The following is a 57,671-nucleotide window of genomic DNA, read 5'->3' as shown; positions in this document are numbered from 1 at the left end:
CACGAAGACCAGTGAGATCAGCGCCGTCAGCACCTGGATGAGGCGACCGATCGTGTCGGCGCTGGGGCCCCGGAACCGATCGCCCCGGCTCCGGCGGTCGTCATAGTCCCGCTCCGCATACCGGCGGTCGTCGTAGTCGCAATCCCGGTGCCGGTCCGGGTACGGGTCCCGGTCGCGGTAGCGATCCCGCTCCCGGTAGCCGTCGTCGTACGGATCGTCCCGGTACCGGTCGTCATAGGGCTCGGGATCCCGGTAGCGGTCCTGGTACGAGTCGCGGTAGCGATCGTCGTACGGATCGTCGCGGTAGCGGTCCGCGTCCTGGTCGCGGAAGGGCTCGGGCTGCTCGACGTCCGGGCGCCGCTGGACGCGCGTCGCCGGGTACTGGTTGGCGAGAGGCTGCTGAGCCGGGTGCTGTCCGACCGGCGTCGACTGGCCCATCGGCGTGGTCCCGGCCGGTGCGCCACCTTGCTGGAAGCCCTGCGGGCCGCCAGGCATCATCGGCGACCCCGGTTGCCCGGGTTGCTGCATTCCCTGCTGCCCCAGTTGCCCCGGCCCTTGCTGGCCAGGCGGACCGGGCTGCGGGGAACCTGGCGGACCGCCTTGCGGCGGGCCCGGGGGTACGCCCAGCTGTCCCGGCGACGGACCTTGCTGACCACCATGCGGACCGGGCGGCGGCGTGCCCGGCTGGCCCGGCGGCGGCGGTCCGGGGCAGCCCGGCGGCGTGCCCGGCTGGCCGCCCATCGGCGGGCCCTGCTGTCCTCCCGGTCGAGGGCCGGGTGGCATCGGCTGGCCCGGTTCCTGGTGAGGAGGACCGGGTTGTCCCGGCGGCAGGCCGCCCTGCGGTGGCGGCCCTGGTGGAATCTGCGGTCCTCCCGGCGCCGGTCCTCCCGGCGGCGGGCCGCCTGGCGGTGGGCCGGGTGGCGGTGGGCCGGGTGGCGGTCCCGGTCGGTCGGGCCCTGCTTGTCCGGGGCCCGACCGACCCGGGTCACCGGCTCGGGGATCTACACGCTCATAGGCCATGGCCGCGCATTGTCCCGGGGTTTCGCCCCGGGGCGAAACCCCCTCCGCGCCTGCGCGCCCGATGACACGCACCACAGCCACCCTGAACAGGCAAAACTTGAACTGGCTCGGCAATCTGGCGCAAGGTTGTTCCCGGGACGCTGGTCGTTTCCCGGCCAGAGCGGAAACTGCTGGCCAGGAGAAGTTCACGCGGGAGGCTTCGGCAGGCGTCCTTCGGTGACTCCCCAAGCCAGCGCCTCCCCCAGGACGTGCTCCATCGCCTCAGTGGTCTTGCCGTAGCCCAGCAGTTCTCGCGCCGTCCGATAGAGCTGCTTGGTGTCGTTGGCAGATCCGGTGTCGAGAGCGTGGCGCATCGCGTTGACGATCTCCTCTGGTGCGATTTCGTTGAACTTCCGGCCGTTCTGCTTGGAGTTGCGCCGGAAGCCGCGCCAGGTCGCCGAATCGCAGTGGTCGGGCCAGACGAACCTGGTGTTGAAACGACCAGTGACGCGGTACCGATCCGGTAGAAACCGCTGCATCAAATGACTGCGGTCAGCACGTAGTCTCTGCAGTTCAAAGCACTTGCCGACCAGCCTCATCAGTCGGTCGATCTCGATCGGTCCCTCGCACGCGATCACCTTGTCCATGCATTCCTGCACCAGCAGTTGCACGGATTTGTCGTGCGCCAAATCGTCAAGCTGCTCGCGGGTACCGACCGAAGTCGGTTCGAATGGAACGAATTCCTCGACCGCCGTGCCGGGACTGGGTTCGGTGGCGTCGGGAGTCGTCACAGCGTCGCGCAGTACCGGTCGATCCGCTTCGACCTCTATGATCGGTACAGCCTCAACAGTCGGCTCTATAACTGGTTCCTCGGTCTGAGTGGGCCATTGCATGTCCAGCACCGGGGAGTCCTCGACCGGCGCTGGCTCAGGCGGCACCGACGAGGCGGCCACGGCCTGATCGATCTGGTCGAGAACGCCGTCCCGATCGGTCATCCACTGCGGCAACCAGACCCGCACCACTTCGGACCAGTTCATCACGTCAGTGAGCAGTCGCGGTGCTGCGTCGCGGTCGGCCAACGCCGGGCGTGCGGCCCACTCCGGGCTGTCGAGCAGGACCGCCACCTGCCAGCTCCGCTGGCCAGGCGAGCGCACCGCGATGTCCACCGTGAAGTGCGACAGCCCGTAATGTGCTTCCACCTCGTGACCGCGGGCCCGGATGGCGGCGGCGATCTCCTCGGTGATCCGGTCGAGGTTCGCGCGACCCGAGCGGCCGGTGAGATCGCCGGAAGTGTGCAAGCCCCGGGCTGCTACCTCCAGGTAGGCGCGCAGGTGGTGGATACCTGCGGCCTTGGTGGCCGTGAGGTCGATGTGCTCCGGGTCGAACGAGCTGAACACGATCACCTGCGTGCGTGCCCTGGTCACCGCGACGTTGAGGCGCCGCTCGCCGCCGGTGTTGATCAGCGGACCGAGCTGCAACCGGACTCGACCGGTCTTGGGGTCGGGGGAGAACGCCAGCGAGAACAGAATCACGTCCCGTTCGTCACCCTGCACGTTCTCCAGGTTCTTGACGAACAGCTCCTCGTTGCCGCCGCGGGATAGCGCCTGCTGGATTCGCACGTCATCGCTGCCCTCCAGCAGGTTCAGGACCAGGTCCCGCTGCTGGATGTTGAACGTGACGACCCCGATCGACCGGTCGGCGGTGCGCGGGTCGGCGAGGATCCGGGAGATCTCCGCAACGATCGCCCTGGCCTCGATGACGTTGGTCCGGCTACCGCCCGACTCGAAGTGCCCGTCCACCCGCCGCCAGACGATCCCCACGGACTCGTCCCCGCCCGGCGCGGGCAGGCTGGCAAGTTTGCCGTCGTAATAATGCCGGTTGGAGAAGGCGATGAGCGACTCGTCGGTGCTGCGGTAGTGCCAGGTCAGCAACTCCCGGGGCAACCCGGACTCGATGCACTCGGAGAGGATGCTGTCGAGGTCCTCCGGCACTGTGGGATCTGCCGACTCCTCGGCATTGCTGGCCTGCATGACGCTGGTGGGCGGCATCTGCTTGGAGTCACCGACCACGACGACCGACTTCCCGCGCCCCATCGCACCGATGGCCTGCGCAACGCGGATCTGCGAAGCCTCGTCGAACACGACTATGTCGAAGTCGATGTCCCCTGGCTCCAGGAAAGCTGCCACCGACGCCGGGCTCATCAGCAGGCACGGGGTCAACCGGCTGATGACATCGAAGTACTGGACGACGGCTTCCCGGAACGAAAGCCGATCATTGCGGGCGGCCAAGCGCCGCAGCAGCTCTCCAACGCGATCCCGGAACGCAAGATCCCGCTGCGATGCGTTGACGAGCCTGGCAGCGATCTGCTGGGGAAGGCGATCGCGGATCTCGTCGCCGAGTTCGAGGTAGTCGGCTACCTGCTGCTGGTGGGTCTCCGCGTCGAAGTACTCCAGCTCGCTGGTGTGCAGACGTTCGGCAACTGCGGACGCAGCGATGCCGCGGAGGACTGCCATCTCGATCTCCGCGGACGGGACTTCGCCGGCGAGGATCCGAGCGCGGAATTCGGACAGCCCGGCGTCCTTGAGCACATCGGTGTGCGCGAGTACAACGCCCCACCGCTGAATCGCGACCAGGCCGCCGCCAAGTTCGGAAACCCAGCCGTGGCCGTCACGCTCCCAGGAAGCCGCCCAGCCGGAATCCGTCGCCCAGCGGGAGAATTCCTCGTCGGTGGTGTTGAGCAGCTGCATCCAGCGCTGCCAAGCGCCGATGAATCGCGCCAACTCCTCGGCCGGGACGTGCGCGCCGAGCCTACTCAGTGCCTCCCACACTCCTGGAAGTCGGTGACGGGCCTCTCGCGACACCTGCAGTGCGCGGTGTTCAGACTGCACCGCTGCCGCTGCGTCAGGGCGGGTCGGCAACCACGACGGCGGCAACAACAGCCCAGTTACCGCACGGGTGTTGTGTGCGACTTCAGCTGCGGCCTGCCTCGCTTGAGCCGCGACTTGAAGTTTCGCGAGAACGGTCGCTTCGTCGAGCTCCGCGTGCGGAGCCAGGTGTCCCCGCAGGGCATCGACCAAGGCCACGCGGCGCTTCTTCTTGCCGAAAAGCCCGCGATCAGCTTCCGCGGCCTGGGCTTGGAGGCCGTCGAAGGCGGGATGCACGAAAAACTCCGGCCGGAACGTCGCGAGTGCTTCCCGGTGCTGCTGCTGGAAAAGGCTGATCGCCCGCACCGCACCCTGCACGACGCCGTCCCATCCGGGTTGCGCGGCCGCCGCGGTCCGGCCGGCGTCCGGGAGCCTTCCTGCCCTGGCGAGCCGGGCTGCCTCGATAACCTGCCCTAGCTGCAGCGGATTCGGCAGCGCACTGATCTGGTGCCGCAACGTCTCCGGTAGCCGTGCGAAACACTGCCGCACGTCCTCAAGCTCCCGTGCGGCGGCAAGGACAGCCTGAGCGTCCGATCCCGCCACGTCGCGACGCCCGCTGATCGCCCACGGGTGCTGCGGCCTCAGCCGCGCGGAGCGCGTTGCACCGGGCAGGTCGCGCGCGGCGGCCTCAACAGCCCGGCGCTGCTGCTCGGGAAGCGAGAAGTAGCTCGGCGGAACGTACGCCGCGGGGCCATCCTCGTGCGCCAACTTCGCCTGATAACCGGACCATACCGAGAATCCAGCGCCGTTGGTGTCGTGCAGCTGCTCGGGGTACTGCTGCAACGCGGTGGCCTTGGACCGGAACTTGGCGGTCAGCGCGCTCCACTCGTGGGGATCTGCCGGTACCTGCCGCTCTTTCGCGGCCTTGAGCTGCTGGTGGATGCTGCGCTGGGACTGTTTGCGGCCGTGCACGTCCAGGCAGAAGGTGTCGAGTCGGAGTGCGGCGAGCCGCCGCTTTACCACGTCCAGCGCGGCTTGTTTCTCGGCGACGAACAGCACTGTCTTGCCAGCGGCCATGGCATGGGCGATCAGGTTAGTGATCGTCTGGGACTTCCCGGTGCCGGGCGGTCCTTCCAGCACGAAGGAGTGGCCTTGCTCGGCGAGTGCGACAGCCCGCAGTTGCGAGCCGTCCGCAGCGATCGGCAGGAAGAGCTCGGTCTCGTCGATGTCCACCACGGCTGGCGTGGCAGCACCCATCGGCCGACCAGGGTTCTCCACCAGGTGCCGAACCACCGGGTTCCGCATGAAAGTCTCCCAGTGCTGCGTCAGATCACGCCACATCTGGAACGTGGAGAACTCCAGCAGCCGCAGGCTCGCCGTCTCGTCAATCCGGAAGTTGAGGTTGTTGTCGACGAGGCCCTGCCGTATCGCGCGCAGCGATGCGCCGATGTCGATGCCGGCTTCGTCGAGGATCGGGTTTTGCAGCACGGGAATCTCGACACCGTGCTTCTGCCGCAGCCACTGCACCAGGCAGTGGTTAGGCGCTGCGATTTCGTCACCGTCGACGACCAGCGTGTAGGGCCGGCGTCCGGTGCCGCCCTCGATGCGCACCGGTAGCACGAACAGCGGTGCGTGCGCCTCACCGCTCGGAGTTGGGTGCACCATCGAACCGAGGGTGAGGTACAGGTAGTTGCTGCCGGTTTCCTGCTCCACGGTCCGCGCCGCGCGCTGCAACTCCCGCATGCGGTCGACGTAGCGCGCCTGGGTCACCGAGGCGTAGACGCGGCAATCGGCGACGAGTTCGTTTGCCACGATCTCGTCCGGGAGCTCCTGCGCGCGCCGCACACCCTGCAGCTCCTGTACACCGCCGAGGATGTCTTGCGCCACGATGTCGAGTGGCTTTCCCGTGTGCACCAAATCATCAAGGTCTTTGAGCGACCCGGCAGGTACGTGCAGGTCCAATCCTTTGCCGCGCTTGGGGAGCTTTAGCAGAGGGTTGCGCAGGCTCAGATCGAGCAATGCACGCCGCCAAGCTCCGATCCGCGGTGGGGTATCGCTGGTGGTGGCCTGCTGTTCGAGGTTTTCCTCATCATTTAGCGCACCACTGGCGATCAGCTCGTCCGGAAGGGCGAGACGGCTCTGCCCCGCTGCTGCCGGCGCCTCCTGGGCGACCTCCGGGGCCACGGGATCCGCCGAAGGCATCGGCCGGATGTCACAGCGGTGCGCGAGATGAACGTCGACCATGCCGTGGAGGTCGCGCGGACCACGCAGGTGGGCGCGGCCCAGCCGAACTGCCTCGGCGAAGTCAACGGAGTCCGCACCGGGGCCGATCCCGGTGAGCTCGACGGCGACCGCCTTCGCGGATTCGACCACGTTGATCATCTGAGCCGGTTCCAGGGATACGCTCTCCGGTAGCCGTTCCTCGTTGAGGAAGAACCCGGCGAACGCATGCCCCCGCACGATCCAGATCAACGGGTGCAGCCCAGCTGCTTCCAGACAGGCCGCGTAGGTGACCGACAGGTCGATGCAGTTGCCCACGCGGTCGCGCAGCACCTCAGCAGTGGTGCGGACCTTCTGCCCGGTGTCTTCGAAGGATGCCGGCATCCCGACGTAGGTGATCGCGTGCTCGCGCAGCGCCTCGTAGATGGCGGCACCGATCTGCACCGCGCGCTTCGGACCGGCCTGGTAGCCCTGCAGCGAGCTGGAACCGGTCTCTCGCTGGAGCAGCGCTCCAGCTGCCCGCAGCACCTGCTGCACCGCGGCGGTGTTGGGCTGCACGAAAGCGGAAATCGACTCGTAGAGCGCCGGAGCGCTCAGCCACTCGTTGTGGGCGAGCACCCTTGACGGAACCGACAGTTCGAGGTCAGCCCCATCCCCGATTCGCACGGCGACGCGATAGGTGACTGGAAACGCTTCGTCGGCGCTCTTCAACGCCGATGCGTCCGGGGCGAACTCGCGGAAGTCGTCCCAGCTCACCACGCCATCAGCGGGCACGGTCACCGCAGCTCGGGTCCACGGCTCGGCGAGCGGTCCGTCCGGCCCGGTGAGCTCCAGCATGACTTCGACCTGTTCGATCGCGACGTCGCCGCGGTTCTCGACCCGGAGATGGTGCACCACCGGAACCCTGTTGTGCACCAACGCGTAGTACATCGCGGGAGGGTGCAACAGCTCGACCCGCAACCGCTCGTTCTCACCGCTGGACGAGTGGAAGACCGAATGGCTCATTGCGCTCGCAATCGGAATAGGCAACGTACTCCCCCAGATGGCAGCACGTCGACATGACTGAACATTAGTTCGGCAAGCCGGACACACCCGTTACCAACCGCGCCGGAAGCCACGTCCCGGCGCGGCCAAAGACATGGTTGAAAAGCAGCAGCGCCCCGGAGAGCTCGTGACGGCAAGTCAGACAAGTTGACCCCAACTCCGTAGGAGCTCAGCGGCCTGGCAACGGTGGTGCCGTCCCGCCTAAGTAAATCCAAGTGTCGATCATCGCGCGGACCAGCCACGCGCGAGACGCCGACCGCACCCGCCACGTCGTCAGCCACGTCGTCAGCCACGTCGTAGTGCCGGGCACCCCCGGCGCGACCGCCGCCGGAGAAGGCGACTGACCGCGAACTCCCTGGCCGAAATCGAGCGCGTCGGCGCGGGTGGCCGGTCTGCGTGGTCGTGGAAGACTCGGAAGCAGGAACACGAGGAGGCTGGCGCGCGGCCTCCCCGGGCCCCGGAGGATGCGGATGTCCGATTCGGCCGGCACCGACCGAATGAGCGTCGCGAAGGCGACGTACGGGCGCCTGCGCGCCGGCCATCTCAGTGCGGTGCAAGCGGCGCTAGAGGACCACGTCGCACGCCTGGATTGGCCCCGGGAACGGATTGACCGCTACCGCGACCAGCGGCTGCGTGCTCTGCTCGCATATGCGCGCGAGCGTTCGCCCTTTCACGCGGCCCGGATGCGTGGCCTCGATCTTTCCTCGGTCACGGTGGCAGACCTGGCGAGGCTTCCGGTGATGACCAAGCGGGAGGCGCAGGAGGAGTGGGACGCCATCGTGACGGTTCCCGACCTCGACCGGGCAGCAGCCGAGCGCATCCTCGCCGGACAACCGTGGTTCTCGTACGCACCGGGCGGTCAGCAGATCTTCAGTTCCGGCGGGTCGACCGGCGTACGAGGCGTGTACGCGTGGGATTGGGAACTGTTCGTAACGCTGGCTTGTCTCGCCTGGCGGATGCAGGCGCGAGAGGAGCGGCGTGGGCCGCGGCGCCCAGCCCGGCTCGCGGTGTTGGAGGCAGGGGTGCCACCGCACGCCAGCACGCCGCTGTTCGACGTACCGAGCGCAGCGGGCATGGAGACGGTCGTGATCCCGGCCAGCGAGCCGTTCGACGAGGTCCTCGCAGCGGTGGCGGCTGCCCGCCCCACCCATCTCGTCGGGTACGCGACGGTGATCGGGCGGCTTGCCCGCGCCGCCTTGGCAGGAGCGCTGGAGATCCGCCCCGTGCGGGTGAGCACGAACTCCGAGCCCCTGTTCGACGAGGATCGACGGGCGATCCGCGACGCCTGGAACGTGCCGGTCCACAACCTCTGGGGCTCGACCGAGATCGGTGTGCAGGCGGTCGGGTGCGGACGCGCTGAGGGACTGCACGTGTGCGAGGACGAGGTCGTGCTGGAACGGGTCGACGAGGACGGAACGCCGGTCGCCCCGGACGAGCCCGCCGCGCGAACGCTCGCCACCGGACTCGCCAATCGGACGTTCCCGTTCATCCGCTACGACCTCGGGGACGAGATCACACCCCTGCCCGGCAGGTGCGAATGCGGAAGTTCGTTCGTGCGGCTGGCAGATATCGCCGGACGGCACGACGATGACTTCCACTACCCGGCGTGCACGGTGCCGGCGAGCGTCTTCCGCCACGTCCTCGGCACGGATCCGCACATCGCCGAATACCAGGTCCGCCAGACTCCGGCCGGAGCCGATATCCTCGCCGTCGGCTCGCCCGACGCGGCCAAGCTGACCGCATCGGTCGCGGCCGCGCTGAGTCGCCACGGCCTGCCGAACCCGGAGGTCCGACTCCAGAAGGTCGACCGGCTCCCCCGCCACGAATCGACCGGAAAGCTACGACGATTCATCGCCATGCGATAAGCAACGCATTCACCCGCACACGTACCCATCGCAAGTCCGTGCTCAAGCCGCTGGGCTGCCTTCGCTAGCGCTGGCGAAAAGCGCCACCCGCTCCGGAGTGCTGAAAACTCTGACGCATCGCTCACCATCGTCGAGCTCGGCCACGAACACCCCAGTCCACTCGGGACGCTGCACGTAGCCCACTACATCCTCCGGGACTTGCGAAACGGCCGTGGCGTCTGGATTCGGCAAACTCTGGAAGGCAGTCGGAACAGGCGGGCCGGTGGCCGGGCGTGGGAGGGGGAAGACGCCCGGCCACCGGGTGGGCCGGTGCAGTGGTCGGGGAGGCAGCTGCACCGGCCCGGCTCGGGGGCTGGCTAGGGAGCTGGCTCGGGGGCTGGCTAGGGCTCAAATACGCAAGTGGTGTCGACCGGTGGGCTCACCATCAGGGTCTTAGTCGGGGAACTGCGGTCCAGAGGGCCAAGACGGCCGCACTATTGCCCGGTCCTGCTCGTCTTTGCGTTCGGCTTCGACCTGGGCGATGAGATCCCAGACGTTGTAGGCGCCCGCCCCTGCCCCGCGTGCTGCGCGCGAGTGAGCAGCGCCGGCCCGGCCGAGGTTCTCGCGCTGGCAGCAGTCTATGGCGTTCCCGACGCGGAACGAGACCAGTATGTCGCGCTTGCCTTGCAAGCCAGGCAGAAGGGCTGGTGGCAGCGGTACGGACAGGACACGCTGGCGTCGAACTTCGAGGAGTACGTCGGACTGGAGTCCGAGGCCGCCGAAGTGCGCGAGTTCGCGGCTGAGCTGATTCCAGGGTTGTTGCAGACCGAGCGTTACGCCACCGAACTCATCCAGGCGTGGATACCGCAAGCTGATGAGGTCGTCATGAAGGAGCGTGCCGATCTTCGCGCACAGCGGCAGGCACGGCTGCACGAGACAAACCCGCTCACGTTGGGAACCGTCATCCACGAGTCGGCACTGCGACAACTCGTCGGCGGCCCCGAGGTCATGCGTGAACAGCTCAAACACCTCGTGGCCAGCGCCAAGCTCCCCAACGTGACCCTTCAGGTACGGGGGCGATACCCGCGCTTGGTGCACCGTTCATCCTGCTGTCCTTCCCCGACCAGGAAGATCCGGACGTCGCGTTCGCGGAACACCTCACGAGCAGCGTCTATATGGAGGATCCAGCCGAAGTTGAGATCTATACCCCGAACTACAGCGCCTTGCGGTCCAAGGCGCTGAGCCAGAAGGAATCGATCACCGTCCTGAACCGGCTCGCTCGGGAGTTGTAAGCACGGCAAGGGAGCGCGGCATGTTAACTTCGGTCTTCGCCCAGGCGCACTGGCGGAAGAGTAGCCATAGTCACGGCGGCGGGGGTGCCTGCGTCATGGTGGCTTACCTACCGGGCGCTGCTGGTGTAAAGGACAGCAAGCTCGGATCCGCCAGCCCAGTTCTCCCCTTCGCGTCCTCGGCATGGTCGGCGTTTCTACGCGACGTGAAGACCGGGAAGCACGACGTGCGCTGACTGAGCATGGCAAGAGCTCAGCCTAATCGTGATCGTTCGGAGCTCTTGGTTTGAGTGTGATACCGGACTGCTTGCGGCCGTGCACATCCATGCAGGACATGTCGAGTTCGAGCACTCGCTACCTCTGATGGCCGCGATCCCGTGCAGCACTCGCCGAATCCGCGCAGCGGCAGTCGCCGGCAAGGCCATATGCGCCGAACTGGCGTGGGGACAGTGCTGTCACAGACAGTGCGTCTGGCCGCTTGGTCGGTGGCCGCCGGGGCGCTCTATCCTCGCCCGGTGGGCAGTGACGATCTAGTTGATGATCTTGCTCGTTCGGTGCGCGAGTGTGATGCGTTTCGGGACGCGGTTGTCCTGGCGGGTTGGGTTGGCACGGGCCGGGCGGTGACGGCCAACCATGTGCTGCGGCGGGCGGACGTGCCGGCGGCAGGCCGTGCGCTGGGCATCGAGTTGCCGGAGTCTGTGCGCAGCGCGGCGGACGTGCCCGCGCTGCACTGGCGATGGACGGTGGCGCTCGGCGCGGGACTGATTTCCATCGAGGGCGGTCGAGCCGTGGCGGCGCCGGCCCTGGCGGGCTGGCAGTCCGCCAGCCCCGACGAGCTGCTCGAGCTCTGGGCCCGATGTTTCGCGGCCGCCCTGACCGGCCTGTTCGACGGTGAGGAGGCATCGGAAGAACTGGAGATCGGCAGGCTCGCCCTGACCGTCTTGGCTGGCAAACCGGTGCCGACCCGCGCCGAACTGGCGAGAGCGATCAGTCACGTCATCATACATGCGGGGTACGAGTTGTACCAGACCTTCACTCGGGGGTTCGGCGTGCGCGATCCGGCGGAGGTGACGTTGGAGTTGCTGGCCGCCTTCGGCGCCATCACCGACGCGCCGGTGCGGCGGATCACTCCTCTTGGCCGCTGGGCCCTGTCGATGATCGGCACCCGAGGCGTGTCGTTGCTCGGCTCGTCCGACGACGCGAAAGAAGACGGGACGTACCAGGTCAAGATCGTTCTGCAGCATGTGCGGCCGGCGTGCTGGCGCCGTGTGCTCATGCCGGCATCCGCCACGTTGGGCGATTTGCACGAGGTCATTCAGATCGCCTTCGCCTGGGACGGCGACCATCTCCACGGGTTCACCGTCGGACGGCGTCAGTACGGCGACCCGAACTTCGACTTCGACTTCGACGAACATGGGATCACCCTGGCCGCCGCGTTCGCCCGTGCCCGCAAGCCCATCACCTACACCTATGACTTCGGTGACGACTGGCGGCACGAGATCACCCTGGAGGAGGTCGTCGAGCCGACACCAGCCGCCACCCTTCCGATCTGCGTGGGCGGCCGTGGTGACGCACCGGTTGAGGACTGTGTCGATGATGAGCTCGCGTGGATCGCCTTTGACAAGGCCGGAATCAACACCCGCCTCGCCCAGCTAGGCAGCGGAGCAGGAGGCCGAAGCACGACTTCGTGACGACATCGAAGTCATACTCACCGACGCCTACGGCGAAGCCGAACAGATGGCCGCGTTCCAGACCGTGCTGGCCGAGGAGATCGACTTCCCGGTTCCGTGCTCGAACGGGCGCTCGGTGCCTCGTCACCTGATCGGGAGGTCGCTACGCTCGCGGGTATCTCTTCGGGAGGTATGCCCCCGGTCGACGGGCCGGGGGTTTCGCGAGCAGGCGCCCCTTCCGCGAAGAGGTGATCCGTTGTGACGGACGAGCTTGCAGGCAGGACGATCGGCGAACGCATTCAGATCATCCGGGAACGACGCGGCAAGTCGCGGCCGGTTGTGGCCGGCCTCGTTGGCCGGTCGGCCGAGTGGCTCAAGGCGGTCGAGAAGGGCGGGCTTCATCCGCCCCGCTGGGAGAAGCTCGTGCAGCTTGCCGACGCGCTCGGTGTGCAGGACTTGAGCGAACTGACTGGCGAGAAGCCGTCGACGACGATGGTCGGCCGGGGTTCGCAGAGGTGGTTCCGGCCATAAGATGAGCGTCGACAAGCACACGCCGCGCTGTCGGCTGCCTATGCTCTGGCGGAGCAGGCGCTCGCGTGGGTGTCGGATTGGGCGTTGCTGTGGTTGTCGGCCGACCGCTGCATGGCCTCGGCTGAACAAGCCGATGACCCTGCCGCGCTGGCTGGTGCGGCGTGGGTGGTCGGCAATGTGTGGCGAGCGACCGGCCGTGAAGATGATGCCTACCGCTTGGTCAGAACATCTACGTCGACTACACCTCTGGTGCGAAATCCTCCCGGCCGCAGTAGGACGTGGTGAACAAGGTGCTGCGCGCCGGGGACGTGCTCGTGTGCACCCGCCTGACCGGGTCGGACGCTCAACCGCGCATCTGGTCTCACTCCTGGACGAGTTCCGGCACCGCGACGTCGCGTTCCGGTTCCTGGAGCAGGGAATCGACACCACCACCGCCGAAGGCCGGGGCGGGTCAGTCCGAGTGCTGCCCACTGGCGTGGCGCCGGTATTGGTGGGGATTTCAGCAAGCCGTCCAGGCGCCGTCGACGGGCAGAATCGCGCCGGTGACGAAGGAGGACTGGTCCGAGCAGAGCCATGCGGCGGCTTGCGCTATCTCCTCTGGTTGGGCCGCCCGTTTGACGGGTTGGTGGTCGAGGAGTTGCTCCTCGACCACCCAGCCCTTCTTGATGGCTTGGTCGTACATCTCGGTGCGGGTGACTCCAGGGCAGATGGCGTTCACACGGATTCCGGTAGTGGCCACTTCCAGCGCCGCGTCGCGGGTCAGGCCGACGACTCCGTGTTTGGACGCGGTGTAGGCGGGCAGTCCAACATTTACGCCGACCAGGCCGGCGACGGAAGCCACGTTCACAATCGCGCCGTGCCCCTGGTCGAGCATGTGGGCGAGCTCGTACTTGAGGCAGAGCCAGACGCCTTTGAGGTTGACGGCGAGTACGCGGTCGAAGTTCTCTTCAGTGCATTGGTGGGTTGGAGCATAGTCCCCGTCGATGCCGGCGTTGTTGAACGCGCAGTCCAGGGCCCCGAAGTGAGAGACAGCCGCAGCAACCATAGCCGATACGTCGTCCGCCCGCGACACGTCGGCCTGGATGAACAAGGTCTTCGCCCCATCGCGCTGGAGGCGATCGGCGACGGCACGTCCTGCTTCATCGTTGATGTCCGCCAGGGCGAGGCGAGCGCCCATGTTTGCGAAGAACGTGGCGGTGGCGGCTCCGATTCCTGAGCCGGCTCCGGTGATCAGGGCCACTTTTCCGGTGAGCGGGGTCTCGGTCATTGAGTACCATCCTTGGTTTCGTACCACGAAGGTCATGTGCTCACGTGCTTAGATTCGGGAGGGCTTGTCCGGCACCTGCTCCGCCGTCGTGGCCACCGTGATGCGTAAAGGCAGCCCCAAATCCGGCATTCACTGCGGCAGGTGGCTGCCCTCACCCGGTGATGTGGGCCTCGGCTGTCACCGCGTCGTACGACCAGAACTCTCCGCCGGCTGCGTAGAAGCCGGTGATGTAGTCCGCTTGGCGCTGTAGATACTGCACGTTGTGCGGGCAGGTAGCGCCCAGGTGCGCCAGTGGCTGCTGAATGCTTCTGGAGAGATGGCCGATGGTCTGCTCGACCTCCGGCCGATCGGCTAGCATCAGCGCGTTGAGGTCGTGCCAGTCCACATCGCGTTGATAGGTACCCAGGTCGTTGCGCAGCCGCATGATTTGTTGGGTTACGCGGCTGATGTGCAGGAGCTCGTCCAGGTGCGCAAGCGTGGCGCGGTGACCGTTGTGGATCCAGTGGGTGAGGTTGATCCAGACGGTGCCGTAGTTGTCGGCGTTGTCGAGATAGTCGGACAGGCTGGGCCTGGTGGCTCCCGAGGCGCCTGCCGCGGCGGTCTTCCACCTCCATTCCTGGGCCATCGCCGCAAGCATGCGTTGCAGCTCCGCCAACCACAGTCCTTCCAGTGCGGGGAACGCGTCGGCGGTGCGCAGGTCGTTGCGGAGCGCCGAGAGGAATCGCGCCCCCGGATGTTCGTGCGGATCGGCTGTCCCGCCTGCGGCGCTCAGGCATGCGGCGATGAGCTGGTCCACTTCGGTCTGCTCGGTGGCACGGTGGTCGATCAGCAGGTCGATGGCAAAGACCCATGACGCGGCGCGATTGAGCAGGCGCAATTCGGCGCTGGTGCTCCAGGGCGAGATGAACGCGTTGGTGACCGCGATGCCCGAGTAGACCTGTGGGCCGATCGGGGGGTCCGGAAAGAAGGCCGCGTACTCGGTGGCGGTTGCGGCGGCGTGCAGGTCGATCTGTGCGCGGAGTGCCAGTGCACAGATCCGGCCTGCCTCAGCAGCATCGGCTGCCGCCCGACTGGTTATTGGTGCGGGCACGAAACGTTCATGCATTGCTGCCTCCCTGATTCCAGTGGGCGTGGCTACCAGGTGACGGGCAGCTCGATGATGTCCGGCGAGAGTGCTTGCTGGTCCAGCTGTACCTCTGCTTCGGGGAGGGCAAGCCGCAATCCCGGCAGCCGTTCGGCCAGTGCGGCAAAGGCGACTTCGAGTTCCATTCGGGCCAGGGATGACCCGAAACAGTAATTGTTGCCCAAGCCGAAGGAGAGATGCGGCGTGGTGCCGCGGTCCAGGCGGATGTGATCGGGGTCGGTGAAGTGCTGCGGGTCTCGGTTTGCCGCTTCCAGGGAGGCGATGACGATGCTGCCTTTGGGGATGGTCCCGCAGGGAAACTCTGCGTCGTCGGTGGCCAGTCGGGGCAGTGTCGCGGGGATGGGCGTGGACAGGCGGATCAGCTCTTCCGTCACGGGCTTGGTGAGGTGGGGATGGCGGCCCAGCGCGGAGAAGATCTCGGGCTGACGCAGGAGAAGAATGGCGCTCTTGCCGATCGCGGCGTGCACCGCGTGCATGCTGGCCATGCAGATGCGTACGCAGAGCGCGATGATCCTGGAAGGCTCCAAAGCGAGTTGCGGCGAGAGTTGTCCGGTGGCCATGGAGCTCATCAGGTCGTCGGCCGGGCTGTTCCGCTTGGTCTCAAAGAGGTCGCGGAAGTAGGCGAACAGTTCGGACCCGGCGGTTTCGGACTGTGTGGACGGAGTGCTGGGTGTGGCCAGCGGAATTTGAGCATCCACCCAGGCCCGGTCCGATGCCGGGATTCCCATAATTTCGCCGATGACGGTTTCGGCCAGCGGCTTGGCCACATGCTTGATCAGGTCCGCGGGCGGCTGCTGCGCGAGCAGCTCGTCGAGGAGCGTGTCAGTCAACTTCCGGGTGCGCGGGCGAAGATGATCGACATGCTTCGCATGGAATGAGCTGCCGGTCTGCCGGTAGGGCAGGCCGTGCCCGTATTCGCTGGGCGGCACGATGCTGGTCGGCTCGTAGGGGATGATTTCGGTATCGGAGGGCTTGGAGAGTGCTTCCCGGCTCAGCCGATGATCCGTCAGGACCGCCTTCGTGTCCTCCCAGCGTGTCACCAGGAGCGCGGGGGTCCCTGTCGGTAGCCGGACCGGGACGAGCGGATGGTCTTCCCTCAGGTGGGCGAGGATCGGCGGGGGATCCACAACATGCCGCGCTTGAAAGGGAAACCCGAGGGGTTTGCCTTCTCGGAGGGAAGCTGTGGTCTCGTCGGTGTGCAGCGTTTCTTCGTCTGGCGGCTCGGTCAAGGAAGGAACCTCGCTCTCGGGTATGAGGAATGCGGCGTCGCTGATGCCGTGGGATCTCTTCGGCGCGTGTATGTGCCTGGCGGTCGATGAGGTGCGGGTGACCGGTCAGAGCGCGACTGCGGCGGAGGCGACCACGAGGATGTACCAGTACTCGAAGAAGCGATAGGTGCGGTGATCGTGAGCCGCACCGTGTCGGCGGGCGACGCGCCAGGCAATGGTCCAGCACAGCGCGGCGGTTGCCGCCTCGGCCAGCCAGGCCGGCAGGTCGCCTCCTGATGCCCGGATCAGGAAGAAGTGGTCGATCAGCGGTAGCAGGACGAAACCCGCGAGCAGAAACCTCCGCGCGAAGGTCTCGCCGAAGACGGTGGGGAAGGTCGCCCGCCGACTAGCCTTGTCTCCACGGATGTCCCGAAGATCCTGGACCGGGATCAAGAAGAAGATCGGGATGGCCAGGGCCCAGATCCACCGCCAGGTGTCCGCGGTGAGCGGCGCCACCATCTGCCAGGCCGGGCCGAGCATCAACGGCACACCGCTGGCGATGACGAAGTCCTTCACCACCCAATTGCGCGCACCGCCTGCCACGTTGTGCAGCAACGTCAGCGCCTGCCAGATCAACGCCCACGGCCACACTCCCAAGAGGACACCGACCACGAGGAATGCGATGTTGGCCACGATGGCTCGGACGACCGTACCCCGAGCGGCGGCCGCACCCGAGACCAGCGGCCGGAACGGTTTGTTGAGACGGTCCTCGTTCCTGCCGGCGAGCTGGTTGGTCAGACAGAATGTATAGAGGTAGAGCCAGAAGTAGACCAGCGAGCCCGCGGCGGTCAAGGCAAAGTCGCCCGGAGAAAGCCGGTAGTTGTAGCTCACCGCAATGGTGAACAGGATGCCGGGATAGAACCCGACCGGGTCATTTTCGATGAACTTCCAGCTCAGCCGCAGCTCTTTGGCGAGCCGACGAGGCAGCTCGACAGCGGACGCCGTGCAACGCTGCAGCGTGCCGGCGGAGGATTCAGGACGGGACACGCCAGTATCGGTGTGCTGGGCAACCATGGTTTGCTCTCCTTCACTCACCACGGTGGTTTCGACACAACCCCGACTCAGCCCGCCGCTCCCGGTACATCCGCCGCACATCATCTGTGACACCCCTCGTCGAGGCGGCAGCGCGTGGCCGGAGCCACCGCGCGTCACAAGCGATCCGGGCGCACGTCCGGACGGCAGCGAACGGGCCACGAGTGGGTTGAGAGGCGGTAGTGCGCAGGCGCACACGGCGGCGGCAGTGTCGTCTGTTGCAGGCGGAAGTCCGGGGTCTTGGGGCGCCATGCCCGCAAGGGCTGCCAGGTTGACGAGCAGGTCCGAGGTCCCTGGGGACACAGCATGGGGCAGGTCCGTACCAGCGAACGAGCACGGCGGCCCGGCCCATGCGAAGGGCCGCCGACAGGAGGCGATTTCCCGGCGTGTTCATGCCGTCCTCCGGGTAGCGATGTCCGCCAAGCGGCGCAGGTGCGGCACGGCTTGCGGGGCAAAAGGGGTGGTGTCCAGGAGTCTCATCACGTTGGTGCGGCGCTGGGTGATGAGGTCCTCGACCTGCGTGTGGACCCCGGGTGACGGTGAGGATGCTGCGAATCTGGGCGGCTTCGGCCTCGGACAGGTCGGGCCGGCCGAGCAGGCCGCGCAGCAGCTCCTTGTGGTGGGGCGCCGCGTCGCGCAGGGCAAGGGCGATCGTGGAGCCGGTGCAGCGCCGTCGGCGGCGTGTCAGCCCAGGACACCCAGCACCGGCCTCAGCCGCTTGCCGCCGGCGGCAAGGAAATCACACAGGACATAGACGACCTCGGTCGGCATACGACCATCGGCACCGGTGCGGGCCTTGTGCTCAAGGAACTCCTCCAGCACCGCCTCGACTTGCCGACACAGGTCCGGCACGTCGAGGCGCACTTCAGTCACGGGCACGGCGGTCACGATCACCCTCCTGGTTAGGCAGGGACAGGCTCACGGCATCGCCGTCACTCCGAGCACTGCCACACCTACTGGATCAATCATCCCAGCTTAAGAGGGCATCTCACCTTCTTACCACCGAACCGTTACCCAAAACCAACGGTGGATCGAGGCTTAGCGGAAGATCCTGTACGGGATGCCAGGCTCACGCCCCGAAAAGTGTTGCGCCCGAAGGGAACCGCGATTAACGAGAACAACTCCGCCTCCACCGCAGGACGACCTGGTCGCCCGCCGGCGTGCCCGGACTGCGACTGCTGCACCCAGCGCCTGTGCATCATCGCGCGGAAACAAGGCGTGCCCTGCCGCCAACCGCTCGACCCCGCCGACCCCGGCTGTCCTTGTACCGAACGAGAAACCCAGCGGTACTGGCCGACCGGCAGGTGATCAGGCGGCAGGCGGGGCTTGTGTGGATGCTGTACGTGCCCCCGGTCGGTTCGAACCGGCACTTGGACGAATTTGAGGAGTTTTGGTGGCAGAGCTTGCGGACTCGATCGAATCGATGGAACAGCTCGCCGTGGTCTGGCGCGCCATGGTGCTCGACCGGGATCCGGGTGCCGATGTGCGAGACCTCCCGGGCATCGCCGTTCGCTGGGCCGACTGCCGGTTCCTCTTTTGGAACTGCATCACGTTGACCGACGTCGGCGCGGACGCGGGACTCGTCGGCCGACGCCTGGGCCAGGCAGCGGACATCATGCGCTCGAAGAAGCATCCGGGCTTTCTGTGGATCTTCGGGGACCTCCTCACCGATGACGCACGCGCGGCGCTGAGCGAAGCAGCCGACCGAGCGGGCCTGGAGCACGCCTTCCCCGGAACCGGCATGGCCGGAGACATGCTCCCCATCCCCGAGCCCGGCCACCCCGACCTGACATTCGTGCGCGTGACCACCGACGAACAGCTGCGCACCTACGCAGACCTCAACTCGCGCGCCTACGGATTCCCCTTGGAAGACGGCCGCGACGGGCTCGTCGGCTCCACGCTGTGGAAGAACCGGGTGCACGCCTACCTGGGCCTGCGAGACGGGGTGCCGGTAACGTGCGCTGCGACCGTGGAAGCAGCAGGTCGCCTCTTCGTCGTGCTCGTCGCCACCGCCCCGGAGTGGGAGCGCAGGGGATACGGCGAGGCGGTGACGCGGAAGGCGCTGTACGAGGGCGGCCGGGCCACCGGACTGACCCGCGCCACCCTGCACGCGACCGTCGCCGGGGCGCCTGTGTACCCGCGGATCGGCTTCAATCCGAACTCACCGATGCACTTCTACAGCCTGAGAAACTGACGCCAGCACCGTGGCAGCGCCGCAGTCGCCGCTGATCAGGTCGTGTCCGAGCCTGCCAGCAGTGCAGGCGGGGATCTCCCGGATCGTGTCCGTAGTGGCAGCGTCGGCTTCGGGGGCGGTTGGTGGCCGGAAACCGGGATGCTCGAGACGCCGGAAATCCCGGCTATGTAGCGGGAATCCCTGCTGTCGTGGACACGCGGCCAGCACGGTTCTGGTCGCGGGTGCGTCGGAGGAACGCCAGCAGTCCCATGCAGGTGAGCAGGGCGCACCAGGACAGCTGCAGCAACAGGTGGGCGACGGGGGTAACGGTGGAAAATCCAGCGGTGGTCGCGGCTTGCATCGCTCCGTAGGACGGCAAGACGCGGAGGAAATCGCTGTCCGCGGCGGGGTTAGGGATCGGGTTCTGCAGTGAGATGTCAATGATGCTGATCATGACGATGAGGAACATGCCCTCGAGTTCGCCACGCAGCAACGCGCCCAGCATCACGCCGAGCGCGCCGTAGGTCAGCGCGTCGGTGAACACACTCACCGCGAGCAGCAACGGCTGCTGGGGATGCCAGAAGCACCACGTGATCGCGGTGGCGTAGCAGGAGAGCACGGCCGAGACCAGCACGAGGGCGACCACCTTGGCGGCGAGCAGGTGGCCACGCGGGTATCCCGCCATCGCAAGCCGCCGGTCGAACGTGCTCGATTTGAACGTGACGGTGAACATCATGAAGCCGACGATCTGGGTGACGGCGTTGAGCGCGCCCGAGATCTGGGTCAGCTCGTTGCCTTGCGCAAGCACGGTTTGGTCCGTGGCGCGCAGGTAGAAACGGACGGGCATGTTCCCGACTATCGTGTAGGCCAGGGTCAGCCAGATCGGCACATAGAGCGCCACCAGCCACATGGCGAGGCGATTGCGAAGGTGTTCGAGCAACGCCATCCGGGTGGCAGTACCGAAGCGCGTCCACCACATTACCGGCCTCCGTGGGAAGTAGTGCCTTCGCACAGGACGCCGGCCGCGAGGCGGTGCAGCGTGTCGAGGCGGTCGGCGTCGTAGGCGAGGTGGGAGATCACCAGCACCGAACGGCCGCGGTCGCGCAACCGCTGGGCAAGTTCCCAGAACCGCAGGTAGGTCTCCCAGTCGAAGCCCTGGTAGGGCTCGTCCAGCAGTAGCACGTCCGGGTCATGCATGAGCGCGATGGTCAGGTTCAGCTTCTGCCGCGTGCCGCCGCTGAGCACACCGACGCGCTCATCGAGAAAGTCCGCGAACTGCAGTACGTCAATCAACTCGTGGGCGTAGCTGAGGTCGGGAAGTCCGTACGCCACCTGGAAGAAGGCGAGGTGCTGGGCGACGGTGAAAGCGTCGTTGAGCACCACATGCTGAGGACAGTAGCCGAGCCGTCCGCTCACCGAGGCCGTTCCGGTGGTGGGGGTCAGCTCGCCGCACAGGATGCGCAGCAACGTCGTCTTGCCCGCTCCGTTCTCGCCGACGACCCCGACGAGGCTGCCGGGCAAAACGTCGAAGGTGACGCCACGCAAGACCTGACGCTTGCCGTAGCGGTGGTACAGCTCGTTCACGCGAAGGACCATCGTTCACTGTCCACTGTTGACGTATTCGCCCGCTGCGGCCTCGTGGTGGCCCGCTGCGGTTCCGCGTTCGCCGGCTGCGGCCTCGTGGTCGCCCACTGCAGGCTCATGTTCGCGCAGCGAGGCGTAGAAGCCGAGGGCGCGCACCATGGCCTTGGCGAAACTCTTGGGCAGCAACGGGTCCAGCGGGGCCCACGCCGCGTCGACCTGCGCCTTGGCGTCGTCGTAGCAGGCCTGCACCGCGCCGCACTCCACCAGTGCGGCAGCGACCTCTCGCACGGTCACGTCGTCGGCGTTGCCGTCACGCACGGCCGTCCAGATCGCGGCCATCCGGTCGTGCGGCAACCGTCCCACCGCCTGCGCCAGCGGCATCGTCACCTTGCCCGCGCGCAAGTCCTCACCGATGTGCTTGGTAGCGCGGACCTCGCCAGACGGCAGGCGGTTGGTGACACCGTCGAGGTCCATCACGTCGTCGGTGATCTGGTACGCCAGCCCGACAGCCTCGAAGTAGTTGCCCATGGCGGTAATTTGCTCGTCGCTCGCCCCGGCGGTCAGTGCGCCGATCTCGGCCAGCGTACGGGAGTAGGCACCGGTCTTGAGCCGCTGCGCCCAGCGCAGACCAGCTAGCAACGCGGTCGGATCACCGGACGCGACCGCGAGGTTCATGGCGTCGTGGTGTCCAGTGATGTCGATGCCCTGCCCCACGTGAGCACCCCGCATTGCCCGCAGGTAGCTCTCGTAAGCGCGTAAGCGGCGCCGCTCGTCCGGCAGGATCTCGGCCAGGACGCGGTCAAGCACGAAGTAGGAAGCGGTACCCGCGTTGATGGCCGTCGGTGCGCCGAACACCAAATGCGCAGTCGGCTCGCCCCGCCGCATCGGCGAGTCGTCTTCCACGTCATCGACCATGAGGTATCCCGAGTGGATCAGCTCGGTCACGGCGAGCAGCTGCCGGTACTGCTCGGCCCGCACACCGAACAGTTCGAGCGCGGCGCAGGTGACGAACGACCGCCATCCCCGGCCGGATGTGTCCGAGACGTAGCGCAGGGGCCGGACCATGGCGTCGTACACGACCGCGTGGGGTGCGCCGGATGCCTCCCGCGCGGCGAGTGCCATGGTGAGCGCTTCGCTCGGGGAATCTGGGTAAAGCTTGCGCACCTCGTCGTGCGTGACGTCCCGAAGACGCCCGAGAAACTCCTCGATCCGCGCGACCCTGTTGGCAGGCATCACTTCGATGAACGCGCGGCCTGACACCGGTTCGCCCCGCATGGTGCCGCGCACGTTCGCGCAAGCCTCCAGGTAGGAGCCGTGGGTGACCATCGTGAGGATTTCCTGCTGCGGGAGCTCGGCTTCGACGACGACGTCCAGTTCCAGCGCGGGCGCGGACAGGGTCCATCGCGTGGGGTAGGTGTTCAACGAGGACAGTGATGTCCACGGCCGGTCACCGACCAGCTCGACATCGCAGGACACCCGCTCGCAGTCCGGCGAGTACGCGGTGGCGAACCGCTGGGCGAACACGCTTTGGCGGGAGTTGACGTCGATGTGGTCGATCGTCGCCGCGCTGATCTCCCAGCCGTTGTCCAGCTGGATCCCCGTCCAGTTCCAAGTACCGTCGGGGTAACGCTGGTCCCCGTCCGGCCGCAGGTACTCCGCGCCGAAGGTGTGCTCGTACCAGCCGCTGCCGGACACTGTGGCGTTCCCGATGCGGCCTTGCACCGCCATGCGTGGGGCGAAGTAGGAGAACGCCTGCGACTCCGGGCCCTGAAACCTGACCTGAAACGCATCATCGTGCTGGATGATGGGCGGCTTGACAGGCGTGAAGACCAGATCGCACGACTGCGTTTCGTCGTCAAACGTGACGTGATACGAGCCGTCCGCCAGCTTGCGCAATGCCGCGACATCGCCGTAACGCAAGTCGAGCTCCTGCTCGGCGATCATCACCTCGCCGCCCATGAGCAGGTCGGGAGCGACCGGGGTGCCGTCGTCGAAGAGTTCGACAAGCGCCTGCCGCACACCGGGATCCATGACCCCGTCGTTCGTGATGGTGGTGCGCACGGTGTCGATCCAGCCTCGATCAACCCACACCGCACTGGTGTGCCTTCCGGCCGTGTGATCGGTGCGTCCGATCATGGCGAAATGCGCGCGCAGCGGCTCCCCCTCAGCACGCGTCGCAAGATGGCGGGTGAACACAAGGAACAGGCCGACGTCGTCACCATGCTCGGTCGTGAGGTGGGTGTGGAAGTACCACCACTCCATGCCGCAATCCAGGTGCGGCAAATCATCCACCACGGGGTCGATCGTGGCTCCCGGCAGGTACCGCACCATCTACCAAACCTCCCACTCACAGTAACTGTGCGTGCGCATTATGTACCACAGATCGATGATTCTGGATCAATCGGGTAGTCCACTGAACACCCTTCGTGGTCGTGACATAAAGGACGCCCCTCGATCGTTTGGTGGGTTCTCTCCGCAGAGCCGGAACGCGACGCCGTGCTATTCGGCGACCACATCACGAACGTTCCCGGCGCCGCGCTCTTGATCCTCACCACGCACCGGCTGGCCGTCGTGGTAAAGGAAAAACAGCTCGAAGCGGCAGAACCGGAAGGGCCCGCCGCCGGCGGATTCTTCGGGCGAGCCAAAGCAGTCGTCCACCAGGTGCAGCGCGCAGCCGAAGGCATCTCGGCCTCCGAAAACGGCCCAGTCTGCTACGTCGAGGCCCCGTTGGCGCGGATCGCCGGTATGCATGCCGTCCGGCTGGGACGCAGCTTCCGGGATCTTCGGCGCGCTGAATCGCGGCTGCGGCGGCTCGCCTGGACGCCCCGGGCACCATTACCGTACCGGTGCAGCCTCCGACAGGGACGAACGGTCACTTCTTAATGTCCGATCGAGCATCAATGGCGGTCGTACACAGAGCCCTGATGCGACAGTGAACCCGCAGAACATCGCCAGGACACCAGCAAGCGCAGGGAGACCGGCCGCATGGCTCTCGGGTGGTTGATCGACAGTCTCCGATCCCGGCTCGCTGATGCTGCCCGGAACCCGCCACCGGTCTGGATCAGCGGCGGTGCCGGGCTGCAGCACTAACAGGACATGAGGAGCGTGTGCCGTGCACGGATTGGCCTGGTCCGATGAGAGACGGAGCTTGACGGACTCCGTCGAATCCGACCCGCTTCTGACGACAACCAGTTCGCACACGGTTGACGAGGCCCCGCTTTCGCTGGGATCGCATGAACCAGCAACGCACGCCGCCGTGCGGTCGCTTTACACGGATCGGCCCACCTCACACCGGCCCACCTCAGTCGTGGCAGCGGTGCGTGCACTGCTCTCCAAAGGCTGGATCGAATCTGCGGTCATGTTGGCCGAGGCGACCCTGAATGACGGCGTGCCGGAAGAGTTAGCGGCAGAGCTTCGATGCGCCCTGATCGCTCCGCTGATCACCAGCGGGCACACCGACGAAGCGATCGCCATCGCCGACCAGGTGCTTGCTGTCCCCGACCTGTCGACCACTACGTTCGACGACACCGCAGCAGGTCGAATGCTGGCGTTGGTGCTGCAAGGGGACTTCGCCAGTGACCACGCCTCGAAAGTGTTGCAGGAGCCGGACGGGACATGCCACGGCCAGGCACGGACTGCGATCGCCTTGACCGGATTGGCACATCTCGAGTGGTCGGCCGGCAATGTCGCTGAGGCGCTGTGTTGGGGGAGGCGGGCAGCGACCTGCGCGGCGTCCGTGAAATCTGCGGATTGGCGCTGGTATCCGCCGCTGATGATGGCCGAGATGTTGGGCGAGTTGGGCGAGTTCGACGACGCCGAGGAGATGCTGCGCCAGGCCCGCGCGGAAATCGACCAGTTCGGGTTGACCATGCACGCAGCACAAGCCGACCTGATCCGTGCGCGCTTGCTGCTGCGGGCGGGACGGCAGACGGCGGCACGGTTGACTGCCGAGGCATGTTTGTCCAGCGCACTCGAATTGGGGACGTTGCGAGTGGTTCCTTCAGCGGAGTCTGTTCTCGCGCTGATCGCATTCCGTTCCGGCGACGTGGCGTTGGCTCGTTCCTATCTGCGACGCTGCCGGGAAACCTCGACATACGAACAGGGTTCCGCCGCGCGGTCGGCGCGCGACGAGTGGATTCAGCTGCTGGTGCACACCTCGAAGGAAGATCCGTCGAGCATCGAAGCGCTGCTGCATACCAACCTGCTGCACAGACCCGCCCTGTTCGTGGAGGAACCGGGTGCTGCCGCGTGGTTCGTACGTGTCGCGATGGACGTGGGCGACGAGAAGATTGCGATCAAGGCGATCGAAGCTGCGCACGCCGTAGCCAACGCGAACATCGGTACGCCTGCGGTTGCCACTGGCGCGCTGCATGCTCGCAGCCTTTTCGAACCGAATCTGGATGGACTGCTGCAAGTCATCTCCGAATATGGAGACGCTTGGGCCAGGGAAACCGCGATAAAAGATCTACGAGCCTTGTTGGGCGGTGGCGTTCTGTCCAGCGACCGGCGCGACTCCAGAAACGTTGCCGAAAGCGGACGAAACGACTCGACCAACGCTAAGAATACTGATAGGCCGCACGGCGACGCAGAATCAATTCCGCCGGACCTGACGAAAACCGAACGTGCCATTGCCGAGTTGGTCGGCCAAGGATTGACCAATCGTCAGATTGCACACCGCATTTTCCTCTCCCCGCACACCGTCAACTACCACCTGAGGCGGATTTTCCGAAAACTCGGGATCAATTCCCGCGTGGAACTCGCGAGCCGGGAGCGCTACGCGGTGCGACGCGAAATCCGGTCATCCGGTCGGTACGGAAGCAGTTGAGGTGAGCGCAGCAAGTACCTGATCTGTCGTCGGAACAGCCGCACAACGTTGTGCGGCGTACGACACCGCCATTCGATGGTCCTCCGGGGAGAAGTCGGCTACCGCATCGCAGACCAGAAACGGTTGGATGTCGTGAGAGAACGCGTCGCAGCTTGTGATTAGGCAACCGACGTGAGCGTACACGCCGCAGACGATGAGCTGGTCGCGCCCGCAGTCACGAAGATAATCCAGTAACCCGGAATCGTGAAATGCGCTGTACCGCCACTTCGTGAATACGCGCTCGTGCTCGGCTGGCGCCAGTTCGGCCACGATTTCACGGTCGGCCGGATTCGCCGCCATTCCCGGCCCCCAGAAGTCTTTGAGCAGGCCGCGCTGCTTGCTGTTCATCCCGCCGGGCTGCGCCGTATACGCTACGGGAATGCCCAGGTCCGCACAACATTCGCGCAGGCGCGCGATGTTTCGCACCAAGTCCAAGACTGGAGAATCGCCGGGGAACTTTGCCAAGAAATAGTTCTGCATGTCGTGGATCAGCAACACTGCTCGATACTGGCTAACGGTCCAGTCGACACTGCTGCGCGGCACATCATCAGCTGTTGGCATGGGGTACGCGCCGATCGGCGGTATGCTCACGGAAGCCTCCCTCAACGGCGGGTTTCCCGTCTCCGTCGTGCACGTGCCGAGGATGTTCGGCGCCGTTTTTTCGATTTGCCCGGTCAGCAGTTCTCAATGTGAAACCTCGCTGCGAACATAGTTCATCTACGGGTGCTCGCAGTACCCGTTCCGGTTGCGCTACTCGAACGGGTAGTCGCGTCTTGGTGTTCGACGGGTCGCGATAGCTGCGAGCCTCGCAACACCGCTAAAACGAGTAGTTGTTTTTTCGCCGCTGGTTCCGGTCGCCCAGCAATGTAGAGTCAGGGTGCCGAAATCTTGCATGCTGTCAACGGAAGAGTTGGATGCGGTAAGCAGTCGCTGGCTGTTCTAGATGCCTGGGTGCACGGTGCGAGTACTTGCCGCGCGCCGTTTCGCGTGGGACCGTAGTCAAGGAGTTTTCATGGCCAAACGCGTAGTCGCCGGGTTGAAAGAACTGCTCGTTTCGAACCCGCCCCCCTTCGCCGTGCTACACCGGCCGGAAATGGGGAATAGGCTCGAGATTCTGCTTGGCGAGGTCACCGAGGTCTGTTCGATCGAAGACTTGATGATCCCACCATCTTCCACCGGGCCAGCGCGCCAGGAATTGCTCGTGCTCGTTCCGTACCGACAGCTAACCGAACGCGGCTTCGAATGCGTCGATGATGGCGCGCCCATGCTGCAGATGATGGTCCGGTCGCAAGGAACGGTCAACGTCACCGAAGCGTTGGGCGCACTACCTGACGAGCCGGTGGAGTTGAAGGACGCCCGCTTCGACACCGACGACGAGACTTACGCAGAGGTCGTCCGGAGCGTCCTGCGCGACGAGATCGGCAGCGGCGCTGGCTCGAACTTCGTCATTAGGCGGTCGTTCACGGCCACTCTCGCCGACTTCTCGCCACGCGACGCGTTGAGTCTGTTCAGGCGGTTGCTCGTTGCGGAGCAGGGTACGTACTGGACTTTCGTGGTCCACACGGGTTCCCGCACGTTCGTCGGAGCAAGCCCCGAAAAGCACGTCAGCCTGGATCGGGGCACGGTGGTGATGAATCCGATCAGCGGCACCTACCGGTATCCGCCGGAGGGACCGTCGACGCAGGACGTGCTGCGTTTCCTGGCGGATCGCAAGGAAGAAGACGAACTGCACATGGTTCTCGATGAAGAACTGAAGATGATGGCCAGGATTTGCGACCGGGGCGGCACCGTGGTCGGCCCGCGGTTGCGGGAGATGGCCCGTCTGGCGCACACCGAATACCTGATCGAGGGCCAGACGAAGCTAGATGTTCGGGACATTCTTCGGGAAACGTTGTTCGCGCCAACCGTCACCGGAAGTCCGCTGGAAAGTGCCTGCCGGGTGATCAAGCGGTACGAGCCGTCGGGACGCGGTTACTACAGCGGGGCAATCGCACTGATCGGTCACGATGCAGCGGGCTACCAGACACTGGACTCGGCGATCCTCATTCGCACCGCGGAGATCGAACGCGATGGTCGGCTGAGGGCTGGCGTCGGCGCGACGCTCGTCCGGCACTCCGACCCGGGTTCCGAAGTCGCTGAGACCCGAGCGAAGTTGGCCGGAATGCTCGCGGCGTTCGAAGGCGGAGTCGACGCGCCGCATCAGCGGGAACGCGGATTGTCCCTTGACGCGAATCCGTTGGTTCGAGAAGCGCTGGACGGACGCAACAAGAGCTTGGCGCGGTTCTGGTTGAGAGCGGATCGCGGTCACGTGCCCACGGTGCCGGGACTGGTCGGCCGTCGCGTGCTCGTGATCGATGGCGAGGACACATTCACCGCTATGCTGGGTCACCAGCTGACCGCTCTGGGGCTGACCGTCTCCATCCGCGGCTATGACGAGTCTTTCGAGATGGACGACGACGAGTTCATCGTGCTCGGCCCCGGGCCAGGCGATCCCCGGGTGCTCGATGACCCGAAGATCGCCACGCTGCGCCGGATCGCCCGGCGGCTCCTTCACGATCGACGTCGATTTCTCGCGGTGTGCCTAGGGCACCAGGTCCTCTGCGGACTGCTGGGCTTGGAAGTGGTCCCCGAGGTAGTTCCGAACCAGGGTGAGCAGATCGACATCGACCTTCTCGGGGAACGAAGAACTGTCGCTTTCTACAACACATTCGTTGCCAGGTCCAGTAGCGACCGCCTGTATCACCGGGATCTTCCGGGGCCGGTTGTCATCAGCCGGGAGCCCGATTCAGGGCGGGTGCATGCGTTGTCCGGGCCGGGTTTCCGGTCGATTCAGTTCCACCCGGAATCGGTGTTGACCATCGACGGAATGAGTATTCTCGGCGATCTTCTCGGCTCCCTGGTGCCGGCTACCGAGTCTTTGCCCGCGCAACGTGGCTCGTCGGGCGTTTCTGGTCCTGCGCGGACCGGCGTGCGGACAAGCACGGGCTGAGAGGACGCGCAGCATGCGGTTGGAATCACGTCTCGGAGGTCGGTCGTGCGTCCTGGCGTCATCGTGATCGGTTCCGGCGCGGCCGGCCTGTCCGCGGCCCTCGCCGCGCGGGCGGCCGGTGCCGACGTCACCGTCCTGGAGGCGACGTCGACCTTGGGCGGGACGACGGCGCTCTCCAGCGGTGCGGTGTGGGTACCGAACAACCATGTAGAAGCAGCAGGGCGAGGCCGCGACTGCGCGGAGAAGGCGCACAGGTATCTGCGCTCACTCGCGGTCGGCGACGTCGACCCCCTCCTCGTCAACCGGTTCCTCGACGCGGGACCACGAATACTGCGGTGGTTGGAAGGCACGTCCCCGCTGCAATGGAGCCCGCTGCCATATCCGGATTGCCATTCCGAGCTGCCTGGCGGCATGGAAGGCGGTCGCTCCCTCGAACCGTGCGCGCTGCAGATCGAGCCCATCCTCACTCACCAACTGCGGCCGCCGCTGCCGTGGCGCCTGCCTGCGATGCTCGCCGAATTGGCCACTGGTCAGGTTTCGCTGGATGTGGTCAACCAACGGCGGCGAACCGGTACGGTCACCGGAGGGCAGGCACTCGTGGCCGCACTGCTGATCGCGGCCCGCACGGCGGGTGTCAGCTTTCGGACTGCTGCGAGGGCTACCAGACTCGTCAGCGACGATGGCACGGTGACCGGTGTCGACACCCGTGGTCAGCAGCTGCGTGGTCGGGTGTTGCTGGCAAGCGGTGGTTTCGAGCGGGACACCGGACTCGTCAACGCGTTCTTGCGGATGCCGGTGCTTCGCTGTGTGGGCGCACCCGGTGCGCGTGGTGACGGCCTGCGAATGGCGATGTCGATGGGGGCCGCGCTCGGCAACATGTCCGAGGCATGGTGGTGTCCAACGACGCCTGACCCCGACGCGGAGATCGACGGGGAACCGCTGGACCGGATGCTGTTCGCCGAACGTGCGCGCCCTGGCACGCTCATGGTAGATCGGCGTGGCCGCAGGTTCATCAACGAAGCCCAGAACTACAACGACGTCGGCCGGGCGCTGCACGCGTTCGAGCCAACGGAATTCTGCTTCGAGCGGGCCCCGTCATGGCTGATCTTCGACGGGATTCACCGGCGCGACTACACCGTCGGCCCGGTCCGGCGAGATGCTAGTGTCCCGGACTGGCTTCCGTGCGGAGGCACTCTCGCCGAACTCGCCGATCTCATCGACGTCCACGCCGAGACGCTGATCCAGACCGTGGAACGGTTCAATGCGGCGGCCAAGGACGGACTCGACCCGGAGTTCGGGCGCGGCACCAACGCGTACGACCGGGCGATGGGAGATCCACAGGCGACGCATCCCACCCTGCGGCCGCTCACCGAACCGCCTTTCTCCGCCCTGCCGGTACATGCCGGGCTTGGCGGGACGAAAGGCGGTCCCCGCACCGACCCGCACGGGCGGGTACTGCACGTCGAAGGCGGTGTGATTCGCGGGCTCTACGCTGCGGGCAATGTCGCGGCCAGTCCGTTCGGGTTCGCTTACCCGGGTACCGGTGGCACTCTCGGGCAAGCACTCGTTTTCGGCGCGCTGGCTGGCGAAGCCGCCGCGGGCGACTGAGGCATTGATGCGCAACTTCCGGACAACGCACGACGAGGAGAACGGTGCCGAACCACGCTTACGTAATCACCGACGTCTTTACCGCAACTCCGCTGGAGGGCAATCCGCTGGCTGTTTTCATCGACGCCGCCAGCCTGTCCGCAGAGCAGATGCAACGCATCGCCAGGGAGATGAATCTGTCGGAAACCACGTTCGTGCTTCCCGCCCGTGAGGTTGCCGACGCGCGAGTCCGGATCTTCACACCGGTGAACGAGCTGCCCTTCGCCGGGCACCCCACGCTTGGGACTGCCATCGTGCTTGGTGCGGAGCTGAACCAGGACACGATCCGGCTGGAGACCGAAGTCGGGGTGATCACCTTTTCGTTCGAGCGCGCGAACGGGAAGATCGTCGCCGCCAGGATGCTGCAGCCGATCCCGAGCTGGCAACCGTACGAGCATGCTGACGAACTGCTGGAAGGTCTTGGCGTCGCGGCTTCCGAGCTACCGGTCGATGCCTACCGGAACGGGCCTCGGCACGTCTACGTCGGGCTCGGCAGCGTGGCGGCGCTGGAGGCGATCCACCCGGACCTCCGGGTGCTCGCCAAGTTCCCCGACATGGCCGCGCTCTGCTTCGCCGGCGCGGGCACCAATTGGCGGTTGCGGATGTTCTCACCCGCGTACGGGGTCGCCGAAGACCCGGCCACCGGCTCGGCCGCAGGTCCGCTGGCGGTCCACCTCGCCCGGTATGGCCGGATCGCGTTCGGCAGCCAGATCACGATTCGCCAGGGTGTCGAAATCGGCCGGCCCTCGACCATGTACGCGACGGTCGAGGGCGCGGGCGAGCGGATCGATCAGGTGGAGGTGGTCGGTGCGGCGGTAGTGGTCGCACACGGCACCCTCGTGTTGTAACCGCGATGTGGACGTCTCATGCGGGTATACCACCTCGTTTGATCACCGGTACCTCGATCCCCAGCGCGCGCATCTGCTGGCACGGGTTCATGAATTCGCGGATCTCTTTGATCTTGCCGTTTTCCAGCAGGAACGAATGGATGAAATGGTTCTTGTAATGCCCTGGCGAGTAATCGGGGAAGAGAATTTTCCCCTCGCCGTCGCATTCTACCCAGAATCGGTTCGGATCCTGCGTCTCGTAGATCTCCACATTGATCCACTTCCAGTCCGGGAAGCACTCCAACGACCAGGCGGCCATGGAATACAGGTTGTCCTTCCCGGTCGCGAATACCGGCTCGCCGGTGTCCGTCGTCCACAGGCCACCGCGCTCGGTGCCGTCATCGGTGAACAAATGATGACGTTGCAAGCGGGACTCACCTTCGGTAACCCGCAGATATTCTTCGACGGTGGCCCGATTACGTCGCCTGAGCTCCGCTTCGTTGCCGAATGCTACTGCATCCTGAGGCGCTTCTGTCATTTGTTGAACCTCTCCATCCGTGGTGATGCGGACGCATCCGTCGATGACCACATCCAGTGGCGGCAATCCTCGTGCCCCAACGTCCATGCGAAGACGTCGAAAGTTGCGCGAACGAGCTTCCACGGGAAAGCTTCCGCCAGTCTCATTACGAATGCAACTACCCTTCCGAGTAGCCGGTCGGGGTAGGCGGGTTCGTCAACCTGGTGACACCCACTTGAATGAGTAGGTGCCACATCATGACGGCAAGAGTCTTGTTGGTGCCGCTACGACCATTTGACCGCGCCAGTTCATTGGTGCCGAGATTGAATTGTTAGAGTTAGGTTGATTTCCGACTTGGTAGCGTCAGCCACCAGAGAATCGATCGCCTCCGGCGACAACAACTCTGCCACCCGCTGCGCCGCAGCCTGCGAAGCGATCCTCGGTCACCCGTAGATGCCGCCAGACCCCGCCCCAAGCCTGACCCCGCACCCCTCCGGCAACCCCGCGGCACGGCGGGCAGTTCGGCATGCCCTCACGACCAGAAACCGCACCTCAAACCCGCCCCTGAATGTTTACGTCTCCGGATCAGCGAGCGCGTCGACCACAGCCCAAGCATCTTCGATAGCCATACCCGCAACCGCAGCCACCCAAGATCACCTTCAGCACGGAGACCAGCCGCTCAACCCTCACGAACCCGCTGAATGTTTACCTCGCGGCGACGTCCTTTCCCAGCTTGCGATAATTCGCGTTATTTTTCTGCTTTTTCTTCTTTCGCTGCTCCACCTTCCGCTGGAGCGTCGCCAGCTCATCCTTCTCCTTCTCGTTCAGCTGCCCCTCCCCCTTCCCCTTCAACTCCTCAACTCGGGCGGCTTCGACCTTTCTCGCCTCGCGATTCGCCGCCTGGCTATCCCTGTTTTCCGGTTTCTTCTCCGCACTCGGGTCCTGCTGAGCTGCCGGATTGGTCGGCGCGGGCCCGTCGCCCTTGCCGCCGTGATTCCCGGAACCAGCCTCAACAGCGGGTCCTTGCACCTTCGGCCGCTTGGGTGCCCGGGAACCCTCGCCGGCCTCCTCCCGCGTCCTCGTCGTGCCGGCCACCGGCCCACCGGGACGCTGACGCTGGGGAGGACCTGCCACCTCGGCGGGCAGCCCAGCCCCCCAGCCCAGCAACTCCTCGAACGAAGCCAGGTCAGACTCGGCCTGCTTCAGCGACTCCCGCAGCCGCGCAACCCGCACGTCCGGCTCCTCATCGCCGGTCGCATCCCCCTACTCCTCCTCAACCAACGCCTCCCACGTCTCCGCCTGCTCCACCCGCACAACCGCATCCGACTCCCACTCCGCCCCCGTCTGCTGGTCCCCGTCCCGGCCGGACAACGATGCCGCACCCCGCTCCGGCCCGGCTGGATTCCCCATCACCTCCCCAACCCACGCACCAGAATCAACGCCGCTATCCAACCCATCCCATACAGCGCCACCCTGCTCCGCCGAACCCGCATCCCCCGACCCAGCCCACTCCTCATCCGCCCGAGCAAGCCACGCAACGAAATCTTCGATTCCCTCCCACTCCACGTCCTGATCAAAATGTTCGTCCCGCACAGCCGCATCCGACTCCCACTCCGCCCCCGTCTGCTGGTCCCCGTCCCGGCCGGACAACGATGCCGCAGCCCGCTCCGGCCCGGCTGGATTCCCCATCACCTCCCCAACCCACGCACCAGAATCAACGCCGCTATCCAACCCATCCCATACAGCGCCACCCTGCTCCGCCGAACCCGCATCCCCCGACCCAGCCCACTCCTCATTCGCCCGAGCAAGCCACGCAACGAGATCTTCGATTCCCTCCCACTCCACGTCCTGATCAAGATGGTCCGGATCAGCCTCAGCCCGCTCCGATACCCCGCTGGGCACCATTGCATCCCAGTCATCCAGCTGCCCATTCGCCCCCACACCCACTCTCCCCCCAGCCTCATCCTCCCCCTCAGCCAGCATCCTCTCCAGCGCCGCCTTGTCTTTCTTCAGCCTCTCCCTCACCGCTTCCAAATCCTTCACAGAATCAGCCCGCTTAGCCCTCTGGTCCCCCAGCCTGTTCCGCTGAGCCCCGGTCGGCTCCGGCAGCGCCTGCAACGCCTCGATCCCTTTTTTCAGATTCGACACTCGGCTCGACAGCCGTCTTTGCTCCTTTTCGTCCTTTTGTATTTTCTTGCGCAAATCGAGCTCGGCCCGCTGCGTCGGAGTCAGCTGCTCCTGCTCCTCCAACCACGCAATCGTGGCGACGGCTTTGTTCTTTCTCGACCGGCGAGTGTTCGCTTCAGTTTTCCTCTTTTCCTCCTCCTTCATCAGCCGCTCCGCCAACTCCTCCGCCTGCGCTACATTCAGCTTGTTCAGCCTCTCCAACTCCTGCAACTCCGCAATCCGGTCCTTTTTATCCCTGCGCGAGTTCACAACGCTTTCCGCTTTTTTCCGTCTCCGCTCCTCCACCTTCGGCCCAAACCGCTCCAGATCCTCCCGTTGCCTCTGCGTCAACGCCTCCTGCGGCTTCTCCTCCAACTTCTTAACCAGAGCGGCTTCGGCCTTTACCTTCTGGCGCCGCCTCCCGCACTTTTCCGTTTCTTTCCGTCTCCGCTCCTCCACCTTCGGCCCAAGCCGGGCCAGATCCTCCCTTTCCTTCTGAGTCAACGCCTCCCGCGGCTTCCCCTGCAACTTCTCAACCAGGGCGGCTTGGTCCTTTACCTTCTTGCGCCGCGTCGCGTCGTATACTTTGTTTTTCTGTTTCCGCTCCTGCTCCGTACTCGGGTCCTGCTGTGCTGCCGGATTGGTCGGCGCGGGCCCGTCGCCCTCACCGCCGTGATTCCCGGAACCAGCCTCCACAACGGGTCCTGGCACCTTCCGCCGCTTGGGTGCCCGGGAACTCCCGCCGGCCTCCTCCCGTTTCCTCGTCGTGCCGGCCACCGGCCTACCGGGACGCTGACGCTGGGGACCTGCCACCTCGGCGGGCAGCCCAGCCCCCCAGCCCAGGCGCCGCAGCCCGAAACCACCGGGCACCACCACCTCCCGATCCGGTGCCACCTCCGACACCGGAACCACCCACACCCCGATCGCCGCGGAAACATCATCTTTGTCAGCAGCCTCCCCCTTCTGCGGATCCACCAGCACGACCCGCCCTTGCCCATCGCGGTCTTCGGTATTCACCGCAGCGATCACATGCGCACTACCGTCCGCTCGCAGGTAAATCACCGGCACAGCCACACCCACCGGTACAGCCACCCCCACCAGCCCACCCCGCACATACCACTCAACCCCGGCAACACCAGCCACCCACCAGGCCCTCGCCCCCAACGCCGCCTCCAACCGAGCCGGATCCCGGTCACCCCCAGCCGGCCCCGCCACGAACTGCCGGCCGAACCTCAGAGAATTATGGAACGCCACAAACGCCTCCAGGCAATTCACCCGGAAACCCGCCTCACCGGAGAGATAGTTGGCCCGGTTCACCCCCACCAGGAACCGATACCCGCCCCCCCGCTCGCCCCCGCCTATCGCCTGCGCCTCCTTCGCCCGGCCAGCCTCGCCTCGCAACTTCCTCTCCGCCGCCCGCACCGCAGCCAACCCCGACCGAACCGTCTGCAACTGACCTGGAGTCCACTGCCCCTGGCTCACCCACTGCTTCGCCCATTCGACCCGCTCACGCACACCGCCCGGGTTGTACTCCGGCGGCATCGCCTGCAAATGCTGCTCCATCCGATCCGTCAGCCCGGCCAACGCCGCAATCTCAGCCGGCACGGACGCCGCAACCCGCTGCTCTCCCGTCTCACCCAGGTGTTGCCCGGCCGGTTCACCCTCGTCGTTCACCATCTCGGCCAACTCCGCCCGCAACTGCTCGATACGCCGCTGCGCCTTTTCCCAGTACTCCCGCCAACCCCCATCGAACCCCGGCAACACCGCCGACTCCGCCCGCTGACTCCCGTCCCAGCCCGGCAACGCCTCGAACGAAGCCAGGCCAGACTCGGCCTGCTTCAGCGACTCCCGCAGCCGCGCGACCCGCACATCCGGCTCCTCATCGCGGGTCGCATCCCCCTGCTCCTCCTCAACCAACCCCTCCCACGTCTCCGCCTGCTCCACCCGCACAGCCGCATCCGACTCCCACTCCGCCCCCGACCCCGTCTGCTGGTCCTCGTCCCGGCCGGACAACGATGCCGCAGCCCGCTCCTGCCCGGCTGGATTCCCCATCACCTCCCCAACCCACCACCCACCAGAATCAACGCCGCTATCCAACCCCGCACCCCATACAGCACCACCCCGCTCCGCCGAACCCGCATCCCCCGACCCAGCCCACTCCTCATCCGCCCGAGCAAACCACGCAACGAGATCGCTTCCCTCCGACCCCGCGTCCTGACCAAAATGGTCGCCCCGATCAGCCCCAGCCCGCCCCGATACCCCGCTGGGCACCATCGCATCCCACTCATCCTGCTGCCCACTTGCCCCCGCACCCACCCTCCCCCCAGCCTCATCCACCCCCTCAGCCAGCATCCTCTCCAGCGCCGCCTTATCTTCCTTCAGCCTCTCCCTCACCGCTTCCAAATCCTCCACAGAAACAGCCCACTGAGCCCTCTGGCCCGCCAGCCTGTTCCGCTCAGCCCCGGTCAGCTCCCGCAGCGCCTGCAGCTCCTGCAACGGCTCGATCTCTTTTTTCAGCCTCGACACTCGGGTCGACAGCCGTTTTTTCTCCTTTTCGCCCTCTTGTATTTTCCTGCGCAAATCGAGCTCGGCCCGCTGCGTCGGAGTCATCTGCCCCTGCTCCTCCAACCCCGCAATCCGGTCCTTTTTATTCCGGCGCGAGTTCGCAGCCCTTTCCATCTCCAGCGCCGTCTTGTCTTTCTTCAGCCTTTCCCTCACCGCTTCCAAATCCTTCACAGAAACAGCCCACTCAGCCTTCTTGTCCTCCAGTCCGTTCCGCTCAGCCTCGGTCGGCTCCCGCAGCGCCCGCAACGCCTCGATATCTTTTTTCAGCCACGACACTCGGGTCGACAGCCGTTTTTGCTCCTTTTCGCCCTCTTGTATTTTCCTGCGCAAATCGAGCTCGGCCCGCTTCGTCGGACTCGCAGCGAGGTCGTCGCTTCCCTCCGACCCCACGTCCTGACCAAAATGTTCGCCCCGATCAGCCCCAGCCCGCTCCAATACCCCGCTGGACACCATCGCATCCCACTCATCCTGCTGCCCACTTGCCCCCGCACCCACCCTCCCCCCAACCTCATCCACCCCCTCAGCCAGCATCCTCTCCAACGCCGCCTTATCTTCCTTCAGCCCTGCCCTCACCGCTTCCAAATCCTTCACAGAAACAGCCCACTGAGCCCTCTGGTCCGCCAGCCTTTTCCGCTCAGCCCCGGTCAGCTCCCGCAGCGCCTGCAGCTCCTGCAACGGCTCAATCTCTTTTTTCAGCCACGACACTCGGGCCACCAGCCGATTTTGCTCCTTTTCGTCCTTTTGTATTTTCTTGCGCAAATCGAGTTCGGCCCGCTGCGTCGGAGTCAGCTGCTCCTGCTTCTCCAACCCCACAATCCGGTTCTTTTTATTCCGGCGCTGGTTCGCAGCCTTTTCCGTGTTTTTCCGTCTCCGCTTCGCCACCTCCGGTCCGAACCGGGCCAGGTCCTCGCTTTCCTTCTGCGTCAACGTCTCCGGCGGCTTCGCCTCCAACTTCTTAACCAGAGCGGCTTCGGCCTTTTCCTTCTTGCGCCGCGTCGCGTCGTATACCTTTTGTTTCTGTTTCTGCTCCTGCTCCGCACTCGGGTCCTGCTGTGCTGCCGGATTGGTCGGCGCGGGCCCGTCGCCCTCGCCGCCGTGATTCCCGGAACCAGCCTCCACAACGGGTCCTTGCACCTTCGGCCGCTTGGGTGCCCGGGAACCCCCGCCGGCCTGCTCCCGTTTCCTCGTCGTGCCGGCCACCGGCCCACCGGGACGCTGACGCTTCGGACCTGCCACCTCGGCGGGCAGCCCAGCCCCCCAGCCCAGGCGCCGCAGCCCAGACCCACTGGGCAGCACCACCTCCCGATCCGATGCCACCTCCGACACCGGAACCACCCACACCCCGATCGCCGCGGAAACATCATCTTTGTCAGCAGCCTCCCCCGTCTGCGGATCCACCAGCACGACCCGCCCTTGCCCATCTGCGTCGCCGGTATTCACCGCAGCGATCACATGCGCACTACCGTCCGCTCGCAGGTAAATCACCGGCACAGCCACACCCACCGGTACAGCCACCCCCACCAGCCCACCCCGCACATACCACTCAACCCCAGCCACACCAGCCACCCACCAGGCCCTCGCCCCCAACGCCGCCTCCAACCGAGCCGGATCCCGGTCACCCCCAGCCGGCCCCGCCACGAACTGCCGACCGAACCTCAGAGAATTATGGAACGCCACAAACGCCTCCAGGCAATTCACCTGGAAACCCGCCTCACCGGAGAAATAGTTGGCCCGGTTCACCCCCACCAGCAACCGATACCCGCCCCCCTGCTCGCCCCCGCCTATCGCCTGCACCTCCTTCGCCCGGCCAGCGACGTGTCGTAACTTCCCCTCCGCCGCCCGCACCGCAGCCAACCCCGACCGAACCGTCTGCAACTGACCTGGAGTCCACTGCCCCTGGCTCACCCACTGCTTCGCCCATTCGACCCGCTCACGCACACCGCCCGGGTTGTACTCCGGCGGCATCGCCTGCAAATGCTGCTCCATCCGATCCGTCAGCCCGGCCAACGCCGCAATCTCAGCCGGCACGGACACCGCAACCCGCTGCTCTCCCCTCTCACCCAGGTGTTGCCCGGCCGGTTCACCCTCGCCGTTCACCATCACGGCCAACTCCGCCCGCAACTGCTCGATACGCCGCTGCGCCTTTTCCCAGTACTCCCGCCAACCCCCATCCAACCCCGGCAACACCGCCGACTCCGCCCGCTGACTCCCGTCCCAGCCCGGCAACGCCTCCAACGAAGCCAGGTCAGCCTCGGCGTGCTTCAGCGACTCCCGCAGCCACGCAACCCGCACGTCCGGCTCCTCATCGCCGGTCGCATCCCCCCGCTCCTCCTCAACCAACCCCTCCCACGTCTCCGCCTGCTCCACCCGCACAACCGCATCCGACTCCCACTCCGCCTCCGCCCCCGTCTGCTGGTCCTCGTCCCGGCCGGACAACGATGCCGCAGCCCGCTCCGGCCCGGCTGGATTCCCCATCACCTCCCCAACCCACCACCCAGAATCAACGCCGCTAACCAACCCCGCACCCCATACAGCACCACCCCGCTCCGCCGAACCCGCATCCCCCGACCCAGCCCCCTCCTCATCCGCCCAATCAAGCCACGCAACGAGATCTTCGCTTCCCTCCGACCCCGCGTCCCGATCAAAATGGTCCGGATCAGCCCCAGCCCGCTCCAATACCCCGCTGGGCACCAGCGCATCCCACTCATCCTGCTGCCCACTTGCCCCCACACCCACCCTCCCCCCAGCCTCATCCAGCCCCTCAACCAGCATCCTCTTCAGCGCCGCCTTATCTTCCTTCAGCCTCTCCCTCACCGCTTTCAAAACCTTCACAGAAACAGCCCACTGAGCCCTCTGGTCCGCCAGCCTGTTCCGCTCATCCCCGGTCAGCTCCCGCAGCGCCTGCAGCCCCTGCAACGCTTCGATCTCTTTTTTCCGCCTCGACACTCGGTTCCTCAGCCGATTTTGCTCCTTTTCGTCCTTTTGTATTTTCTTGCGGAAATCGCGCTCGGCCCGCTGCCTCGGACTCGCAGCGAGATCTTCGCTTCCCTCCCACCCCGCGTCCTGATCAAGATGGTCCGGATCAGCCCCAGCCCGCTCCAATACCCCGCTGGGCGGCATCGCATCCCACTCATCCTGCTGCCCACTTGCCCCCACACCCACCCTCCCCCCAACCTCATCCACCCCCTCAGCCAGCATCCTCTCCAACGCCGCCTTATCTTCCTTCAGCCTTTCCCTCACCGCTTCCAAAACCTTCACAGAATCAGCCCGCTTAGCCCTCTGGTCCGCCAGCCTGTTCCGCTCAGCCTCGGTCAGCTCCCGCAGCTTCTGCAGCTCCTGCAACGCTTCGATCTCTTTTTTCCGCCTCGACACTCGGTTCTTCAGCGGATTTTGCTCCTTTTCGTCCTTTTGTATTTTCTTGCGCAAATAGAGCTCGGCCCGCTGCGTCGGAGTCAGCTGCTCCTTCTCCTCCAACCACGCAATCGCGGCGGCGGCTTTGTTCTTTCTCGACCGGAAATCGTTCGCGGCAGTTTTCCTCTTTTCCTCCTCCTGCATCAGCCGCTCCGCCAACTCCTCCGCCTGCGCCACATTCAGCTTGTTCAGCCTCTCCAACTCCTGCAACTCCGCAATCCGGTTCTTTTTATTCCGGAGCCAGTTCGCAACCTTTTCCGTGTTTTTCCGTCTCCGCTTCGCCACCTTTGGCCCAAACCGGGCCAGATCCTCCCTTTCCTTCTGCGTCAACGCCTCCCGCGGCTTCGCCTCCAACTTCTTAACCAGAGCGGCTTCGGCCTTTTCCTTCTGGAGCCGCGTCGCGGCGCGTACCTTGTTTTTCTGTTTCCGCTCCTGCTCCGTACTTGGGTCCTGCTGCGCTGCCGGATTGGTCGGCGCGGGCCCGTCGCCCTCACCGCCGTGATTCCCGGAACCAGCCTCAACAACGGGTCCTTGCACCTTCCGCCGCTTGGGTGCCCGGGAACTCCCGCCGGCCTCCTCCCGCGAACCCTGGTCAGCCTTCCCCCGCGTCCTCTTCGTGCCCTTCGTGCTCTTCGTGCCGGCTTTGCCCGCCACCGGCCCGGACGCACCACCCCGACGCTTCGGACCCGTCACCACGGCGGGCAGCCCGGACCCCCCGTCCTGGCCTCGCCACCGGGAACCACTGGGCGGCAACACCACCTCCTCTTCTACTTCCACCCCCGACACCGCGATCACCCACATCCCGGTCGCAGCCAGGACCTCAGCGGCCTCGGCTGCCTCCCCCTTCTGCGGATTCAGCAGAGCCACCCGCCCTTGCCCATCGCGGTCTTCGGCATGCACCGCAGCGATCACATGAGCGCTACCATCCTGTCGCCGGTAAATCACTGGCACAGCCACGCCCACCGACACACCCTGCACATACCGCTCAACCCCAGCCACACCAGCCATCGGCCGGGCCCTCGCCCCGAACGCCGCCTCCAACCGAGCCGGATCCCGGTCGCCCCCAGCCGGCCCCGCCACGAACTGCCGGCCGAACTTCAGAGAATTATGGAACGCCACAAACGCTTCCAGGCAATTCACCCGGAAACCCGCCTCACCGGAGAAATAGTTGGCCTGATTCACCCCCCGCAGGAACAGATATCCAGACCCCACCGGCCCACCCTCCGCTACCGGAGCTGAAACCGCCCACACCCCAGAATCCCGCCTCACCGCATCCGGCCCTAGCGCATCCTCCGGCGCTCGTTTCGGGCCCGCACCACCGGGTTCGTTGCCAGCGGGCCTGGCCTGGTTCGCGCTCACACCACTAGGCCAGGCCCGGCGACGTCCTACACCAGCAGCGGGATCGGCGGAAGTGCGTCGCGCCCCCTCACCGGTCGCCTCTCCTTCCCGGGACGCCAGCCCGGGCTGTTCCGACACGCGGGAAACACCGCGCCTGGGCCGTACTACCGCCCCGCCCGAACCAGCATCACGGGACCAGCCAGCACCACCACGATCCGGACTCGACCGCTGGAGCTGTCCCGCCATCGATTCCAGGCCGCGTTCCACAACACCAGCAGAATCAGCACCGCTGGACATGCCGGCCGCCTGAGCCACCGCCACGGGATCAGCCGACCACGGCACCGCGCCAGAATCCCCGGACTCCTCCTCCGCAGCGGTTGCATCAACCCGGCGCAGGTCCTGTTCCGGCCACTGCGCCGACCGGGGGCCGGAAAGCCGCGTGCCCGCCTGGTCATCGTGTGTGGTGGCCGCGGACCGTGGGTCCCCGGCCACCGACCTCGCCTGGGCAGATGCCCTCTGGGCAGCCGATGCCTCACCCCGGGCCACCGTCTTGCCACCGGCGGCGGCCGGGACCGTTGCCGAGGCGTCCGCCAGACCGGCCACGCCCCCACTCCGCCCGCCGGCCAGCACCGCGGCACCAGGCCCGGCCAGCGGCTTGGGACGAGAACCATTCGCGGGGAACACCGTCCATCGCGGCTCGCGCCCGGCCTGTTCCGGCGTCGTCATCGCGACAACGTGGCGGCCCAAATCCTGCGCCAGTGCCGACCCCTGACCCCGCGTCACCACCACACCCGCAGTCGGATCGCCTTGGGATACCAGCAGCACAGGCCCGCCCGTGGAATCCGCGACACCGTCCGGCATGAAATCCGCCAACCTGCCACCAGCAGCCACCTCCGCGGTCACCGGCACCCGCACCGTGTCCGCCGGCAACACCGCCGGCGACACCGCCGCCGGATCCCGATGCAGGGACGACGCCGCCAGCGACCCGTCCCCCGGCAGCGTCGCCGAATCCGCCGACACCACCGCCTCATCTTGGCGGTGCGAATCCCCACGCCCCGCAACCGAGTCCACACCGGGATCCCCATCGCGGCCGGTCACCCCACCCGGCGACCCCGGATACCCCCCGGCCACACGACCATCGGAATCCACGACAGACCCGGACCCGACAGTTCCCGATGCCGGATGCCCCGCAGGCACACGATCGTCGGACTCCACAACAGACCCAGGCCTGCCGGTCTCCGGGCGCGGGGTGTCCGCGGGCACATCAGAAGCATGTGGGGTCACCGTCGGGGAGTCCGCTGTCTTCGAGACAGACACCTCCAGCGGCCGCTTCCCGGGCACGGCCTGCTCGCCACCGGGACCCGGACTGTACGGCGGTGGCGGTGTGCCCGGCCGGTCCGGACCAACACCCGGTACCCCACCGGGATATGCCGGTGGTGGTGTGCCCGGCCGGTACTGGCCGGCACCGGGCACCACGGGAACATCACGAGCCGGGGTCCCGCCCGGCACACCGCCATCGGCACCCCGCTTACCGTCCGTACCGTCCGTGCCGTCTGTGCCGCCCACAACAACGGCAGACACCGGAGCGGAACCGCGCACCACCAGGTCATCACCAGAAGACACCGACACCGCAGCCGAATCCACCGACCCGGTATCCGAGAACACAGTGTCCACATCAGACACACTCGGGGAATCCGAGCCGGCCCAGCGATCCGATCGCGAACCATCCGATTGCGAGCCATCCGAGGCATCCAAGCCATCCGATCGCGAGGTATCGGAGGCATCGGATGGGATGAACGTGCTGTCTTTGTCTGGGGAGCCAGGGATGTTCCCTGTCTGCGACCCGGACCCTGCCCCCGGCAGCGGGGTCTTCTCCCCACCGGACCCGCCACCATCGTCGCTGCCGCCCCCGCCCCGGCCGGTGCCCTCGAGGTACGGGCTCGGGCCTCGCGGGTGCAGCTTGCCCCGCAACGCCAAACCCGCCAGAGTGCCCACACCGCTGAACACCGTCTCGAACCCACCCGCCGACAACGAATACGGGTTCCACGTCACCGGCAGACCCGCCGCCGCCGCATACGCCACCTCCCCGAACAACTCCGACAACGAGCCCGCCAACGCCTCCCCGAGCCCGCTGCCGAACCGCGCCAGCCACATCGCCCGCACCGACATCCCCGCATAGTCATCCAGATGCTCCGCCACGACGTCCGCGAACTTCGCCATCGCCGACACCGGATACAACTCCGCGTGCTCGGCCACCGCTTTCTTCGCCGCCGCCTCCAGGATCGCCGCGTCCACGTCATCGCCCAGGCCCTTCACCAGGACCTTCGTCAACGTGTTGCTGACCAGACCGCCCACCGCCGACATCGGCAGCGCCACCAACGCCGAGAACGCCCCCATCCCCGCCGCCTGCTCGGTCAACGTCCCATCCCACTTCGCAGCCGATTTCTCACCCAGCATCTGCACCTGGGCCTGCAGATCCGGCACCACGTTGAACGCCACACCACCAGCCGCCATCATCGCCAACCGCATGAACAACTGGCCCCACCACGTCGTTAACCACAGCCGCATCGCCGCCATCCGCGCCGCGAGCCACAAAAGCGTCGCACCACCGGTCGCCCCCGCAAACTGCATCGCCCACGCCATCTCTAACCACAGCAATTCCAGGCTATAAATTGTCATCAACTTCAGATACCGCACCTGCTGCGACGTCTTCCGCACGAACACCGCTAAATCCAGTAACCCCGCCTGCCCCGAGGACAACAACCCATCAAAAATCCCCAACCCGTCCGCGAACCGGTCCGCCGCTTTCCCCGAAAACTCCGTCCGCACCTTTCCCACCAGCTCCGCCACCAACGCCCGCACCTCGCCCAGCTCCGCCGCACCCGACTCCAACACGTCCGCCACCGCGAACAACACACCCTCATCCGCATCCGTCATATCCTCACCGGTCAACACCTGAAAAAGCCGCCGCACCCCCTCCGGCACCATGATCGACGAAAACATCACACCCACCCCACCCCAACGCCACCACAACCCAAGGCAGCAACGAGGGACGCGGGAACCAGCCCTTCCGCCCCGCTGGGCGCCGGCCCTGTGACCCGCGAGCGCGGTGACGCACCAAAAACCCGGTAGCCGGGCGGCCTCAGCCGCCCGGCTACCCGAACCACAACACACCTCTCACAACGAGAACATCGCTCCTACCAGCAGGAACATGCACCACTCCACTCAAATCCATGAAGATATCACTTGCCAGCGGACACGCTCACGAGCGAACGGGGGAACTACAACACGTATTCGTACTAACGAGCCAAAGCGCATGACACGGAACTCGACAAGCCCACCTCGCCGTCACAGCGGTACACCAACCACGCCTCCACCTTTTCAACAGCCCCAGCGAATTCGTCCACCGCGACCTCCCACGGCAACAGCCCACCGACCGAATCACCTTGCCGACGGCGGAAACGCGCCACCACAAGCTCAGCCACCTCGGCGTCATTCTGCTCAGCGACGGTCCCGCGTAGACCGTCGAGAAAGACCACAGCGTCATCCACATAATCCGCATACAGCAAGTGACCAGCCAGTTCACGCCCGCCAAACTGGCGACGCAACCACACCACGGCCCGAGTCCCCACGCCCCCGTCCACAATGGTACTGCTCGCATCCGCCCACGTAGCGCAGGTCACAACCTCGGCATCGGGGAAATACGTCGCCAGCATCCGATCCCACCAGCCCGGCGTCTCACCGGCCGGATCCCACGGCAGCGCCGAGGCAAGCCGGCAATTCACCGCAGCATCGGTCGCGATCACACAGTTCCGTGCGTTGACCCGCCAACGCCGCACCCCCGGCTCGGACCGTCACACATTGAGAGCCTCATCCAGCGGACCGGCATGAGACGCGGGAAACGGATCCGCCCCATCCAGCGGCACACAGTCCGTCGCCGCCAACATCGGCTCATCAGACTCCACATAGCGGCAACCGAAGAACGCCATCCGCTCCGTCGAGAAGATCGCCTCCTCATCCCTCAGCGCCACACGCTGCCCATAGGTATCGTGCAACCAGGAGCGTGCCCGCTCCGCGAGCCCGCTCCCGCCACTCCGCCCCTCACCCGCCAAACCATCGAAGGGCCTGTGGGACAACGGTGTAATCGCTCATCAGATCAGAGCCAGCCCTTCGATTCCTCGGGTTCGCGAAGCCGGCTAGCGGCTAGCCTGCTCCTGTTGCAGCGCCTCATAACGACTTCGGCCAGGTGTCGTCCGTCGGCGTTCCGAAGCTCGTCGGCCCTCAGCCGCACGTCGACAACCTGTCCGTACGCGGTCAGCACGAGCTGACCGAGTTCGTCTTCGAGGTCGACCACTACTTGCTTCTCGCCCAGCTCCTGCGACTGCTGCACCGCCTGGTTGTAGCGGTCCTGCGCGCGGACCAGCTCTTCAGCAATGCGTTCTGATGCGTACTTTGGCACGGTCTCTCAGCTCCCAAAGCCCGGAAGGGCCTCGATCATCTTCGCGTTGGAGTCATCGACCGCCTGCGCGCGTGCAGAATTGATCGCCTCCAGGATCTTTCCTCCCAAAGCCGATGGGTGATTGGAGCGAAGCTCCGCGTCAGGTATCGACAAATCCTGAATCGCCCCAAGCCCGTCGACCCGTGCGACCACGGCCTGGTCCGCCGACGAGCCCGTGTAGGTGCTTGCTACGGCCTCATCCCGCAGCGCCTGCACAGTGTTCATCTTCTCGTCCAACTCCGCCAACATCGCCTCGATGTCGGGAATTTCTGACACGACAACCTCCAGTTCCTGCGAGCTCGCTACGAGCGCCTACGCGATGTCGTCCTCGTTAGGCGTCTCATCGGAATCTGCGTCCGCATCGCCAATCACCGGAGGTGCGACGGCATGACCGGTGTTCGGGTCGATCTCACCGCTGAACCCGAAGTGCTCGTCGGTGTTGCGGATGTATTTGCGCTCGTGTTCCTGGTCTTCGTCACTCTGGCCGCGCTGGCCGGCTCCGGCCGTGCCCACTGCGCCCGATCCGCCGCGCGCACCGCCGGACCCGGTACCGCCAGTGCTACCGAGCGCCGCGCCGACGAACCGCCGGGACCGAAACCGCCACGCCCGCCGACTCCAGGTCCGCTACGGACACCTGGGCCGCTGCCACCGCGGTTGCCAGAGCCGATTCCGCCGGCACCACGGCCGGTTCCCGTTCCTGGTGTTGCTCCCGTTCCGGGAACGATGCCGATTCCAATGCCACCAGGAGTCGGCGTTCCGGCAGCTGGCGGTGCAGGAATTCCAGGCGTTGGAGACGTGGGCTTTGCCCAGGCAGAGCCAGACTCGGAAGGCGCATCCGGCTGAACTGGCTGCAACGATTCCCCTGGGTTTCCAGGCGAAGTTTGGCCTGCCCCATCGCCACTGGTGACGGAAGAGCTGGAACCAACTGGAGAGGTCTTGCCGGTGCCGGTATAGCTGGTGCTCAGGTCAACCGAGTTCAGCCGATGCGTTTCCGCGACGCCGATATCGGCCACGGAGGCCGGAACGGCATGGTACGGCTGTAGTGACTGCACGGTGCTGTTGGACGACGTCCGGTACGCGGTGTAGTCCTCGCGCGCCTTCTGCTCGGCCTCGTTGTGCTTGGCCTCGTGAATCTCCTGGCCGGCCAGTTTCATCCCGAGGTTGGTCGGTGCCAGGTCGCTGAATCCGAGATCCAGCGGTGGCACGTTGTGGGGTGCCGGCATCGTGTTCTTCGTGCGACTGAAGTGCCCGCCTTGGTCTTCCACGCCTTTGGCCAGCGCTGCCGAGAGCTCTTCGGACTGCTGCACGACATTCCGGAACGGCGAGGACTCCTGCGTCATCGCCTCCGACGCACTGCCGGTCCACGACTTGTTGCAGCGGCCGATCGCTCCTTGAACAAGCTCGTCAACGCGCCGCAGGTGCGGTGAACTGGCCGGACAGGTTGCCCGCAGCGATCGACGACCTTGCGCGCATGTTCACCAGAGAGGCGCCATCCCGATTGGGCCGGCTGGACGAACATCAAGAAAGAGCGCCCAGCGATCATGGTCGTCCACTACCGTGACCCGTATCTCCTGGGTTTCACAGTGCGGAATGGCTATAGGACAAGAATGGGCCAAGTCATCAGAACACCTCGTACATGGTTGGCGGTGCTGGTGATCGTCGCGGCGCTTCTGGAACTGTATTTCGCGCCGGCACAGTGGCTTTACCGGCTCGTGGTCGACGCGCTGGCGCTGCCGGGTGCGATCATGGGCGGCCTGGTTCTGTGGGGCGAACCGGGAGAAGTCCCAAAATCCCCGGAAATCGTGGTGCGCGAGCGGATTCCTCCGCGACCGGCAGCCCCGGTGCGCGAGCGGCCACCGGTGCGGGTCGAGGGCGTCCCGGTCCCGCCGAGGTTCGGTAGAGGCTCGAAGGCACAGGCGCTGCCGTGGTTGTTGTCCGCCCACACGGTCTATCCCGGGATCGCCGCGGACGAGGCCCAACTCGGCGACCTCGCGGTGCGCGCGGCGTCCGTCGTCGGTCCGGGGCATCGCTGTGAGGAGCCCGTCGTGCCCCGCCAGGACGCCTACCGGCTCGGGCGGGACGACAACGGGCGGTACCTCATCGTCGCGGTCGCGGACGGCGTGTCCAGCAGCAGGTTCGCGGAGCTTGGTGCGACCGTAGCGGTCAGCGCGGCTACCAACGTGCTGCGGGATTGGCTGAACGCCGCGCCGGACCTTAAAAACCTCGCCGCGACAGAGATTTTCAGCGGGGTTGCCGCGCAGATGGCGGACACCGCCACGTCCCGGCACCTGCGTGATTCCGACATCTGCGCCGCCCTGGTCACCGCCGTGATCCCGGCTTGCCCGGCTCCCGGCGAGCGGGAGATGTGGGTCGCGTGGGTCGGGGACGCATCGGTGTGGACGTTGCGGGACGGCACGTGGACCTTCGTGGCAGGCGACGACAAACGCACCAAGGAGGGGATGGAGTCGAACGCGGTGGCCCACGTGCTCCCGGACAGCCCGCTGGCGGTCACCAGCAGGAGCATCCGGCTGCAGAACGGCACCATGGTGGGCCTGATGACCGACGGCGTCGGCGACGCGCTGGCCACGCTCGGCGAAGCGAACGGGTACTTCGCAAGGAAATGGGCCAATCCGCCGCCGTCCACCTCGTTCGTCAACGACGTCAGCTACGACGCGGAAAGGTTCATCGACGACCGCACCGCGGTGGCCATCTGGGTGGGCGCGGACTCCCGGGAGGCGAGATGGCCGAGATGACGGGCACCTGGCCGCTGCCCGCTGTGGTCACACTGGACGATCTGGAGCCGTTGAAGAAAACGATCAGCGCCGGAGCGGGCCAGAGCACGGGCATCCACCCCATCGAAGACCGCCCCGGTTGGCTCGCCAAGCTTTACAGAACACCCGGCGACCACAGCGAGGCGACCCGGCTGGACGAGCTGATCGCGCTGCCTGGCGGCATCACCGCCGATGACTCCACAACGCTGGGCACCAGCACATCCTGGCCGGTGGCCCGCATCACCAAGGGGGACAACCCGGCGCACGGGTGCGTGATCCCGGCCGCCCCGGACAGATTCCGCCAGGACAGCGCGGAGGGGTTCCGCGAAATCGACACGCTCGCGAGGACAACCGACTCGTTCGCGCGGCAAAAGCTCCGGGTGCCAAGCAGATCTGACCGGCTGCGGATCTGCCGGAACCTGGTGCTCGTGGCGGAGGTCCTGGAGCGCCACAAGCTCGTCTACTCCGACTGGTCCTACTCCAACGCCTTCTGGTGCCATGACGACGCATCGGTGTTCGTGATCGACATCGACGGGTGCGGTCCCGGCCCTGTCCCGAACATCGTCCAGCCCAACTGGGACGACCCGCTCACCCAGCGGCCGAACAAGGCCGACGCCTGCACCGACCGGTTCCGTGTCGCCCTGCTCGTCACCCGTTGTCTTACCGGGCAACGGGATCTGGCCGTCGCCCTCAACGACCTGGCCGAGTCGGACGGGCTGGGCAACCGCGGGCTGCGGGAGGTTCTGCTCGACATCCTGCTCAGCGAGGACCGCGAGCGGCGTCCCTCGATGGCCGAACTCGGCACCGTCCTCGCGGGCGGCCTGTACGCCCGCTTCGGATCGCCTCCGGCGAGAAGCCCGATCCCGGCCCGACCGCCGTCGGTGCCCTCGACCAGCGTCGTGGGCGGCACCCCGGGAAAGAACGTCAACTGGAACACGCCCGCCACGACATCGAGCGCAGGCAACGGCGAACCGGGCGGACCCCAGCGGGAAACCGTGTTCATCGTGGCCTTCTTCGTCATAGTGGTGCTGTTGATCACGATCGTGCTTATCGCGAACAATGTGTAAGAGCCTGTCGGCGAATGCCGTCCGCGCCTTGGAAGCGGCGGAGCCGCTTGCATTCACCTTGCCAAGACGACCATCGGCGGGTTCTGAGAGGTTTTCTGGCGAGGACGGCCCCTCCGCGCGTATTGGACATACATCAGGAGGGGCACCCGCAGTCCAGGAAACCTCTCAGGTTCCGCTAAGCGACCAAACACCCAGTCCATTCACCAACAGGCTCTAAAAGGAGACGCCCGTGGCCGATGGCCAATCCCCCTACACGATGAAGCAGAAGTGCCTGCCGACCTACGTCGTGATCGACGCCTCCTACTCGATGACCCCGTACCAGGAGACGCTGAACCAGACGCTCGCGCAGCTGCACCGGAAGCTGGCCGGAAGTCCCAGAGTGTCCGAGTTCGCCCTGATGTCGATCATCGCGTTCTCCTCATCGGCGCAGGTCGTGATCGAGATGACGGACATGGAGAAGATCCCGGTCATGCCCGACGTGGTGTGCAACGGCCAGACCGACTACCGCGCGGCGTTCGACCTCGTACGTCAGCGGATCGACGTGGACGTCCCCGCGCTCAACGCACAGGGCAAGGCGGTGCTGCGGCCCGCGATGTTCTTCCTCACCGACGGGCAGCCCACCGAACCGGGATGGGAAGCCGCCTTCCGCAGGCTCGTGGACCCGGCCTGGAACCGGCATCCGCATGTGATCACCTACGGATTCGGCTCGGTGCAGAGCGAGGTGCTGAGCAAGGTCGCCACCAAGGCGGCCTTCTACGCCGAGCCGGGGACGAGGAATGACGAAGCCCTCAGCCAGGCGATCAACAGCCTGCTGAACTCGCTCGTGGCCTCCTCTCGCAGCGAGGAGATGCAGATCCCGACCGTGGCCGAGGGATACCGGACTATCCCCGTCGAGTACATGGACTGATGCCGATGACGTCAAAGCGCTGGGACCGTTCCGCCGTGTTGCTCGGCGCGGCATCGCTCTGTGTCGTGGCCGCCGCCGTCGCGTCGATCGCCGCGCGGGTGCCCGGGACCGAAGAGCGACCGCCCGTGCCCGGTCACGAGGTGCGGCAGCACCCGCCGGAGACTCCCGTCGACCCGCGAACATCACCGAACGGTCCGGAGGTGACCAGATGAATTGCCATCACTGCGGCTTCGACAACGAGGCCAACTTCGTGCTGTGCGCGCACTGCGGTCGCAAGCGGGTCATCGACCTCTCCGGCGGCGCCCAGACGACCATCACGCAGCCGACGCCGACCGCCACCGGACTGGGAACAGCGCCGCGCGTCGCTCCCGGGACGGGCTTCGCCCGCGACGCGACGCGCTACCTCTGTGCCGCGCTGCAGCTGGATCCGGGGCTCAACGACAAGGCCCTCCAGAACATCCTCGATGAGGACTACCGGGCGGTCGCGTCCTCCCCGGGAGTCGACCTCGTCACGGTGCTCAAATACGGGCTGGCCGCACGGCGAAGACAACTGACCCGCGATGTGCTGATCGTGCTCCTCGGGCTGATCGGCCTCGGGGTTCTGGCGAGCCCGCAGCCGGGGTGGGCCCTGCTGGTGCTCTTCGCCGGGTGGGCGGTCATGTTCATCGAAACCCTGTCGACCCACTATGGAATTCTCTCGGCACAGCTGCGGCGCAACGCTTTCGATCCGGCGAACGCCCCCGCACCGACCCGCGGACGCACCGCGGCGCGGCTGGCCGACATCGCGGCCAGAGACCGGGGAAATCTCACGGTCTTCGCCGACTACGCGCCGTTCGCCGGCTACGGAATCACCTTCGGCAACTGGTCGTTCACCCTGAACGTGGCCAAGGCGGAGGAAGGCAAGGACATCGTCGAGTTCACCGTGCAGGAGTTACGCGACTTCGTCGCGGACTCGGTCCGCGGGATCGGTTTGCCCGGCGTCCTGGTCGAGGACCGGGTGTTCGTCAGCGGCCTCGACCTACTGCACGGATTCGAGCCCTCGGTGCAACAGGCGATCCTGCCCAACGAACTGGCCGCCCCGGCATCGCGCGTCGACGAGGCCGTGCTCGGACGACTGCACGACGATCCTAATAGCAGGGCGCGTCCCTATCTGACCGTGCGCGTGACCGGCTGGAGCGGCGAGCTCGTGGTGACGATGTTCCTGCGGTTCGCGCTGTCGCCGCAGAAGGATCTGCTGTTCGTCGAGGCGAACTACTCGCTGCTGCCGCCGGTGAAACGGCGCTACCAGGAGGTGGACCGGCTGCTGAGCAGCCCGACCTTCAGGCAGTTGGGCCGGCTCGCTGCGATGAGCCTGATCAGGCTCGTTCCCGCTGTCTTCGGGGGTGGGCAACGCGTTTGGGCGGGTCTCGTCTCGCCACTGACGCGGGTTTTGAAGTCGCGGCGCGAGGCTCGTGAGATCACGCAGGACCGGACCTTCAACTACGGGGCCACGATGAGTCTGCGCGAGGAGGCCGCCGATAACCGCTACCACCGGTACTTCCAGCAGCTCGATAAGGAGATGTACGCCAAGCTCGCCGAGCGCCGGGTCATGGACGCGCTGGAGGAGTTCCTGGCCGACCACAACGTCGAAACCAGCGATCTCAGCGAGCGGCAGACCACGATTCTGAATAACGGCATTTACGTGACAGGACACGGAAAGCTGGACGCGATGAGCGTCGCTGCGGGCACCAACGCGATCGCCAGGACGGTCACCCGCGCCGCCCGGACGGCGACGCCGACCAAGAGGCAGGGATGACCTATGAGGGACAACTACGGAATCAACATCAGCGGTTCGGGCAGCTTCAACGCGGACGCGGTGGCCGTCGGGATCGGGGCGCAGGCCGTCTCCGCGGGCGGCTCGCAAGAACTGCGGGACCTTCAGGAACAGGTCCGTGAACTGCTCGCGGCACTGCGGACGGCGCGCAACGGCGGCGAGATCGACAGCGACGACGTGGTGGCCGACGCCGAGCAACTCGAGGAGGAGATCAACAACGACAGCCCCGACAAGTCGAGGATTCTGGGGTTGCTGAGGAAAATCTCGTCCGCCGTGACACAGGTGGGCGACCTTGCCACCGCGGTGCAGAACGCGCAGGACGCCGTGGGCTCGCTGCTGTCCTGATCGGGAAGAGGCCGGAAGAACATGGCGCACCAGGCGGAGTCAGGCGAGCTCATCGGCGGACGCTACCGGCTTGTGCTCGGCTCCGGGCACCGCTGGCGGGCGCGCGACGAGGACAGCGGCACGGACGTGTCCCTCGAGTGGACCCGGTTGCCCTCGGCGCAGGAAGCGGCCGAGTACGCCACGCGGTTCGATCGGGAGCGCACCGAACGCGAGCGGCGCCAGACCGCCGCGCTGCGTGCCTGCCCGAACCTCGTCTTCGTCGATGACGTGGTCGCCGCCGACGACGTCCTGTGGTCCGCGACCCGGCTGGTCGAGGGCCGCACGCTCGCCGAAGACGTATCGACCTACGGGCCGCTGGCCACCGAGACCGTCAGGCCGGTGGCCACTGATCTCCTCAAGGCGCTGGCCGCCGCGCACGGGGCAGGGATCACGCACGGCGCCCTCTCGCCCGCCACCGTGCGGCTGGCAGGCGACGGCGAGGCCCTGCTCACCGGTTTCGGCGCACCCGCCGACGAGCAGGCCTACCGCGCACCAGAGCGGAACCACGAGCAGCAGGCGCTGGCTCCCGGTGACCTTTTCTCGCTCGGCACGACGCTGCATTTCGCGCTCAAGGGCGCCCCACCGTCATCTCCCGGCTTCGCGGCGGGGGACGCCGGTGAGCTCGGGCCACTGATCGCGCGGTTGCGCGCCACGGATCCCGCCCAGCGGCCCACCGCGCCCGAGGCACTGGCGCTGCTCGAACCTCCCGCGGCACCGGTCACGCAGGTCACGCCGCCGCAGCCGAGCCAGGCCCCGGACGATCCGAGCCCGTTCCGGATGGCGGCCGTGGTCGGAGCGGTCCTGGCCATCGGCGTACTCCTCGCGCTCATCATCGGCGTCGGCCAGCAAGAGTCGTCCACCGGATCGTCAGCCGAGTCGAGTACCGAAACCACCGACACCACAACGAAAAGCACCTACACGCGCGACAAAACCACGGATACCGACGAGGACGAAACCAGCTACCCAGAAGAGCCTACGAGGACAGCCGACCCCACGGAGGAAGCCTTCCAGGCGGTCCCGAAGGGAAGTTGCCTGCCCATTTACCAGACGGGAAACGGCAACAGGTGGAACCGGTCGGTGCCGCCCGACACTGTTCCCTGCAACTCCGATTACGCCGGGGTATTCAAGGTCATCAGTACCACCCTCAGCAGGGATCAGTGCTACAGCGCCTCCAGCGATTACGTTCCGTGGAGCTACACCGGCAGCTCAGGAGAAACTGCCACGCTCTGCCTCGACCGTGTATGGGTGCCGCGGTACTGCATCCTCGCCGAGAAAGACGACAGTGACCGCATGTCCATAGGGACGAACACCGCGGTGGACTGTTACGCGACCAGCATCCCCAGCTCTTACAACACCATCCTCGTCGTCTCCAGCGTCGAAGAAAACCCAAGCACGTCATGTTCGCAGAGTTCCTCCGATCCCAACACCTACTGGTCCATGCTGGCCGACGAGGGCTCCTCCCGGGTCTGCTTCACCTACCCCACCTGATGCAGCAACGCCCTTCCACCGGACCAGGACGCTGGGGGAGACGTCCCCACCACACAACGATTCTGGGCCGTCCGGCTGCCGTGTCCGCCGGTGCGCGCGGCGGAGGGTGCTCCGCCACGGACGTCGATCCCGCTGGTGGCGAAGGGGATTGCCGCTTCCGATCCGCGGGGACCGGTCGGGGATTCGGCGGTTCGGCGAACAACGCGCTCCCGCCCGGTGTACTCTTTCACTAGATAACTGGTGAAAGAGTCATTTGACTGGGAAGGGCGATCATGAGCGCAGGAGAGGTGCCCGCGGTTCGGACGCACCAGCTGGCCAAGAGATACCGCCGCAGGTGGGCACTGCGCGGTTGTTCGCTGTCGTTGCCCCCGAACCGGGTGGTCGCGCTGGTCGGCCACAACGGGGCGGGCAAGAGCACTCTGATGGGTCTGACCGCCGGTCTGCTCAAGCCGACCGAGGGCGACATCGAGGTGTTCGGGCGGCGGCCCAGCGGAACCGGTGCGCCTGAGGAAGTGGCCTACGTGACCCAGCAGAAGCCGCTCTACCCCGGCCTGACCGTGTCGGAGACGCTGCGCTTCGCCGCGCGGCTGAACACCCGCTGGGACCAGGCGTACGCGGAGCAGCTCGTCCGCGCGGCGGAGGTGCCGTTCGACGCCAAGGTCGGCAAGCTCTCCGGCGGGCAGCGCACCAGGGTGGCGCTCGTGCTGGCGCTGGGCAAGCGCCCCGGTCTGCTGATGCTCGATGAGCCCCTGGCCGAGCTGGACCCGCTCGCCCGGCAGGCGACTCTGCGCACGCTGCAGGAGGAATCCCGGCAGCACGGCATCGGGATCCTGCTGTCCTCGCACGTGCTGGAAGAACTCGAAGCGGTCTGCGACCACCTGGTGCTGCTGGGCAACGGCCGGGTGCGATTGGACGGGCCGGTCGCCGATCTCGTGGCGGGGCACCGCGTTCTGCGGGGAGCCGGACAGCTGCCCGTTGCGCCGGGTGAGGTCGTCGACAGCGCGCACTCCGGGCAGGAGCAGGTCCTGATCACCAAGCGGAGCGGGCCGGTGACAGCATCTGGGTGGCGCGAGCACGCGCCCCGGCTCAACGACATCGCGCTGGCCTACATGCGCAACAACGAGGACAACGCGGAGGTGGCGGCGTGATCTGGGTGGCCTGGCGGCAACATCGCGCACAGCTGATAACCCTGGCAGCCCTGCTGCTGCTCGGTAGTGCGACCGTGCTGGTGCTGCATGCCAGCATGACCGGTGACATCGAGGAGTACGGCCTGCAGGCGTGCATGTCGGTCCGCGAGAGGACCGCCGACTGCGCTCAAGCGCGGGTGGAGTTCCAGGAGGAATGGTTCGATCTGCTCAAGGTCGGACAGGGGGTGGTCTTCGCGTTCCCGGTGCTGCTGGGTGTGTTCTGCGCCGCGCCGCTGTTCGCCCGGGAGATCGAGCACGGCACGCACGTGCTCGCCTTCACCCAGTCCGTCAGCCGGCTCCGCTGGATGATCACCAAGGTGGCGATCTTGCTGCTGCCGTCTGCCGTCGTGCTGGTGGTGCTCCAGTTGCTGGTCGACCGGTGGGTGGCGGCCGCCGGAATGCTGGGCCCGTTGCGGAGCAGCCCGTTCTACTGGCTGCCCTTCGGCACCACCGGGCCGATGCCGGTCGCGCACCTGCTGTTCAGCTTCGCGGTGGGTGCGTTGCTGGGCGCGGTCATGCGGCGTTCGGTGATGGCCGCGTGCACCACGCTCGGCACGCTGGTCGCGTTGCGCGTCGCGGTGAGCAGCGTCCACCTGAACTTCTTGCCGGTGCAGCGCTTCACCACGTCCGACCTGTCGGGCAGCGCCAATCCCGATGTGAACGGGATCATGGTGGTGAACAGTGGCTACCTCGGGTCGGCCGGGCAGGAGGTGCCCTACACCGCGGTGAACCAGGTGCCCTGCGGATCGAACGTCTGTTACCCGGGCGGTGTGGTCGGGCAGTTCACCGACGTGATCCACGAGTCCGCGGCACCGGGGCTGCAGCTGGCCGAGTTCGCCGTGTTCGGCCTCGCCGCGGTCTTGCTGCTGGTGGGAACCGCGTGGACGCTGCAACGGCAGCACTGATCCGGCGGCGCCGGGTTCCGCGCTCGGATGAGCGGGGAGGATTATGCTGGGCCGTATGATCGAGTTCCGGATCGACCGTCGTTCCGGGGTCTCCACGTACGTCCAGATCATCCAGCAGGTCAAACAGGCCATGCGGTTGGGCCTGCTGGGGCCCGGTGATCGGCTGCCCACGGCGCGTGAGGTGGTGGAGGCGACGGCGGTCAATCCGAACACGGTGCTCAAGGCGTACCGCGAACTCGAACGCGAGGGACTGGTCGAGGCCAGGCGCGGGGTGGGAACCTTCGTGACGCGTTCGCTGGCGAGCGAGCTGACCGCCGTCGAAGCACCGTTGCGACGCGATCTGGAGGACTGGATGAGCCGCGCGAAGAGCGGTGGTCTCGCCGTTGAGGCCATCGACGCGGTCTATGTTGCCGTCCGAGACGAGCATTTCCACGTCGAGGGGCCGAACGCATCATGAGCGTGTTGCGCACCACCGGGTTGTCCAAAAGCTACGGCCGGAAGCAGGCGCTCCGGGACTGCACCGTCGAACTGCCCGAGGGAAAGGTCATCGGGCTGGTCGGCGCGAACAGCGGGGGCAAAAGCACCTTTCTCGGGCTGGCAGCCGGACTGATCCGGCCGTCGGCCGGGCAGGTGCGGGTGTTCGGTGACGAGGTGCGCGGGCGCCTGCACCCGGACGCGGCGTACCTGCCGCAGCATCGCCCGCTGTACAAGGACTTCACCATCGCGGAGATGATCCGGACGGTGGGCGCCGTGAACCAGCGGTGGTCGCCGGAACGGGTGGAGGAGGCCCTGGCCGCGCACCCGGAGATGGATCGCAGCAGCCGCGTCAGTTCGTTGTCGCAGGGCATGCGCACCCAGCTCGCGCTCGCGCTCAGCCTCGGCCGGCTGCCGAAGCTGCTGCTGCTCGACGAGCCGATGTCGGATCTAGATCCGCTCGCCCGGGAGGACTTTCTCCGGCTGGTGATGACCGATGTCGCCGAGCGCGGGATGACGGTGGTGCTGTCCTCGCACTCGCTCGGCGAACTGCGCGACGTGTGCGATCACCTCATGCTGCTGCACGCCGGGCAGGTGCTGCTCAACGGTGATATCGAGGAGATCCTCGACGACCACCTCGACGTCATCGGCCCGGCCGACGACGGATCCTCGGTCACCGGCACGATGATCCACACGAGGCGAACGGGCCGGCAGCAGCGCTCGCTTGTGCGCACCCCCGGCTCGCTCGCGGCGGGCTGGGAGGGGCAGCGGCCGGAGCTCGAAGGGCTCGTGACGGACTACCTACGGGCTCGGCAGGGCAGTCGCTGATCACCGCGCCGGTCGGGCGTTCCCGTTCTGAGCGCCCGGCCGTGCTGCCGATGGACAGCCCGACGATCATGGCGGCCCAGATCAGCACGGTGCTCC

42 protein-coding genes and 2 pseudogenes (1 of these 44 cut by a window edge) are annotated in these 57,671 nt (G+C 66.2%); 23 read left to right on the top strand and 21 right to left on the bottom strand.

The features are described 5' to 3' along the window. The 3 genes from FDZ84_RS38930 to FDZ84_RS16320 form a co-directional block, all read right to left on the bottom strand. Nucleotides 1-528: the 5' portion of a hypothetical protein gene (locus FDZ84_RS38930; RefSeq protein WP_246869043.1), read on the bottom strand. The gene continues 207 nt to the left of window position 1, outside the view; 528 of the gene's 735 nt are visible here — the first part of the coding sequence; it begins with the start codon at nt 526-528; its stop codon lies off the left edge, out of view. Next, a complete protein-coding gene (locus FDZ84_RS16325) occupies nt 495-989 on the bottom strand; it encodes a hypothetical protein (RefSeq protein WP_168586615.1) in 495 nt (164 codons plus the stop codon). The genes FDZ84_RS38930 and FDZ84_RS16325 overlap by 34 nt, the downstream gene beginning before the upstream one ends. A gap of 216 nt (nt 990-1,205) precedes the next feature. Then, the gene (locus FDZ84_RS16320; RefSeq protein WP_168586614.1) at nt 1,206-7,088 is read right to left on the bottom strand and encodes a DUF4011 domain-containing protein; all 5,883 of its coding nucleotides are present in this window, start codon (nt 7,086-7,088) and stop codon (nt 1,206-1,208) included. Between the two features lie 254 nt (nt 7,089-7,342). Between FDZ84_RS16320 and FDZ84_RS40010 the strand changes: the two genes are divergently transcribed. The 7 genes and pseudogenes from FDZ84_RS40010 to FDZ84_RS40670 form a co-directional block, all read left to right on the top strand. After that, the gene (locus tag FDZ84_RS40010) at nt 7,343-7,471 is read left to right on the top strand and encodes a hypothetical protein (protein WP_256413690.1); all 129 of its coding nucleotides are present in this window, start codon (nt 7,343-7,345) and stop codon (nt 7,469-7,471) included. 126 nt (nt 7,472-7,597) lie between these two features. Then, nucleotides 7,598-8,992 (top strand): phenylacetate--CoA ligase family protein, encoded by a 1,395-nt coding sequence (locus FDZ84_RS16315; RefSeq protein ID WP_168586613.1) that lies wholly within the window; start codon nt 7,598-7,600, stop codon nt 8,990-8,992. 399 nt (nt 8,993-9,391) lie between these two features. After that, nucleotides 9,392-10,263, top strand: a pseudogene (locus FDZ84_RS40675) (DUF5753 domain-containing protein). Between the two features lie 20 nt (nt 10,264-10,283). Then, nucleotides 10,284-10,496, top strand: coding sequence for a DUF397 domain-containing protein (locus FDZ84_RS16305; protein WP_168586612.1), 213 nt, complete (start codon nt 10,284-10,286; stop codon nt 10,494-10,496). 507 nt (nt 10,497-11,003) lie between these two features. Then, a complete protein-coding gene (locus FDZ84_RS16300; protein WP_246869042.1) occupies nt 11,004-11,951 on the top strand; it encodes a plasmid pRiA4b ORF-3 family protein in 948 nt (315 codons plus the stop codon). A gap of 237 nt (nt 11,952-12,188) precedes the next feature. Next, complete coding sequence (locus FDZ84_RS38920; RefSeq protein ID WP_246869041.1) at nt 12,189-12,461, top strand: helix-turn-helix domain-containing protein; 273 nt, start codon at nt 12,189-12,191, stop codon at nt 12,459-12,461. Between the two features lies 1 nt (nt 12,462). Further along, a pseudogene (locus tag FDZ84_RS40670) lies at nt 12,463-12,846 on the top strand (hypothetical protein); the annotation flags it as partial. Nucleotides 12,847-12,960: 114 nt separating this feature from the next. Here FDZ84_RS40670 and FDZ84_RS16285 read toward each other — a convergent pair. The 5 genes from FDZ84_RS16285 to FDZ84_RS16265 form a co-directional block, all read right to left on the bottom strand. Continuing rightward, nucleotides 12,961-13,728, bottom strand: a complete 768-nt coding sequence (locus tag FDZ84_RS16285) for an SDR family NAD(P)-dependent oxidoreductase (protein ID WP_168586611.1) — start codon at nt 13,726-13,728, stop codon at nt 12,961-12,963. 151 nt (nt 13,729-13,879) lie between these two features. Beyond that, complete coding sequence (locus FDZ84_RS16280) at nt 13,880-14,833, bottom strand: terpene synthase (RefSeq protein ID WP_168586610.1); 954 nt, start codon at nt 14,831-14,833, stop codon at nt 13,880-13,882. Between the two features lie 29 nt (nt 14,834-14,862). Further along, nucleotides 14,863-16,101, bottom strand: coding sequence for a cytochrome P450 (locus tag FDZ84_RS16275; protein ID WP_168586609.1), 1,239 nt, complete (start codon nt 16,099-16,101; stop codon nt 14,863-14,865). A gap of 105 nt (nt 16,102-16,206) precedes the next feature. Continuing rightward, on the bottom strand, nt 16,207-17,154 hold the full coding sequence (locus FDZ84_RS16270) for a UbiA family prenyltransferase (protein WP_168586608.1): 948 nt from the start codon (nt 17,152-17,154) through the stop codon (nt 16,207-16,209). Between the two features lie 702 nt (nt 17,155-17,856). Beyond that, the gene (locus tag FDZ84_RS16265) at nt 17,857-18,060 is read right to left on the bottom strand and encodes a hypothetical protein (protein ID WP_168586607.1); all 204 of its coding nucleotides are present in this window, start codon (nt 18,058-18,060) and stop codon (nt 17,857-17,859) included. A gap of 505 nt (nt 18,061-18,565) precedes the next feature. Here FDZ84_RS16265 and FDZ84_RS16260 point away from each other — a divergent pair. Next, nucleotides 18,566-19,366, top strand: coding sequence for a GNAT family N-acetyltransferase (locus FDZ84_RS16260; RefSeq protein ID WP_168586606.1), 801 nt, complete (start codon nt 18,566-18,568; stop codon nt 19,364-19,366). 163 nt (nt 19,367-19,529) lie between these two features. Here FDZ84_RS16260 and FDZ84_RS16255 read toward each other — a convergent pair whose 3' ends face one another. The 4 genes from FDZ84_RS16255 to FDZ84_RS16240 form a co-directional block, all read right to left on the bottom strand. Further along, the gene (locus FDZ84_RS16255; RefSeq protein ID WP_168586605.1) at nt 19,530-20,324 is read right to left on the bottom strand and encodes an ABC transporter permease; all 795 of its coding nucleotides are present in this window, start codon (nt 20,322-20,324) and stop codon (nt 19,530-19,532) included. After that, nucleotides 20,324-20,929, bottom strand: coding sequence for an ABC transporter ATP-binding protein (locus tag FDZ84_RS16250; protein WP_210435588.1), 606 nt, complete (start codon nt 20,927-20,929; stop codon nt 20,324-20,326). Before FDZ84_RS16250 ends, FDZ84_RS16255 begins: the two co-directional genes overlap by 1 nt. 15 nt (nt 20,930-20,944) lie before the next feature. Then, on the bottom strand, nt 20,945-23,260 hold the full coding sequence (locus FDZ84_RS16245) for a polyprenyl synthetase family protein (RefSeq protein WP_168586603.1): 2,316 nt from the start codon (nt 23,258-23,260) through the stop codon (nt 20,945-20,947). Between the two features lie 168 nt (nt 23,261-23,428). Then, nucleotides 23,429-23,680 carry a hypothetical protein gene (locus FDZ84_RS16240; RefSeq protein ID WP_168586602.1) on the bottom strand — a complete coding sequence of 84 codons (252 nt, stop codon included), beginning with the start codon at nt 23,678-23,680 and terminating at the stop codon, nt 23,429-23,431. A 565-nt stretch (nt 23,681-24,245) separates the two neighbouring features. Between FDZ84_RS16240 and FDZ84_RS38915 the strand changes: the two genes are divergently transcribed. Then, complete coding sequence (locus FDZ84_RS38915) at nt 24,246-25,754, top strand: LuxR family transcriptional regulator (protein ID WP_168586601.1); 1,509 nt, start codon at nt 24,246-24,248, stop codon at nt 25,752-25,754. Here the strand turns inward: FDZ84_RS38915 and FDZ84_RS16230 are convergent. Continuing rightward, a complete protein-coding gene (locus FDZ84_RS16230; RefSeq protein WP_305852034.1) occupies nt 25,728-26,384 on the bottom strand; it encodes an isochorismatase family protein in 657 nt (218 codons plus the stop codon). The two genes, FDZ84_RS38915 and FDZ84_RS16230, sit on opposite strands and share 27 nt — an antisense overlap. Before the next feature lie 610 nt (nt 26,385-26,994). Between FDZ84_RS16230 and FDZ84_RS16225 the strand changes: the two genes are divergently transcribed. From FDZ84_RS16225 to FDZ84_RS16215, 3 genes are read left to right on the top strand one after another with little or no spacing between them, the layout of a single operon-like run. Continuing rightward, nucleotides 26,995-28,782: an anthranilate synthase family protein gene (locus tag FDZ84_RS16225; protein ID WP_371812861.1), complete on the top strand. Its 1,788-nt coding sequence runs from the start codon at nt 26,995-26,997 to the stop codon at nt 28,780-28,782. Nucleotides 28,783-28,827: 45 nt separating this feature from the next. Further along, nucleotides 28,828-30,390, top strand: coding sequence for an FAD-dependent oxidoreductase (locus FDZ84_RS16220; protein WP_168586599.1), 1,563 nt, complete (start codon nt 28,828-28,830; stop codon nt 30,388-30,390). 44 nt (nt 30,391-30,434) lie between these two features. Then, on the top strand, nt 30,435-31,277 hold the full coding sequence (locus FDZ84_RS16215; RefSeq protein ID WP_168586598.1) for a PhzF family phenazine biosynthesis protein: 843 nt from the start codon (nt 30,435-30,437) through the stop codon (nt 31,275-31,277). Between the two features lie 16 nt (nt 31,278-31,293). Here FDZ84_RS16215 and FDZ84_RS16210 read toward each other — a convergent pair whose 3' ends face one another. The 8 genes from FDZ84_RS16210 to FDZ84_RS16180 form a co-directional block, all read right to left on the bottom strand. Beyond that, nucleotides 31,294-31,881, bottom strand: a complete 588-nt coding sequence (locus FDZ84_RS16210; RefSeq protein ID WP_305852033.1) for a PhzA/PhzB family protein — start codon at nt 31,879-31,881, stop codon at nt 31,294-31,296. A gap of 597 nt (nt 31,882-32,478) precedes the next feature. After that, nucleotides 32,479-33,006 carry a hypothetical protein gene (locus FDZ84_RS16205; RefSeq protein WP_168586597.1) on the bottom strand — a complete coding sequence of 176 codons (528 nt, stop codon included), beginning with the start codon at nt 33,004-33,006 and terminating at the stop codon, nt 32,479-32,481. A gap of 30 nt (nt 33,007-33,036) precedes the next feature. Further along, nucleotides 33,037-44,256: a hypothetical protein gene (locus FDZ84_RS16200; RefSeq protein ID WP_168586596.1), complete on the bottom strand. Its 11,220-nt coding sequence runs from the start codon at nt 44,254-44,256 to the stop codon at nt 33,037-33,039. Between the two features lie 296 nt (nt 44,257-44,552). After that, the gene (locus FDZ84_RS38910) at nt 44,553-45,059 is read right to left on the bottom strand and encodes a toxin glutamine deamidase domain-containing protein (RefSeq protein ID WP_246869040.1); all 507 of its coding nucleotides are present in this window, start codon (nt 45,057-45,059) and stop codon (nt 44,553-44,555) included. A gap of 48 nt (nt 45,060-45,107) precedes the next feature. Further along, complete coding sequence (locus FDZ84_RS38905) at nt 45,108-45,308, bottom strand: hypothetical protein (RefSeq protein WP_246869039.1); 201 nt, start codon at nt 45,306-45,308, stop codon at nt 45,108-45,110. A gap of 101 nt (nt 45,309-45,409) precedes the next feature. Then, nucleotides 45,410-45,712, bottom strand: a complete 303-nt coding sequence (locus tag FDZ84_RS16190; RefSeq protein WP_168586595.1) for a hypothetical protein — start codon at nt 45,710-45,712, stop codon at nt 45,410-45,412. A 6-nt stretch (nt 45,713-45,718) separates the two neighbouring features. After that, on the bottom strand, nt 45,719-46,027 hold the full coding sequence (locus FDZ84_RS16185; RefSeq protein WP_168586594.1) for a YbaB/EbfC family nucleoid-associated protein: 309 nt from the start codon (nt 46,025-46,027) through the stop codon (nt 45,719-45,721). 36 nt (nt 46,028-46,063) lie between these two features. Beyond that, the gene (locus tag FDZ84_RS16180; protein ID WP_168586593.1) at nt 46,064-46,264 is read right to left on the bottom strand and encodes a hypothetical protein; all 201 of its coding nucleotides are present in this window, start codon (nt 46,262-46,264) and stop codon (nt 46,064-46,066) included. 1,133 nt (nt 46,265-47,397) lie between these two features. Here FDZ84_RS16180 and FDZ84_RS16175 point away from each other — a divergent pair. The 11 genes from FDZ84_RS16175 (at nt 47,398) to FDZ84_RS16125 (ending at nt 57,575) form a co-directional block, all read left to right on the top strand. Beyond that, nucleotides 47,398-48,504, top strand: a complete 1,107-nt coding sequence (locus tag FDZ84_RS16175) for a protein phosphatase 2C domain-containing protein (RefSeq protein WP_168586592.1) — start codon at nt 47,398-47,400, stop codon at nt 48,502-48,504. Further along, nucleotides 48,492-49,589 (top strand): hypothetical protein, encoded by a 1,098-nt coding sequence (locus FDZ84_RS16170; protein ID WP_168586591.1) that lies wholly within the window; start codon nt 48,492-48,494, stop codon nt 49,587-49,589. Before FDZ84_RS16175 ends, FDZ84_RS16170 begins: the two co-directional genes overlap by 13 nt. Before the next feature lie 229 nt (nt 49,590-49,818). Further along, a complete protein-coding gene (locus tag FDZ84_RS16165) occupies nt 49,819-50,496 on the top strand; it encodes a VWA domain-containing protein (protein ID WP_210435587.1) in 678 nt (225 codons plus the stop codon). A gap of 5 nt (nt 50,497-50,501) precedes the next feature. Next, on the top strand, nt 50,502-50,708 hold the full coding sequence (locus FDZ84_RS16160) for a hypothetical protein (protein ID WP_168586590.1): 207 nt from the start codon (nt 50,502-50,504) through the stop codon (nt 50,706-50,708). Continuing rightward, complete coding sequence (locus tag FDZ84_RS16155; RefSeq protein WP_168586589.1) at nt 50,705-52,291, top strand: hypothetical protein; 1,587 nt, start codon at nt 50,705-50,707, stop codon at nt 52,289-52,291. The genes FDZ84_RS16160 and FDZ84_RS16155 overlap by 4 nt, the downstream gene beginning before the upstream one ends. 3 nt (nt 52,292-52,294) lie before the next feature. Further along, a complete protein-coding gene (locus FDZ84_RS16150; RefSeq protein ID WP_168586588.1) occupies nt 52,295-52,654 on the top strand; it encodes a hypothetical protein in 360 nt (119 codons plus the stop codon). A gap of 21 nt (nt 52,655-52,675) precedes the next feature. Further along, nucleotides 52,676-54,181, top strand: coding sequence for a hypothetical protein (locus FDZ84_RS38900; RefSeq protein WP_246869038.1), 1,506 nt, complete (start codon nt 52,676-52,678; stop codon nt 54,179-54,181). 272 nt (nt 54,182-54,453) lie between these two features. Beyond that, the gene (locus FDZ84_RS16140) at nt 54,454-55,329 is read left to right on the top strand and encodes an ABC transporter ATP-binding protein (RefSeq protein WP_168586587.1); all 876 of its coding nucleotides are present in this window, start codon (nt 54,454-54,456) and stop codon (nt 55,327-55,329) included. After that, the gene (locus tag FDZ84_RS16135; protein WP_168586586.1) at nt 55,326-56,273 is read left to right on the top strand and encodes a hypothetical protein; all 948 of its coding nucleotides are present in this window, start codon (nt 55,326-55,328) and stop codon (nt 56,271-56,273) included. Before FDZ84_RS16140 ends, FDZ84_RS16135 begins: the two co-directional genes overlap by 4 nt. A 55-nt stretch (nt 56,274-56,328) precedes the next feature. Continuing rightward, on the top strand, nt 56,329-56,730 hold the full coding sequence (locus tag FDZ84_RS16130) for a GntR family transcriptional regulator (protein ID WP_168586585.1): 402 nt from the start codon (nt 56,329-56,331) through the stop codon (nt 56,728-56,730). Continuing rightward, nucleotides 56,727-57,575 (top strand): ABC transporter ATP-binding protein, encoded by an 849-nt coding sequence (locus FDZ84_RS16125; RefSeq protein WP_168586584.1) that lies wholly within the window; start codon nt 56,727-56,729, stop codon nt 57,573-57,575. The genes FDZ84_RS16130 and FDZ84_RS16125 overlap by 4 nt, the downstream gene beginning before the upstream one ends. Nucleotides 57,576-57,671: the final 96 nt, after the last annotated feature.

The organism is Saccharopolyspora sp. ASAGF58 (assembly GCF_012277335.1).
Classification (GTDB): domain Bacteria; phylum Actinomycetota; class Actinomycetes; order Mycobacteriales; family Pseudonocardiaceae; genus Saccharopolyspora; species Saccharopolyspora hattusasensis.
This window is presented reverse-complemented; position numbering and strand designations above follow the sequence as displayed.

Excerpts from the sequence above, each read along its gene's own strand:
- FDZ84_RS16320 (WP_168586614.1), bottom strand. The coding sequence starts at position 7,088 with ATGAGCCATTCGGTCTTCCACTCGTCCAGCGGTGAGAACGAGCGGTTG.
- FDZ84_RS16315 (WP_168586613.1), top strand. The coding sequence starts at position 7,598 with ATGTCCGATTCGGCCGGCACCGACCGAATGAGCGTCGCGAAGGCGACG.
- FDZ84_RS16305 (WP_168586612.1), top strand. The coding sequence starts at position 10,284 with ATGTTAACTTCGGTCTTCGCCCAGGCGCACTGGCGGAAGAGTAGCCAT.
- FDZ84_RS16285 (WP_168586611.1), bottom strand. The coding sequence starts at position 13,728 with ATGACCGAGACCCCGCTCACCGGAAAAGTGGCCCTGATCACCGGAGCC.
- FDZ84_RS16280 (WP_168586610.1), bottom strand. The coding sequence starts at position 14,833 with ATGCATGAACGTTTCGTGCCCGCACCAATAACCAGTCGGGCGGCAGCC.
- FDZ84_RS16270 (WP_168586608.1), bottom strand. The coding sequence starts at position 17,154 with ATGGTTGCCCAGCACACCGATACTGGCGTGTCCCGTCCTGAATCCTCC.
- FDZ84_RS16255 (WP_168586605.1), bottom strand. The coding sequence starts at position 20,324 with ATGTGGTGGACGCGCTTCGGTACTGCCACCCGGATGGCGTTGCTCGAA.
- FDZ84_RS16245 (WP_168586603.1), bottom strand. The coding sequence starts at position 23,260 with ATGGTGCGGTACCTGCCGGGAGCCACGATCGACCCCGTGGTGGATGAT.
- FDZ84_RS16240 (WP_168586602.1), bottom strand. The coding sequence starts at position 23,680 with ATGCATACCGGCGATCCGCGCCAACGGGGCCTCGACGTAGCAGACTGG.
- FDZ84_RS16210 (WP_305852033.1), bottom strand. The coding sequence starts at position 31,881 with ATGGACGTTGGGGCACGAGGATTGCCGCCACTGGATGTGGTCATCGAC.
- FDZ84_RS16200 (WP_168586596.1), bottom strand. The coding sequence starts at position 44,256 with ATGTTTTCGTCGATCATGGTGCCGGAGGGGGTGCGGCGGCTTTTTCAG.
- FDZ84_RS16170 (WP_168586591.1), top strand. The coding sequence starts at position 48,492 with ATGGCCGAGATGACGGGCACCTGGCCGCTGCCCGCTGTGGTCACACTG.
- FDZ84_RS16160 (WP_168586590.1), top strand. The coding sequence starts at position 50,502 with ATGACGTCAAAGCGCTGGGACCGTTCCGCCGTGTTGCTCGGCGCGGCA.
- FDZ84_RS16155 (WP_168586589.1), top strand. The coding sequence starts at position 50,705 with ATGAATTGCCATCACTGCGGCTTCGACAACGAGGCCAACTTCGTGCTG.
- FDZ84_RS16150 (WP_168586588.1), top strand. The coding sequence starts at position 52,295 with ATGAGGGACAACTACGGAATCAACATCAGCGGTTCGGGCAGCTTCAAC.
- FDZ84_RS38900 (WP_246869038.1), top strand. The coding sequence starts at position 52,676 with ATGGCGCACCAGGCGGAGTCAGGCGAGCTCATCGGCGGACGCTACCGG.
- FDZ84_RS16140 (WP_168586587.1), top strand. The coding sequence starts at position 54,454 with ATGAGCGCAGGAGAGGTGCCCGCGGTTCGGACGCACCAGCTGGCCAAG.
- FDZ84_RS16130 (WP_168586585.1), top strand. The coding sequence starts at position 56,329 with ATGATCGAGTTCCGGATCGACCGTCGTTCCGGGGTCTCCACGTACGTC.
- FDZ84_RS16125 (WP_168586584.1), top strand. The coding sequence starts at position 56,727 with ATGAGCGTGTTGCGCACCACCGGGTTGTCCAAAAGCTACGGCCGGAAG.